Genomic DNA, 57,671 nt, shown 5'->3' on the forward strand with positions numbered 1-57,671 from the left:
TACTTAAACGATCCGCAAAAAGTGGATCCGTATTTAGCAGCTACCTATTTAAAACTTGCCGCCTATAATGGGGATAAAGCATTACTTGATCAATTTATGGCAACCTTTAAAACCACTAAAGATCCACAAGTACGCACAAACATGCTGGCAGCAATGGGCTTTATGGGTAAAGCGCAGTTACAAAAGCAGGTATTAGCGTACACCCTAACCGACGAAGTAACCGCGTCTGATATGCGCACTATTTTAGCGGGTCAAAGTTATAGCGAGCCACGCCAAGCACTATTTATTGAGTGGATATACAACAATTACGACAAGGTAACACAAAGCTTACCGCCGTTTTTTGTGCCTAACTTACCGTACTTTACTACCGCGCGTTGTGATGAACAAAGTTTAGCAACCACGCAAGCATTCTTTAAAGATAAAATTGAAGAAACACCGGGCTACGCGCGTACGCTAAGCAAGCTTGAAGAAAGTACCCATGACTGTATTGCGCTTAAAAAGCGTGAACTGGCATCAGTTAATGACTTTTTAAAAAGCAAGTAAGCTTAATTAAAAGTAAATATGTATAATTAAAGAAGCCGCTGAGTTATTCACTCAGCGGCTTTTATTTACCCGTTAATAATCTGTGTTAGCTTGGCAATAAAGTCTTTTGCTGCTTGCTCTGAGTTAACTTTAAAGGCCACACCATAGTGAATCGGCTGCGCACTTTTGTGAATACGTGTAGGAAAGCGTGTCATCTCGCTACTATGAAAATAACCTTGTACTCGTGTTACCTCATCAATTGTTGCAAAATCATCGCTAAACACTTCAAAGGCTGGGCGAATAATTATTTTGCCTTTACCCGCTTCGCTGTGGGTATAAATTGCTTCTTTAGAATTTGCTAACATGTACTCAGCAATGTTTTTAATTTTAAAGTTGCTTCTGCACTTTAACTGAATGAGCTGCTCTGTTAACTCATCTGCACTATAAGCCACGTGGTGATCCCTTTAATGTTTAATTGTGCATTACATTAGCCTATACGCGCTGCAAAGTCCGAATTATTTTACATCGCATACAAAGGCAAGTTTGTCGTTTTTATAACTCATTCGCGTTATGTTTGTCTCGCAATATGGGCTTAAGTTAAGCCATTGAGAAACCTCATCGGTGCCGCTTAAATTACGCATATATACACGGTTTTTACCCGCATAAGCCACTGTATTAGCATCTTTTAAAATAAAGTCTTGTACTTGCTCTGGCAATCTAAGTAAATCTTCTACCTGTTTAGATTGCGGGTTAAAGCTTGCTAAAATATGCTGATCATTTTTTGTGTAACTAAATAAAAATGTTGCGGTTTTACTGTTATAAATAAGCGTACGCCCTATGTTACTTGCTACCACCTCGCCTTTTGCCGCAGCAACCGAAGTATATTGCAAAGTATGTGGCTCACCTAAAATAAACATCACTAAGTCGTTTTGAGCGCCCCACGCGTGGTAGCCGACAGGTTCAATCCAATCAAAAATACGGCTCGGTGCTTGCTCAGTATCAAGTGGGTATTGCCACAACTTTTGTTTGCTATCTTGCTCTACCACAATCGCCGATAAACTTTGTTTTGAAGGCATAACAGTGGGCGAATATTCGCTCACTGGCGTATTTGTTATGTTGCTTACTTGCTTGGTTGCTAAATCATAATAGGCAATATCGGTTTGACTTTGCTCGCTTGAAATAACTTCATGGGTGAAATAAATACCCTGGTTTGTTAAATAAGGTTGGTTGTTATAGCTGTTTTTGTCGCTCACTATACTCACTTGCATACCGTAGGGTGTATTTAAATCAGCAAGTAATATTTGGCTTTTAGGCATGCTAGCCTGCGCTGTAGCAAGGCTTAGCGCCGCTAAAGAGACTAGCCCAAGCCATGGTTTAATAAGTTTCATGCTTTCTCTCGTTTTATTTTTAAGCACCTCATGATAACGTTATTTGCCGATGGCGTCACTTGACCTAAGTCAGTCAACTCTTTATAACTAACTTGGTCCTAAAAAAGAGAAAATACATGTCAGCTAAACATCCTATCATTGCTATTACAGGTTCGTCGGGTGCGGGAACTACCACTACCACCAATGCAATTAAACATATTTTTCGTAGCCTCAACATTGATGCGGCTTTTATCGAAGGAGATAGCTTTCATCGTTACACGCGCCCAGAAATGGATAAAAAAGTACGCGAAGCACAACAAGAAGGTAAACACATAAGTTATTTTGGCCGTGAAGCCAATGACTTTGGCGCATTAGAAACCTTATTTGGTACCTACGGCGAAACAGGCCAAGGCAAATTGCGCCGATACTTACATACCTTTGACGAAGCAGTGCCATACAATCAATTACCGGGGACCTTTACCCCTTGGCAAGATCTTGAAACAAACACTGATTTAATGTTTTACGAAGGCTTGCACGGTGGCGTGGTTGATCAGGATCATGATGTAGCTAAGCACGTGGATCTGCTTATAGGCATGGTGCCTATTATTAACCTTGAATGGATCCAAAAATTGATCCGCGATACGCAAGACCGCGGCCACTCTCGCGAAAAAGTAATGGACTCCATTGTACGCAGTATGGATGACTACATTAACCACATCACACCGCAGTTTTCGCGCACCCATATTAACTTTCAACGTGTGCCAACGGTTGATACGTCAAACCCATTTAGTGCAAAAGATATACCTTCGCTAGATGAAAGCTTTGTGGTTATTCGCTTTAGAGGAATTGATGACGTTGATTTTCCGTATTATTTACAGATGATTGAAGGCAGCTTTATGTCACGTATAAATACCCTTGTGGTGCCAGGCGGTAAAATGGGTTTAGCAATGGAGCTGGTGCTTACTCCGCTAATTAAAGACATTATTGTTAAAAAGCGAGCTCTTGAAAACCTAGCCCCTTTAGATATACCCATTTAGCCCCTCTTTTATGATTTACACTTCTGACGTACACTGCTGCTTTTGCTAACAGTGAGGGGAAAACGTGTCGCACTCATTAAAAATTATTGTGGGCTCTAAAAACCCAGTAAAAATTAACGCTGCAAAACATATTTTTGCAATGTACTTTCCTAGTTACGAAATTGATTGCCAAGGCGTTGATGCTCCCTCAAATGTTCCCGATCAACCAATTGGCGAGGAACAAACCCGTATAGGCGCACAAAACCGAGTTACTTACTGTAAAAACATGTACCAAGCAGATTACTACTGTGCAATGGAAGGCGGTGCAGAGCAATTTAGCTATGGTGCTGCAACCTTTGCCTATGTTGTTATTAATAATGGCTCTGAGCAAGCGATAGGACGCAGCAGTAACCTGCCGTTACCGCAAGTGTTATATAACGCGCTGCTAAGCGGAGAAGAGCTTGGCGATGTAATGGATAAAGCATTTAACACTCATAATGTTAAGCAAAAAGGCGGCGCGATAGGGCTTCTCACAAACAATCATGCCACTCGCCAAAGCACCTACACCCAAGCGCTTACCTTAGCTATGGCTCCTTTTTTACACCCTAGCCTTTATCAGGAAAATTAATGAAATACAGTTATGTACTGTTTGATGCAGACGAAACACTATTCAGGTTTGATATTTTAGCGGGAATGACCCGCATGTTTAAAGCGTACAACATTGAGTTTACCCAAGCCGATTACATCCATTACCAAAAAACTAATAAGCAGCTGTGGATAGATTATCAAGATGGAAAAATTAGCGCCGATTACTTACAAGTAACCCGCTTTAACGAGTGGGCTGTAAAATTAGGGGTACCCGCTAAGGAGCTAAACGATGCATTCTTAGATGCTATGGCACAAATTTGTGAACCACTCCCCGGCGCAATCGATTTACTAAATGCCTTAAAACCGCATGCACGATTGGGTATTATTACTAATGGCTTTGCACGTTTGCAAGCCCTGCGCCTAGCGCATACCGGCCTTGAAAACATGTTTGATTGGCTGGTTATTTCGGAACTGGTAGGCATTGCTAAGCCTAACAAGGCTATTTTTGAGCACACTTTTGAGCTTATGGGTAACCCAGACAAAAGCAAAATATTAATGGTGGGCGACACTGCCTCTAGCGATATTTTAGGAGGCAATAATGCCGGTATTGATACCTGTTGGCTACAGCACCCAGGCGAGCAGTTACCAGCAGGCATAAGCCCAACCTACACCATAACTGAACTGGCACAGTTACCAGCAATTTTAGCGCTTTAAGCTGCGCGTTAATTATTAAAAATTAATAGTAATTAGCTACAACTCGCTAATTTAAGGCAAAAAAATGACGCTATTAAGCGTCATTTTTTATAACTGTTTGTGAGCGTGTATTTTTAAAAAATACTAAATTAGGCCGTCGCTAATTCAAGGCCGGGTGCAGGCATCGTAACAGGCGTTTCAAATGTTGCCCACTCCCACGCTGACTCTGTTGCCATAATTTTGCGAAGTAACTTATTATTTAAATCGTGACCCGATTTATAAGCCGTTACTTTACCTAGTAGGTTATGACCTGTCATAAACATGTCGCCCACACAGTCTAATATTTTGTGTTTTACAAATTCATCGCTGTAGCGCAAACCATTTGGGTTTAGTACTTTAAAGTCATCAAGTACTACTGCGCTGTCCATGCTGCCACCAAGTGCTAGGTTATTAGCATGCATGTATTCAATGTCTTTCATAAAACCAAACGTACGTGCACGGCTAATTTCTTCAGTAAAGCTTTGCGCAGTAATATCTAAACCAATGCGCTGGCGGCTTTCATTAATGGCCGGGTGATCAAAGGCAATTTCAAAGTCGATATGAAAACCATCATATGGTTCTACTTCGGCCCATTTATCGCCTTCTTCAATACGTACTTTTTCTTTTATACGAATAAAGCGTTTCGCAACATTTTGCTCTTCAATGCCGCCTTTTTGTAACAAATAAATGAACGGTAATGCACTACCATCCATAATCGGCACTTCTGAGCTGTCTAATTCAACAATTAAATTATCGATACCCATTGCAGCAACCGCTGCAATTAGGTGCTCAGTCGTTGATAAGCGAACGCCATCTTTGTTAATTAAACAGGTACACAGCTGCGTATCACCAACGGCTTCAGGTGTTGTTTCAAAATCAACAACCGGATCAAGGTCGACACGACGAAATACAATCCCGGTATTTGCGCTCGCAGGTCGGAGAGTTATTGTGACCTTCTCACCTTTATGAAGTCCAATTCCTATGGCTTTGACTACTTGTGCAATCGTACGCTGTTTAATCATAGGTTCGCTCACTTTTAAATCAGTTACAGTTAGACGGCGGAGTTTAACATAAATCCTTTTGCCTTTCAATATTTGTACATATTTCAAACAAAAGCATTAGTAAATGTTAATCAGCCTGCTTACGTAAAAAAGCCGGAATATCAAAATAATCTCCGCCTTCTGATTTATCCGCTTTTTTACTGTTTTGCGCTGATGAACTTGCCGTGTTGCTTGAGCTTGTAGATGGCGCTTGTTCTTTGCTTTCTACTTGTGTGCTTGGCGTCGTTTCTTCAGTGCTTGTGCCTTGGCTTGCAAAGCTTGGTACGTACATGCTGCTAGATTGGTTTGATGAACTTGCTACATCAAAACCTGATGCCTTTTTAAAGCCGTTATCAACAATACCAAACTGCGGACGACGATCGCCGCCTAAACCCGTAGCAACAACAGTTACACGTAACTCGTCGCTCATTTCTGGGTCAATAACTGCACCCACAACTACGGTTGCATTTTCAGACGCTAGCGCTTTAACGTGGTTACCCACAATTTCAAATTCTTCAATCGCAATGTCCATACCCGCGGTAATATTAACCAAAATACCTTTAGCACCGGTTAAATCAACGTCTTCTAGTAATGGGCTTGAGATAGCCGCTTCTGCAGCTTCTTGAGCACGATCTGGGCCTGATGCAGAGGCTGTGCCCATCATGGCAGTACCCATTGCTGACATTACGGTACGTACGTCGGCGAAATCCACGTTAATTAAACCAGAACGTGTAATTAGCTCAGCAATACCTTGAACCGCACCAAAAAGTACGTCGTTTGCTTTAGCGAAGGCATCTAACAGTGTAGTCCCTTTACCTAAAACTTTAAGCAATTTATTGTTCGGAATTGTAATAAGTGAGTCTACAATTTCTGACAATTCGTTAATGCCTTGTTCAGCAGCTGCTGCGCGCTTTTTGCCTTCAAAGTCAAAAGGACGCGTTACTACAGCAACCGTTAAAATACCTAATTCTTTGGCAATTTTAGCAACCACTGGTGCAGCACCAGTACCTGTACCACCACCCATGCCGGCAGCAATAAATACCATATCTGCGCCTTCAAGGCTGGCACGAATTGTTTCTGCATCTTCTTCAGCCGATTCGCGGCCTACTTCTGGGTTTGCACCTGCACCTAACCCTGAGGTTATTTGCGTGCCTAGTTGTACGGTAATATCGGCAGCGGAATTACGTAATGCTTGCGCATCCGTATTTGCGGCTATAAAGCGCACGCCTTCTATTTGTTGTTTTACCATGTGCTCAACAGCGTTACCGCCGCCACCGCCCACGCCAATTACCTTAATTACAGCTTCTTCGCTGTGTTGTTCCATCATATCAAACATGTTTACTCTCCGACTTGAGTACTTTAAAACTCGCCTTGGAACCATTTAGTAATGCGGTTCCACCAATTATTATTATCCTCTGCTTTCGACTTTTGTGCATTCATCGATTGCATAGTGCGCCCGTATTGTAACAAACCTACAGCGGTTGCGTACGAAGGATCGTCTACGTAGTCTGTCAAACCAACTATCCCGATTGGTTTGCCTATTCTCACTGGCATTTGGAAAATGTCTTCAGCCACTTCCATTGCGCCAGTCATTTTAGCAGTCCCGCCTGTAATAACGAGGCCTGCCGCAATTTGGTCTTCTAAACCTGAGCGACGAATTTCTTCCATCGCTAATTCAAATAATTCTCTAAAACGAGGCTCTACCACTTCAGATAAAGTATGGCGCGACATTAATCGTGCTGGTCGCCCGCCTACACTTGGTACTTCTATGGTGTCTTCGTTACTGGCCATTTGGCTACTTGCACATGCATATTGTACTTTGAGTGACTCAGCATGTGATATAGGTGTACGAAATATTTTTGCAATATCACCGGTTACTTGATTACCCGCCACTGGGATAACCGAAGAGTGGCGTAATGCCCCGTTAATATAAATAGTGATATCCATTGTACCACCACCAATATCAAGTACCGCTACACCAAGCTCTTTTTCGTCATCGGTTAAAACCGAGTAACACGATGCAAGTGCGGTAAATATAAGCTGATCAACCTCTAAACCACAGCGCTCAACACATTTTTCAATGTTTTTAGCCATGTCGTTTGAGCAAGTAATAATGTGTGCACGTGCTTCCATACGTACACCGCTCATACCAAGGGGGTTTTTAATGCCCTCTTGCATATCAATGCTGTATTCTTGCGGTAATGCATGCAGCATTTTACGCTCGGCCGAAATAGGCACAGAGCGCGCTATATGAATTACATTTTCAATGTCTTCATCGGTTACTTCTGTATTATTGATAGCAACCACGCCGCTTTCGTTTTGACATTGTATGTGCTTGCCAGAAATCCCTAAGTACACTGAGCTAATACGACAATCAGCCATTAACTCGGCTTCATCTATTGCTCGGCGAATCGACTCAGACACTAAGTTTAAATCGTTAACGCCGCCTTTATCCATACCATGAGATACTTGGCTGCCCACACCAACAATGCTGAGCTTGTTATCTGCGGTGATTTCACCTACCGTGGCCACCACTTTTGAGGTACCAACGTCTAATCCAATCACTAGGTTTCTTTCTGCTGACTTAGTCATGCCTTACTCTTATTTTGTAATTGCTGTTCTTGCACAGGCTTATAGCTAACTGCAAGGCCGGTATCATAGCGTAAATCTATTGCATCTATTTGTGCATCTGCACGCTTTTCCATGCGCGGGTACACATCTATAAACCGCTGTACTCGCTTTGCTTTGTCTTTGCGCCCTAAATTTAAGCGCACACCATTATCTAACCATAACTGCCACGAAAAACGCTCCGAAAGGGCTAAGCTTTTTAGCGTTAACGCATTTACCTTTAGCATTTCGTCAAACTGCTTAAAGGCAATCCACGCTTCTTTTTCGCTGCCTTCTGGGCCGTAAAGTTGCGGTAAATCATTGGCGAGTTTATCGCTACTTGCTTCAAAGGCATCGCCACTTTGGTTCAGCAGTAAATCGCTATTCCAATGGGCTACGGCTTCGTGTTCAACTACGTACACTTGTATTGTATCGGGCCATTGCTTGCGTACCGATACGGTTGCAACCCAAGGTAAATCTTTTACCAGTTGCTGTACGCGTTTTACATCTAGCTCAAAAAAACTGCTTAAATCGGCCTTTTTTATTGATTTTATTATGGCCTTTTCGTCAGTGTATTTGGGCTTTCCTAGCACTGTTAAGTGCTTTATTTGTGCATCTTTGTTCTCTACTAGCCAATCAGATACACCGGTAGTTATTTGCACGAGCCCAATCACTACCACCAGAAAAAAACTCACACCAAAAATTAGCGACCAATTAAAGTTAAGTTGCTGTTTTAACTGTTGAGCTTTTTCTAAAAGGGGATGCATATTAAAGCGTTTGCCCCAAAATGCGAACAACTAATTGCTCAAATGTTGCCCCATTTGCTTTTGCCGCCATGGGTACCAGCGATTTTTCGGTCATGCCAGGGACTGTATTTACCTCTAATAAATAAAAATTCCCCTGCTCATCTTGCATGGCATCTACACGGCCCCAGCCGCTTGCACCCACTAAATCAAACGCCTCTAACGAGATAGCCTGTAAGTGCTGTGTATCTTGCGCCGATAAATCTGCAGGGCAATGATACTGTGTTGTATTTGATTGATACTTAGCTTGGTAATCGTAAAAACCATTTGGAGTCGTCATTTCAATCACAGGCTGTACTTCATCGCCTAATACCGTCACGGTAAATTCGCGTCCGGTTATCCACTGCTCTACTAACACTTGGCTATCAAACTTAAAAGCGTGTGTAAGGGCATCTTCAAGCTCTTGAGCGGTACTTGCTTGCGCCATACCTATGCTTGAGCCTTCGTGCGATGGCTTAACCATTACTTTTTTAAACTCATCCATAATAGCTTTTGCATCAAAGCCTTTTTTAGCATCAACAACTGCATAAGGCGCTGTGCTTAGCCCTGCAGATTTAAATAAATGCTTACAACGGACTTTATCCATTGCCAAGGCTGAGCCTAATACAGTGCTGCCCGTGTATGGCAAGTTCATAAATTCAAGTGCGCCTTGCACTGTACCGTCTTCGCCACCACGGCCATGCAAAGCAATAAAAACACGATCGACCTGTAATTCTTTTAGCTCCCACAAAGAGCGATTTTGCGGGTCAAAAGCAATGGCATCAACGCCGGCATTTTGTAGTGCATTAAGCACCGCTTGCCCTGAACGTAGTGACACTTCGCGCTCTGCTGAGTTACCCCCAAGCAGTACTGCTACTTTACCAAATTGCGCGTTTTCTTGCGTCATACTTCACCTTGCTTTAATTTTTCCACCGACATACCTGTTGCCGCTAATGTTTTAACCAATTGTCCTATATTACCAGCGCCTTGCGTTAAAACTAAGTCGTTATTTTGTAAGTTATCGGCCAGCACACCAGCAAGCTCTGCGCTCGTTGCTACATGTAGAGGCTCTTTTCCGCGCTGACGTAAGCTGCGGCACAGGCTTTTACTGTCTGCGCCAACAATAGGCTCTTCGCCGGCACTGTACACATCTAGTAATAAAAGTTGATCTACATCTGCCAATACTTTTACAAAGTCTTCGTATAAATCGCGTGTACGGGTAAACCTGTGCGGTTGATAAACCATAACTAAACGTTTTTCTGGCCAGCCTTCGCGTACCGCTGCAATGGTGGCAGCAACTTCTGATGGGTGATGTCCGTAATCATCCACCAGCATGACATTGCCGCGCTCGTTTTCAAAATTGCCATAATGCTGGAAGCGTCGTCCTATGCCTTCAAATTTTTGCAGCGCCTCTAAAATTGCGTGGTTAGCAATGTTTTGATCTTTAGCCACTGCAATTGCCGCCGTGGCATTAAGTGCGTTGTGCTTACCTGGCATATTAAGCGTTGCACTTAAGCTTTCACCGCTTTTATGTGTCACTGTAAAAGTACAAGTACTTGCTGATTGGCTAAAGTCGCTCATGCGGTAGTCGGCATCTTTTGACTCGCCATACGTGATCACAGGGCGACCAAAACGCGGGATCAGCTCACTTGCTACCTGCGAGTCTATGCACACTACGGCTAAGCCATAAAATGGCAGGTTATGAATAAAGTCCACATAAGTGTCTTTCATTTTCTCAAGGCTGCCGCCATAGGTTTCCATGTGATCCTCTTCAATATTGGTGATCACCGATACCATAGGCTGTAAATGTAAAAACGATGCATCGCTTTCATCTGCCTCAGCAATTAAAAAGTCGCTCTTGCCCACTTTTGCGTTACTGCCCGCGCTATTTAATAAGCCGCCAATAATAAAAGTAGGATCAAGCCCTGCCTGAGCATAAATGCTGGCAATTAAACTGGTTGTTGTGGTTTTACCATGTGTGCCCGCAATAGCAATGCCATGGCGAAAACGCATTAATTCGGCAAGCATTTCTGCACGGCGAACTACCGGTATACGCGCTGCTTTTGCAGCAATAATCTCAGGGTTTGTTTCGTCAATAGCACTTGAAACAACAACTACGTTGGCATCTTTTACGTTGTTTTCGTGATGGCCTATAAATACTTCTGCACCGGCTTTAATTAAGCGTTCAGTCATTGCGCTGTGCGCTATATCCGAGCCTGTAATGCGGTAGCCTTCAAAAGCCAGTACTTCAGCAATGCCGCCCATACCCGCACCACCAATACCAATAAAATGGATGGTTTCTATTCGACGCATAGCAGGTCGAGTTTGTTGTTCTTGTATTGACTTATCTTTCACTTATTTTCTCTTATTTGTTACTTGCTCACAGTGCGAGGCAACGCTTGCTGTGGCATCTAAAATGGCTTGCTGCTTAGCATTGCTGGCCATTTGTTTAATTAATATAGGCTTTGCCAAATACGGGTTTAATAGCTCAACTATTGAATCTTTATTAAACTGCGGCTGAGGCATTAAAAGCGCGCCATTTGCGGTTACTAAATATTTTGCGTTGGCGGTTTGATGATCGTCTACCGCATGTGGAAACGGCACAAACACAGCCATTTTACCCGCGGCGGCAATTTCACTAACAGTCAGTGCACCAGCACGGCAAATCACAATATCGGCCCACGCATAGGCGGCGTCCATATCATCTATAAATTCAGCAACTTTTAGCTCTTCATCTGCAATGTTGTTTTTCGCATACGCGCTTTTCACACCCTCAATATGGCCTTTACCTGTTTGGTGCCACACTTTAATTGGCGCTGTTTTAGCAAGTAAATTAAACGCCCCTGGCAGTGTTTGGTTAAGCACTTGTGCGCCTAACGAGCCACCTACCACTAAAATATTAATAGGGCTTGAAACATCACGTTTAGCTACATTAGCAACGCTTGCACGTACTGGGTTACCGACTAATTCGGCTTGCCCTGGTGCAAAGGCGCTTGGAAACGCAGCAAGTACTCTGTTAGCAAATTTTGCCAACCACTTGTTGCTCATTCCTGCTACTGCATTTTGCTCATGAATCACCAGTGGAATGCCTAAACTTTTAGCGGCAATGCCGGTTGGCCCGGTTACATAGCCGCCCATAGCAAGCACTACATCTGGTTGCTGAGATTTCAATACCTTACGCGCCTGCAATATTGCATTAAGTACCATGAATGGGGCTTTAATAAGACGCTTTAAGCCATTACCGCGTACGCCCTTTACATTAATAAAATCAATCTCAATGTTATGCTTTGGTACAACATCCGCTTCCATTCTATCTGGCGTGCCTATCCAGCTTACTTGCCAGCCTTGCTCTTTTAAATAATCGGCTACAGCAATACCTGGGAATATATGCCCACCTGTACCACCGGCCACAACTACTAATTTTTTACTCATCGCTTACCTCCGCGTGAGGTGGCTTGTTTGGTTGCCATTTTGGTTTCAAAATCAACACGCAATAAAATACCGGTGGCAATCGTCATTATTAATAAACTTGAACCACCATACGAAATAAACGGCAAGGTTAACCCTTTAGTCGGTAATAACCCTGCACTGGCGCCTACATTAACCATGGTTTGAAACGCAAACCAAATGCCAATAGCAAACGCAAAATAGCCTTCGTATTCTTTGCCACATTTTAAAGCTTGTTGGCCTATTAAAAGCGCCCTAAATACAAACACAGCCAACACACATAAAATACTTGCTACACCTACAAGGCCTAGCTCTTCACCTATAACGGCAAAAATAAAATCGTTATGCGCCTCGGGTAAATACTGTAACTTTTGCACGCTGTTACCTAACCCTTGGCCAAACCAGCCACCTTGGCTGTAGGCCATAAGCGACTGCACTAACTGATACCCTTTACCAAATGGGTCTTCCCAAGGGTCTAAAAAGCCCACCACTCGCGCCATTCTGTATGGCTCTACAATAATCAGTAATACAACAAGCCCTACGCCCGTTAAAATAAGTACAAAAAACTGCCATAACTTTGCGCCGGCCAAAAATAACAGCCCCACAGTTGTTACAAACATAACCACCACGGTTCCTAAATCGGGCTGCAGTAAAATAAGTAAGGCATATACCGCAAATACAGCGATAGGCTTAGCAAAGCCTTTAATATTTTCTTGTACTTCTTCGCGCTTTCTTACCAAGTAGCCTGCTATATAACTGAAAAAGTATAATTTAGCGGCCTCGGCCACCTGAAAACCAACAGGCCCAATGGGTATCCAACGCTTAGCGCCGTTGACTTCGCGGCCTATTATTAACACGGCAATAAGTAGCACCATACCAAGCAGCAACAAATACGGGTTTGAGCGTTTCCACCAATCCATAGGCACGCTGGCGGCAATCCAAAATAAAACAAATGCCATCGCTAAAAACATGCTGTGGCGAATGGTAATATGGTATGAGTTATCAAACAGCCTTTCGGCTGTGGGCATTGAGGCGCTGGTCACCATTATAAAACCCACCCCTATAAGCATTAACATGCAATAAAGCAGTGGCACATCGTAAAGCTGTGCTGAGGGTTTAGGGGTGAGTGTTTCTTTTAAATCGGCAAAGGCAATCATAATTGCCCTTCCATTACACATTGCACAAAGTCATCACCGCGTTGCATGTAGTTGTTATACATATCAATGCTGGCACAGGCAGGCGCAAGTAATACAATGTCACCGCGCTTGCTAAGTACTTTAGCGAGCGATACCGCCTCTTGCATTGTGTTTACCAAGTGCGATTTACTCGTTAAAGCAGCAAGCTCTGCTGCATCTTTACCAAAGCATACAAGCGCTTTTACATGACTTTTTATATATGGCTTTAACGCACTTAAATCAGCGCCTTTAGCATCACCACCGGCTATTACAATCAGGTTTTCGTGATCTGAGGCCAAACTATCTATTGCCGCTATAGTGGCGCCAACATTGGTGGCTTTAGAGTCGTTAAAGTATTGAACACCATGTTGCTCATCAACAAACTGGCAACGGTGCGCTAAACCATTAAATTGACAAAGCGCCGCTGCGTACTGCTCTTTACTAATATCAAACGGGCTTAATAACGCCATAACCGCAAGTGTATTTAAGTAATTGTGCTTACCAACGACCGCAAGCGTGCTAACAGGTAAGTACGCCTCGCCTTTTACTATAAAGTGCAGCTCATTATTGCGCTCAGCTAAGTGGTAATCACCGTGGTCGGTGCCAAAGCTCATTTGCGGCGCTAAAGCGCGACTAATAGGCTTAGTTTGAATATCATCTGCGTTGCTTACTAAAAGCTCAGCATTGTTATAAATGCTTAATTTAGAGTCGATATAGGCTTGGTAGCTGTCGTAACGATCTAAATGATCTTCAGATATATTTAATACCGCTGCGCTTATTGGTTTTAAGCTTGAGCAGGTATCCAGCTGAAAACTTGAAAGCTCCAGCACATACACATCAAAATCATCACTTAGTAAATCCAATACCGCAGTGCCAATATTGCCACCTAATGCCACCTTATAACCTGCTGCTTTTAATACCTCGTAGGCTAAGGTAACAACGGTTGATTTACCATTAGAGCCTGTAACAGCAACAACCGGTTTTGTATTTATACGAGCAAATAGCTCTACATCACCAATTACTTCAATGCCTGACTCTATTGCTTGAGCAATTGCGGGAATTTTTAAGCTAAGCCCGGGGCTTATGATGATCATATCGGTTTTACAAAGCGCGGCGCTAGCTAAATCACCAAAATGCGTATTAAGCTCAGGAGCATGCTCGCTTAGCCAATCCATACCTGGTGGCGCAACACGGCTATCAACGACCTTTGGTGCAAAACCATGAGATAATAAAAAACGCACAATGCCCAGACCGGTTACACCGAGTCCGAGCACTGTTATATGTTTGTTTTTTATCTCGTTTAAATACTGCATTTATCGAATCTTTAATGTCGCAAGGCCAGCAAGTACTAGCACAATTGAAATTATCCAAAAGCGCACAATAACACGTGGCTCTGGCCAACCTTTTAGCTCGTAATGATGATGAATCGGCGCCATTCTAAAAATGCGCTGCCCGCGTAATTTGTATGAGCCCACTTGTAAAATTACCGATAAAGCCTCCATTACAAACACGCCGCCCATAATAATAAGCAGTAGCTCTTGGCGTACTAAAATAGCAATAATGCCCAGCGCGCCGCCAAGTGCCAGCGACCCTACATCTCCCATAAACACCTGTGCTGGGTATGTGTTAAACCATAAAAAGCCTAACCCAGCGCCAACAATAGCGGTGCACACAACCACCAGCTCACTAGCAAGCGGTAAATGCGGGATATGTAAGTAAGCCGAAAAGTTAATATTACCGGTTAAATAAGCAATTATCGCCAGTGCAGCAGCCACTAAAATAGTCGGCACAATCGCCAGGCCATCTAAGCCATCAGTCAGGTTTACCGCGTTTGAAGTACCCACTAATGCAAAGTAAGTAATTACAATGTAAAACAAGCCTAGTTGTGGCAATACATCTTTAAAAAATGGCACAACAAGTGAGGTTTCTGACGCTTGTGTACTCGTAGCATACAGTGCAGTTGCCACTACTAGAGCAATAACCGATTGCCAAAAATACTTCCATTTAGCAATTAACCCTTTAGGGTCTTTACGTATTACTTTGCGGTAGTCATCTATAAAGCCCACTAAACCTAATGAGCCAATTACAAATAAGGTTGCCCATACGTATTTGTTTGATAAGTCAGCCCATAATAAGGTGCTGGTAAATATGGCGCCTAAAATAAGTAAGCCTCCCATAGTAGGAGTGCCTTTTTTAGATAAGTGAGATTCTGGGCCATCATCACGCACTACTTGGCCAATTTGCATTTTTTGTAACGAACGAATGAGCTTAGGGCCAAAATAAAGCGACATCATTAACGCTGTTAATATGCCTAAAATGGCACGTAGGGTTAAATACGAAAAAACATTAAAGCCACTGTAATATTGGGTTAAATACTCTGCCAGCCAAACTAACATTATGATACTCCATTGATGGCTTGTTGCTGGCCATTTACTAAATCGGTTACTAATAATTCCATGCGAGAACTGCGCGATCCTTTCACCACAAGCGTGGTTTTGTTGTTTGTGTTATTAAGACTGGTTTGAATTTGCTTGAGCATCTCTTCGCGGTTAGAAAAATGACGGTTTGGCTTATCAAATACATCGCTTGCGTATTTACTTAACACACCCAGCGTATACAGCTCATCAATGCCTTGTTGTTTGGCGTATTCGCCTACTTCTTGATGATAAGTTCTGGCTTGCTCACCAAGCTCTCCCATATCGCCCAGAGCTAAAATACGGTGCCCTTGAGTATCACTTAATAAATCAATTGCTGCTTTTACCGACTTAACATTTGCATTGTAGGTATCATCAATAACGGTCAGTGAATCAGTTACTTTTATTAAATTTACCCGCCCCTTAACATCGCCCATGGTGGCAAGTGCGGTGGCTATCTCTTCAAGTGATACATCAAACTCGCTGGTTAAAGCCGCGGCAATAAGGGCATTGCTCACGTTGTGCTTACCAGGAAGAGCAAGCGTTACAGGTACTTTTTGCTCTTGTGTACACAATAAAAAGCTCGCGCGAGCGTTTTCATCTAGGCTGATATTTTCAGCCCAAATATCAAGTTTTTCAGTACTTGAAAAACACTTAACAGTGCGCCCTTTTAATTTATCAAGCCAGTATTGGCTAAATTCGCTATCGCAGTTAACAATGGCAACGCCATCGTCTTTTAGGCCATCAAAAATCTCACCTTTTGCCTTAGCAACCCCCATTAGGCTGCCAAAGCCTTCTAAATGCGCTGCGGCCACATTACACACCACAGCTACATCGGGTTTTGCCATGGCGGTAGTGTAAGCAATTTCGCCTAAATGATTAGCGCCAAGCTCTATAACAGCAAAACGGTGCTGCGGCTCTAAACGTAATAGCGTAAGTGGTACGCCAATATCGTTATTAAAATTACCTTTTGTAGCAAGCACATCTCCGTGCACCGATAAAATAGCGGCGCACATTTCTTTTACCGTTGTTTTACCCACGCTGCCCGTAATGGCAATGGTTTTAGGGTTTACCTGCGCCATAACTGCCGCACCTATATTACCTAATGCAATACGGGTATCGCTAACAACAAACTGCACAATATCTACATCTACTTTATGCTGAACAATAACGCCAATAGCGCCTTTTTGTTTAGCGTCAGCAATAAATTTATGGCCATCAAAATTAGGCCCTTTTAAAGCTAAAAACACCTCACCGTCGCAAATGCTGCGGGTATCGGTATTAATATTTACTACATTGAGATTATCACCTAGATAATCGGTTGCTAGCACATTTGCCAGCCAATCAAAGTCCATTGGGATCATTGAGTTATCCCTCTTACTGCTTTTTTTAGTTGTTCTTTTACATAACTGCGATCGCAAAAGTCGATACGTTGATCGCCAATAATTTGGTAATCCTCGTGGCCTTTGCCGGCAATTAAAATTACGTCATCTGCATTTGCATTTTCTATTGCATAGCGAATGGCTTTTGCTCTATCAGCCTCTAAATGGGCTTTTTCAGGCTGCGATAAACCCGCTGCCACATCTGCCAAAATAGCATCTGGGTTTTCTGAACGCGGATTGTCGCTGGTAACAATAACCTTATCTGCATTTTGCTCTGCCGCTTGCGCCATTAAGGCACGCTTACCTTTATCTCTGTCGCCGCCACAACCAAAAACACAACTAACCCCACCAGGCACATGCTTTTGCAGTGCTTGTAAAGCCAGAGCAAGCGCATCAGGCGTATGGGCGTAATCAACAACGCACGTAGGTAAATTAACTTCGCTAAACGCTTGCATACGCCCAGCAACGGGGTGCAAATGCGCGCATCCGGCGGCTAACTGCTCAAGCGGATAACCTAGCCCCAACAATGTTGCCAGTGCCGCAGTTAAATTATATAAGTTAAACTCACCAAATAGAGGCGATGTTACGCTAATATCACCCCAACTTGTGCTCAATTGCGCCGAAATACCATTTTTAGAATACTCAACATCAGAAAAATACACATACTGTGCATTTTTCGGCGCTAAATTTTTACGACCATAACAAATAAGGTTATTAAAACTGTATTTTTCAAGCCATTGCTCTGCTTGCCCATCGTCTTGATTAAGCACCACTAACTGTGGGTCAAAATCGCGAAACAGCATAAGCTTGGCGTCGCCATAACTTGCCATATCGCCATGGTAATCAAGGTGATCGCGCGATAAATTAGTAAATACCGCCGCTTTAAATTGGCATTGTGCCACACGCTGTTGCACTAACCCGTGCGATGAAACCTCCATCGCCACAAGCTTTTTATGCTGCTGTTTTAAGTCATGCAATATGTGCTGCAAGTCAACAGCCGAAGGCGTGGTATTAATAAGTGGCGTAAGTGTATCGGGGTGGCCATAACCTAATGTGCCTATAATGGCCGAAGGGGTACTACAAAACTGCGCTAAATGCGCCATCATAGCCGTTGTTGTAGATTTGCCATTAGTGCCCGTTACACCAATTAAATCGAGAGATTGGCTTGGGTTTTGATAAAATTGACTCGCCAGTTCTGGGAGTTTTTTATCAAGCTCAGTTACTAAATACAGTGGCTCAAAAGTAACATCAAATTCGCACAGTCTATCGGCAATAATGGCTGTAGCGCCGTTTTCAATTGCTTTGGCAATAAACTGTCCGCCATCAAGCGCATGGCCTTTTATAGCCACAAATACATCGCCTGGCGTTACATCACGGCTATCAAGGCGTAAATCTTTAACTAGCTGCGAAGGTGCATCTATGTCGATGTATTTTAAAATAGCCTTTAAATCACGCATCGTTATCTTTACCTTTTACGTAAGCCACTTCTTCCTTATCAGGGGCTACGTTTAATATTCTTAATGCGTTAGAGACGATTTCTGCAAATGCAGGGCCTGCGGTGGCACCTCCATAGTACACATCGCCACCGGGCTCATTTATCATCACTACCACAGCCAAGCGTGGATTACTTGCTGGTGCTACACCTGCAAAATAACCTACATATTCATCACCGTAACCACCAGCAACCGCCTTTTTAGAAGTACCGGTTTTGCCTGCCGCACGGTAGCCATCTACTTTTATGTTTCGGGCTGTACCGTCTTTTTCAAACACACTTTCCATCATGTGAACAACGGCTTCTACGTCTTTTTGTTTAAAAATACGCTCGCCTTCTGGCACACCGTCTTGCTTTAAAATCGTTAACGGACGATTAATCCCACCGGCGCCTAACATGGTGTAAAAACGGGCCATTTGCGCCGTACTTACCGAAATAGCATAACCAAACGATAACGTAGCAATTTCAAAGTCAGACCAGCGGCGGTTTGGATAAAATAAACCACTACTTTCGCCAACCATGCCTGTGCCGGTATCGCTACCAAAGCCCACTTTTTGGTATAAGCCAACTAAGTAATCTTTAGGTACTTGCTGCGTTACCTTCGCCACGCCCATGTTTGATGAATACTTTAGAATTTCGCGAAGCGTCATTTCACCGTGGTTACGGGTATCTTTTACTAAACTGCCGCCTAAACGCATCCAACCTGGGTAGGTATCAATGGTGTCGTCGGCTTTAATTGCGCCGTAGTCTAGCCCAGCTAAAATGGCTAGTGGCTTAACGGTTGAGCCTGGTTCAAACAAATCGGTAATTGCGCGGTTACGGCGTTTATGTGGTTGTGCATCGTTCAAATTATTTGGATTAAATGATGGGCTATTTACCATGGCCAAAACTTCACCGGTTTTAACATCAACCACCATGGCCGACCCCGATGTCGCTTTATATGTGAGTACAGCAGATTTTACTGCTTTATAAGCAATTGCTTGGATACGTTGATCAATACTCAGCTGAATATTTTCAGGCTCTACACGCTCACGCTCATCTAATACTTCAACTTCGCGGCCTTGGGCATCTTTACGAATAGTGCGGCGGCCTTCTTCGCCTGTTAAGGCATTTTCGTAGAGTTTTTCAATGCCTTCTATGCCTTTTCCATCAATGTTTGTAAAACCAATAATGTGGGCCGTTACCTCTCCTGCAGGGTAATAACGTTTAGACTCATCTAACAAATGAATACCAGGTAAGCGTAATTGGCTAATGTAGTTGGCAACCGCCGGTGTAACTTGGCGCTTTAAATACACAAAACGACGGGTGGGATCATTTAATAAACGCGAATTTATTTTTTTAGGCTCGATACGTAATACATCTGCCAGCTCACGCCAACGCAGATCATTTTCATAATAAACAGAAGTACGCTTATCAAGCTCAGCGGCATTTTCTGCAAGCGTTTTATGATCTTCACCGTTTTTACGTGCTTGTTTTATAACTTTAGCAACAAGTGACTTATGCAATGCTTTAGGATCGGCATACACACTGACTACAGGCACACTTACAGCAAGCTCTTTGCCTTGACGATCGAAGATCATACCGCGTTGTACATGTAGTTTTTCTACACGAACAGTGCGTTTATCGCTTTCTGAACGGGCTTTATCTGGCTCAATAACTTGTAAATAGGCAGCACGCGACACCAGTGTTACAAACACTAAAAACACCACAGTGCACACCAACATAAAGCGCCATGTGATTAAGTTATTGACCTGTTTTTTGCCGCGATTTCTCATTGTATTATTATTACCTGTTCATCCTGACTGGTAGGGCGCTTCATTTGAAGCTGCGTGGTAGCAACTTCTTCAATGCGCGCATGCTGCGAATAAAACTCTTCTTCTACAAGTAAATAACGCCATTCAAGGTCGAGCTCATCTCGCTCTTGTAGCAGCGTATCTTGCTTAATTAGCTGCGCGCGAGCCGAGTGCGTAACCTGCACTACTGCAAAGCTTGAAGCGAATATCACAACCAACAAGGCCGAGGTTAGCTTGTTAGCTCCTAGGCCTTTTAATATTTCTAAAAATAAATTGGGTTGGCGATGATTCGCTTTAGTGTTCATCCAAGCCTCTGTGCAATCCTAAGTACTGAGCTGCGAGAGCGTGGATTACGCTCAATTTCTTCAGCACTTGGTTTAATAGCTTTACCCACTGCTTTTAACGTCAGGTTTTTATTTATTTGTGCGTCGGTTAAAGGCAGACCTCTGGGTATCGCTTCTCCCTTACTCTGTTTTCTAATAAATTGCTTCACAATTCTGTCTTCAAGTGAATGAAACGAAATAACCACTAAACGCCCACCTGGCTTTAATACTTTTACAGCGGCTTGCAGTGCGGTTTGAATTTCTTCCAGCTCACTGTTTATGTAAATTCTGATTGCCTGAAATGTACGTGTGGCTGGGTGTTTAAATTTATCTTTAACGGGCACCGCTTCATCGACTAAATCGGCAAGTTGCTTGGTTGTGGTAATTGGCGTGTGCTCTCTTACCTCAAGTACTTTGTGGGCAATACGCTTACCAAATTTTTCTTCACCGTAGGTTTTAATTACATGGGTAATGTCTTCAAGCTCAGCTTCGGCTAGCCACTGCGCTGCACTGCGCCCACTTGTTGGGTCCATGCGCATATCAAGAGGGCCGTCTTTCATAAAGCTAAAGCCACGCTCTGCGTCATCAAGCTGGGGGGAGGACACCCCAATATCTAATAAAATGCCATCAACTTTACCTAACAGATCGTTTTGCTCTGCAACATCGTATAAGTTAGAAAAGCGGGTGTGAGCTATAGCAAAGCGTGCGTCATCGGCAAATTTTTCAGCCGACTTTATTGCTTGTGGGTCTTGATCAATGGCCTGTAAACGCCCTTGCTCACCAAGTCGAGCAAGTATTTGACCTGAGTGTCCGCCACGTCCAAAAGTACCATCCATGTATATGCCGTCTGGCTTAATTGCAAGAGCATCGATGGTTTCGTCCATTAATACGGATACGTGTTCAAATTGCGCAGTCATTAGCTTGTGTTTGCCTTTTTTAGTGCCGTTAGAGTGTGAAATTATCTAAATCTTGGTTTGCTTCAAAATCGCCGAGCCTCTCCAGCTCAGTGTCTTGGCGCATTTGTTCGTGCCAACGCGCTTCATCCCAAATTTCAAATTTATTCATTAAACCAACTAGCATGATCTTTTTGCCAAGTTCTGCGTGGCTACGCAATGAAGGCGCCAGCAAAATTCGACCATTTTTATCAAGTTGATACTCTGTGGCATTACCTAACAACATACGTTGCATTCGGCGAGCGCGTGGATTCATATTAGAGATTTTAGATAAGCGGCTTTCTATTTCTTGCCACTGTGCAAGAGGATACAACCATAAACACGGCTCGTTTAGCGCAATGGTACATATTACCGTTCCTTGATCTTCAGACAGCAAAGCGTCTCGGTACTTAGTCGGTACCGCAAAACGTCCTTTATCATCCAAGCTCAGTGAACTAGCGCCACGAAACATAAAAAGCCTACTTTTAAATTGTGTAATCGAGTTTCGATTAATTTGATCCAGTTAGATCCACTAAAAACCACTTTTTACCACAGTGCTCCAGTTTAGGGCTTGACAAGCCTTTTTGTCAAGTAAGCTGACCAGCTTTAACGTCTCGCTAAGCTAGAAAAAATAAGGCTTTACGCAAAGCGATTGAATTACGTGGGAAAAAGTGGAGGTAGTAGATAAAATTTTTTTAAAGCGTTGCTAATAACGTTTGGTTTACATAATTTGCTTACTGAATAATCAATGAATAATTACAAAAAAATGAATCTAGGGCCTGTTGACCTTTAAGGATTATAATTTGTTCAATCTAGGGGGTATTTAATCGCGGCGTGAGGTTTGTAACCTAGTGGGCTAAGTAAAAACCGAGTAACAAAGAGTAAATGCCCCCTAGGCAGAACCCTTCGGGCAGCGCCTGTTTGACATTTATACGTCGTTATCGCCTATTTATGGGGAATAACCACACTACATAGGCTCTACCTTGCCTAAATCCCAAACAGACTGCTGCAAATTAAATCTCGAAAGGTAAACAGGCCCTAGGTTTATAGGCATGTAAAATTTACTTAGCACAGCAGCAATACTTACTTCATGCTGCTTTTTATTTAATCTAACGCACCCTACCTTAAATATATAAAAACAATAAAATCAAGTGGTTAAATTATTTTTAATGGTTGGTTTAATCGTTGCATCTGCTATAGCACCAGTTAAATTTTTTTATTTTATTTATTAAGGATTGATTATGGCTACTGCAACAAATACAAAACCGAATACTGAAACAAACATGAAACCTGATCTTAAACAAAAAGAGAGTGAGGCACCGTTGACTGAAAAAGCAACGTCTGTAGCACACGATGCAGTAGATGCACTTTCAAGCAAGGCATCAGTTGCTGAGTCAAGCGTACGTAAAGGCGCTTCAAGCTCTGCAGAAGCACTAAGCGAAAAACAACTTATTGCTCGTGAAAAACTAACTGAGTGCAGCGCAAAAACGCGTGCTTTTGCCTCAGAAAATCCGCTAGCAACAGCGGGGATTGCTTTTGCGGCGGGTATGCTTGTAACGTCACTATTTCGTCGTAAGTAATAAACAATGAGTAGCTCACAAACAACAGCAACCACGGACGGTAATGCTCAAAATCAAACAACTGATGACCCTAGCCAAAAGGATGATTGGCAGGATCATATAGCAAAGATCATTGAATACTCTGACCAGCTCAAGGAGGATTATAAAACGCAAGGAAAGCTTACCCACCAACTTGCAAAGGCTGAGTGGAAGCTGTCGTTACGATCAATGGCGTTGATCACTATATTTTTAGGATGTTTTGCCAGTGGTTTGATTTTGTTGTGGGCCGGCTTACTAGGTGCAATTGGCTACGGTGTATATGATTTATTTGGCTCGGTTTGGCTTAGCTTTGCTACTGCTGCACTCGCGCAAATAATTTGTTTAATTTGGCTTTGGCGAAATACCGTATACCTAAGCAATAAAATTGGCTTTAGTAAAACGATTAAAAGTTTAAAGCAACTTTTAAATCTATAAGGAAATAACCATGCTCGTTAATTTTCTAATTAAAGAACCCAATGAGAACGTTGACACGTTAAATAAGCAAATGGATTTACAGCATGCATTAAAGCGCCAGCACCATGCAGCAATAAAGTACCGCTTTAAGCGCTTTGCAGCCACCAAGGTAGGATTGGCATCAGCCTTTTTAGCCGGAGCAACGGTTCAAGCTGGCAAAAGCGAAACGAGCTTTGTGCGAAAATACGGCTGGCTGGTAAAGTTATTTGCATAGCAGCAATTGCATTTATAAAAGCTTTTTTAAAAGTGCAATTGCCGCTTACTTTAATGCCTTCTAATACCTCTTAGCCCAACTTGTCTCTATTATGATTTTGGCTAAAGTTTAACGCCGGCCCTTTTGGAATAATTTGCGTTGGGTTGATCATCGTGTGGCTAAAATAGTAATGTCGCTTAATATGCTCAAGGTTAACCGTACTGGCTACTCCCTCTATTTGGTATAACTCACGTACATAGTTACTCAGCGCTGGGTAGCTTTCAATGGTGCGTAAATTACACTTAAAATGCCCTACATACACGCTATCGAACCGAATGAGTGTGGTAAATAAACGCCAATCTGCTTCAGTTAATGTGCTCCCCATCAGGTAACGATTTTTACTTAGTATGCCTTCTACTTTATCAAGTGCTTTAAATAACGCAGTAAATGCATCTTCGTATGCTGTTTGTGTGGTTGCAAAACCCGCTTTATATACCCCATTATTAATATTGGTATAAACAAGGTTGTTAATTTCGTCAATATCAGCTTGTAGTGATTGTGGGTAATAGTCATCCGTATTATTCGTAATTTCATTAAATGCGGTATTGAACATACGAATAATATCTGCAGATTCATTACTAACAATTTTATTTTGCTGCTTATCCCAAAGCACAGGCACAGTTACTCGCCCACTGTAATTTTTATCGTGCTTGGTATAAATTTGATGTAAGTATTCACTATTAAATAAATCATCGCCGCTACTGAGGTTATCTTTATCAAAGCTCCACCCCTTATCTAACATATCTGGACTGACTACCGATACGCTAATAATATCGCTTAGGCCTTTTAGCTGTCTGAATATAAGTGTGCGATGCGCCCACGGGCACGCTAAGGCAACATATAAGTGGTAGCGATTTGCTTGCGCTTTAAACCCACCACTTCCTGTAGGTCCAGGGCTGCCATCTTTTGTGATCCAATTACGAAGCTGCGCTGCTTCGCGTTTAAATTTACCATTATTCGAGTCGGTGTCGTACCATTTGTCTTGCCATTGGCCATCAACTAATAAACCCATAATAACCTCCTCAATTAACTATTAAATGTTGCCAAATTCACCGTTTTGATAATCACGCACCGCTTGTTTAATTTCCTCTTGCGTGGTCATTACAAATGGGCCCATATGTGCAATAGGTTGCTCAAGTGGGTTACCCGCTAAAATAAGTATCCCCGCCCCCTTTTGTGAAGATATATCAATGTCACTGTTTTCACTTAATATAAGCAACTTGCCAGCATTAAATGTTTGCTCGTCACCTGTAATAAGCTCACCTGTATGAACATAGATCATCACTTTACGTTGTTTAAGCCCTGCTAACTGCATGCGTGTATTAACGGGGAGAGTAACATTGGCCAGTGCAGCATTGGCCGCTAAGCTTTGCAAACTCGACGTTAACGTACAATCTTCAAACTGCCAATTACCCGCAAGAGCTTTAAAGCTCACGCCGTGCTTGTTAGTGACTTCAGGCGCTGGATTTTGTGTAGTATCTTGATAACGTGGCGCACGCATTTTTTCGCCACTGGGCATATTGATCCAAATTTGAAAGCCATGCAGCCCCTCTTTTGCATCTGTCAGTGGCATTTCACTGTGCATTACGCCTCTACCTGTACTCATCCATTGTACATCGCCAGATCGGATCGCTTTTTTGTTGCCCATTTGATCTTGGTGTTCAAAGCCACCTTTAATAATGTACGTAAAGGTTTCAATGCCGCGATGAGGGTGCGGTGGAAAGCCACCAATATAGTCACTTTCATTGTTAGACTTTAGCTCATCAATCATTAAAAAAGGGTCGAGATATTTGCCATCAAAACCAGGTATTCGACTTATGTTTACACCATCACCATCTTGGGTCGCGTAAGCAGTTAACACTTTTGCTATGTTCATATTTAAAATACTGTAGTAGATTAATTAATGAGCTTATTAAAGCATTCATAAAACAATACGACTATGTCTTTAAATCGAGCAAAACGTTCTATTTTTTAGAAAATTGAGTGTTTATTTTGATAATTCGTTTATTTGGCATAATAAGCTTCATGATTAAAAAACACAGACTTAAGCTGATTTCTAATAACTTTTTAGTGCAACCCTATATTTTGTATGGTTATTTTTGGCTTTTATGTCTACAATCACTTTTTAGGGACGCAGAGCTTAAGGAAAACTTATTTTTACTTCATCGCTTAAAAGCCAGCTTTACAGGTTACTCATCCTACTTAGCATTCCCGGTGCCGCTGTGACGGTATTTACGCTATGGTATGAGCGTGATGCTGCTATAGAAAAAAGTGAAGAAAGAATAGTAAACATCGCTAAGCACTTGACACAACATCAAAAAACAATGGTTGATGATGTTAAACGTATTACTATTTATTTAGCCGATAAAACAGCAAAAAATGAAACACTCCCCACAACCTGCCCTAATTACTTTTACGAAATAAAAGCCCTTTATAAGAATATTGCAAATATAGGTATTGTTGATAAAAATGGCGACCTACAGTGCGTGACAAATGGTCGTAGTAAAAATATTAATATTAGCGATCGTACTTATTTTCAAAATGCCATTAGTAATAAAAGTTTTTCGGTAGGGTATTTTCAATACGACCGAAGTATTCAAGCGCAAAGTGTCAATTTTGCCTACCCAATTATAGATAGTAATAACCAATTAAAAGGCACACTAGTTACCGTTATTGCATTGAATTGGTGGAATATCGCCTTAAGCGAAGCAAAATTACCTAACAATGCCAAGGCCGTTATTGCCGACTCTAACGGCTTAATACTGGCCAACTACCCTAATCAACCACGTAATTTAGGCCAAAAAATTACCGACATAGATTTACTTCACGATAAAAGCTCGTTAACCGTGTTTAAAAATGCAGAAGGCGAAAACCAGGTTTTTCATCGCTCAGTTATATACAAAGACGGCCATGATAATAATTTAGATATTTATATAGCCGTTTCGGTTGAAGACTTTATTAATACAGTTAATAAAAACTTTGCTAAAACCATTTTTGCGTTTTTATCGGCTATTGCCCTGTTGGTGTTGCTAGCTAGGCGCTTAATTAAACAAAGTATATTTAAGCCTATCGCTAATTTAACCAAAGCCACAGATGAACTGGCAAATGGCACTATGCCCAAACATATTAAAAAGCCCAACAGCCCAGAGCTGCGCGCGCTTTATGACCGTTTTGCTGTTATGGCACAAACCCGGCTATCTGCAGAGGCTAAATTAAAAAATAAGCACAACGAGTTAATGAGCTTATTAAATGCTTTACCCGATACCTACATACGTATAAATGCCCAAGGAAAAATCCTTTATATTGGCGGCTATATTAGCCCTGTGCTAAATGTTGAGACAGGCAAAGCTTTAAAATTAGTTGATGTACTCTCTGAGGCCAACGCAGAGTTACTGCTTTCTCATTTAGGTACTTTAGAGGGTTCACAAACCATTGAGTTTACATTGTTTAAAAAATCTAAAGAGCACTTTTTTGAGGCAAGAATCAATGCACTCACTAATAATGAATACATTATTGTTCTTAGAGATATAAGCCAGAAAAAGGTCAACGAAAAAGCTCTTCATTTAGCGTCGCTTGTTTACAGTAATAGTAGTGAAGGGATGATGATTACAGACCCCGACGGCATTATTTATGACGTAAACCCTGCGTTTTGCGAAACAACCCAATACAGCAAAGAAGAAGCGATAGGTAAAACCAGTCGGATTTTAGCATCTGGCAAACACTCAAAAGCTTTTTATGAAAAAATGTGGGCAGAGCTCAGAGAAACTGGCCGTTGGCAGGGTGAGATAATTAATCGTAAAAAAAATGGCGACACCTATACCGAGTTTCTGATCATAGATACCGTTTACGATGATAAAAACATGCCTACTCGCCGGGTGGCCATTTTTACCGACCTAACAGAAAAAAAACAAGCCGATGAAACCATATGGCGAAAAACTCACTTCGACCACTTAACTGATTTACCAAATAGGCTTGAGCTTAAAGAGCGTTTAAATAAGCGTTTTGAAGAAGTAACAGGCGACAAATGCGAACTTGTTGTGATGCTGCTCGATATTGATCACTTTAAAGATATTAATGACACGTTAGGCCATCATTATGGCGATAATCTACTTAAGTTAGTTTCTCAACGGATAATTCAAGCTGCAATAAACGCCAGTTTTGTCGCGCGTATTGGCGGTGATGAGTTTGTGATTGTATACGACCATGTTAAAAGCAGTCGCCATATAAACCAAATTGCCAGCAATATATTGCAAAGCCTTTCATCAAGTATACAGCTTGAAGACGAGGAGCTATTTATTAGCGCTAGTATGGGCATTGCATGCGCACCTAGCGATGGCCAAAGTACAGAGCTGCTATTAAAAGCTGCTGACCAAGCCATGTATAAAGCTAAAAATAACGGCCGTAATGGGTTTGAGTTTTTTTCAAAAGATATGCGTATTCATGCGCAAGCGCGTATGCAGCTATTAAAAGATTTACGCTCCGCCATAGAGCTTGAACAATTTGAGCTATTTTATCAGCCTATTGTGGCATTAAACGATTTGCACATTCATAAAGCCGAAGGGCTTATTCGCTGGCACCACCCTAAAAAGGGGTTAGTCTCGCCAGCGACGTTTATACCGCTTGCTGAGGAAACTAGGCAAATAAATGCGCTGGGCCAATTTGTATTTACGCAAGCAATACACACCCTAAAAGAAATAAACACCACCATGGGGGAGCAATTTCAAATTAGTATAAATGTCTCTCCTGTGCAGTTATCAACAATCGATAGCGGAATTGACGATTGGTGTGAGATTTTAAAAGCAGCCAAACTACCCGCCTCCTCTATTGTGGCCGAGATCACAGAAGGCCTTATGGTAAACCCAGAGCCACTAACTCAAAGTCGCTTAAAAACATTAGTTCAGTCAGGTGTACAATTAGCGCTAGATGACTTTGGCACCGGCTATTCATCGCTCGCGTACCTGCAAGAAATGGATACCGATTACCTAAAAATAGATAAACGCTTTATTGATAATATTAAAGCAGGGAGCCAGGAGCTTGCTTTATGTGAAGCCATTATTGTAATGGCCCACCAGCTTGGCCTAAAAGTTATTGCCGAAGGAATTGAAACGCAGCAACAAATGCAGCTACTACTAAAAGCAGGATGCGACTACGGGCAAGGTTATTTGTTTTCAAGGCCAGTGCCTAAAAAAGAGTTTATGACGTTGCTGAGCAGCAAAAAAATGGTAATTGCCAATAATAAATAAGTAGTTACGCAATAAATAGAGTGCCTACACGGTCAGGTAGTTTAATCAATAGTAAGTAGTAACAAGGTTTAAAATGGCAAAGGCAACACTCGAGCAGTGGAGAATGTTTAAAGCTGTTGTAGAGCATGGTGGATTTGCCGGTGCTAGCAGCGCGGTATTTAAAAGCCAATCAACCGTGCACCATGCAGTGCAAAAGTTAGAGTCGGCACTGCAAGTAAAATTGCTTGAAGTAAAAGGCCGTAAAGCGTATTTAACCGAAAACGGTAAGCTTATATTGCGCCGCGCCGAATTTTTAATAGATGAAGCCAGCAAAATAGAATCGGTTGCTAATACATTAAGCGAAGGTATTGAAAGCACATTAAAAATAGCGGTAGATGAAGTGTTTCCGCAGCATTTATTGTACCAAGCGCTAAGCCATATTAATGAGCAATACCCACTGGTAAAAATAGAACTGATAGAAAGCGTACTTAATGGCGCAAACGAATTACTTACCAATGCAGTGGTCGACTTAGCAATTACTTCTATTGCGCTTTATGGCATTAATTGCCATAGTTTGTGCGATATAGAATTTATTGCCGTTGCGCACCCTGATCACCCCTTACACCAGCGCACTGAACCACTGACCTACAGAGAGCTTAAATTACACAGGCAAATAGTTGTTCGCGATTCGGCCACCCACACCAGCCACGACGACGGCTGGCTTGGGGCAGATATGCGCTGGACAGTAAGTCACTTACGTAACTCTATTGATATGGTTAGCCAAAACTTTGGTTATGCATGGCTGCCTAGTGCACAAATTAAACCTTATCTTAAAAACAACACACTTAAGCCCCTTAATTTAGAGCAAGGTACAACCCGCTCCTTAAAGCTTTATTTAATGTGCACCGACAATGACCGTTTAGGCCCCGTTGGCCAAGCATTTACTCAGCATCTCATAAGCTTGTGCAATAATGAGCCCGGCTAAGAGTTTGTCGGCTCATCTACATCAAGGTGATCAGCAACATAGGCGCCGCGTTTACCGCGTTCTTTAGCGGGGCCTTTGGTACTATCTTTCGCTGTTTGTTGTTCGGTTGCCGCATTTATTACCGCCCCAAGCGTAATAATATAGGCACTTATATAGAGCCACATTAGCATAATCACTACCCCGCCTAACGAACCATACGTTTCGTTGTAGCTTGCAAAGTGAGACACATAAAACGAAAAACCAATTGAGGCTAAAATCCATAATACAGTCGCAATACACGAGCCAAGTGTGATCCAGCGCCATTTAGCGGGTTTTCTGTGTGGTGCATAGCGATACAAAAGCACCAATGCAAAATTAAACATAAAGGCGAGTAATGGCCACGATATTAACTTTATAAGTAAGTCTATACTTTCTTTTAAGCCCACTAAATTAAGTACTATGGGTAAAATACCTATAATTAGCAAAGCAAAAATAGCCACTAAAATAGCCCCTACCGAAAATAAAAAACGTACTAACTGAGCATGAAAAAAAGAGCGTTTTTCGTATTCATGATAACTAATGTTACAGGCAGTAATAAGCGCTTGGCTGCCTTTAGAGCTACTCCAAATAGTAAGAATAAGTGTACCAATTGCACTTAAGCTTAAACTGGCGTTTGAGGTTTGAGCCAAGCTCGAGACCTGAGATAAAATTAAATCGCTCGTGCTTTGCGGTAATAAGGTAACTATTTTACTTAAGTGTTCACTAATATCGGTGGGCGATGAAAAGTACGCATACACAGAAACCATTGCAGCAATAGCAGGAAAAATAGCAAGTAAGGCATAAAACGCAACGCCCGCTGCAACCAGCGATAAGTTGTCTTGGCTCATTTGCTTAAAAATACGTTTGGCTATGTCCCACCAACCAATAACCGGAATGTGCACTGGCTGCTCGGCATGTTGTCCCCGTTTAGGTTTGCTCATTGTTTGCTCCTTTTTAGCCTATTATCGAGCAAAAAGTTTGCCAAGCTGTGCTTTTGGCATTGGTATTAAACTTGCTGCTTGCTAGATTATTTAAAATACCAAGGTAATACGCCATGAACAGCCTTATAACTATGCTAATTGCAGTGAACACCACGGCTGTGAATACCTTAAACACCCCAGAAAGCGTGCTCAGTTGGCAGTATTTATACGCCCAAAGTTTGCAATTACTTCACGCAACAGCGCAAATATTACCCACTCTTTTATTAGGTTTTATACTTTTAACTATTAGCTACTTTGTCGCCAGTCCTTTGTCTAAGCTGTTAGTAAAACCGCTCATTTATATGACCGACAGTAAACTTGTGCACTTAGTGGCCAAGCGCGGGATTAGCATTTTAATTTTATTGCTGGGCGTGTATTTATTTTTACGTTTAGCAGGACTTACCGAATTTGCTATTGCCATTATGAGCGGTACCGGATTAATAGGCTTAATATTGGGCTTTGCCTTTAGAGACATAGCAGAGAACTTTATTGCTAGCTTGCTGTTGAGCGTTCAACGGCCATTTAAAATAGACGATGTAATAGAAGTCGATGGCCGCTTAGGTGTGGTTAAAAAAGTCACCGCTCGCGCAACCACCTTAGTTGATTACGATGGCAACCATATACAAATACCTAACGCCACGGTTTATAAAAATACCATTAAAAACCTAACTGCAAATCCAAAAATGCGTGCCAAGGTGGTGATTGGCATAGGTTACGATAACGATATTCGTTACTGCCAAACACTCGCCCTTGAAATTGCAAACAAGCAAACGGGTGTGATTACTGAGCCACCAGCACAAGTGCTGATAAATAATTTAGGCAGCTCAACAATTAACTTTAATCTGTTTTTTTGGGTTAACAGCGAACAACATAGTCCGTTAAAAGTGGCCTCGCAGTTAATGCGTGAGCTAGTAACCGAGTTTACTGCGCAAAACATCAGTATGCCAGATGATGCCCGCGAGCGTATTTTACTCAGTGCACCTGATGAGAGTGATACACAAAAGCCCACCAATAAAGCTGAGCAACCTTTAACTGCTCAGCAAAGCTCTAAGCAGCTGCAGCAGCAAAATGAAACGGTTGATGATGTAAGTAGTGATACCGACGAAATTCGTGATCAAGCCGAAAAATCACGGGATCCTGAACAGGGTAAAAATATTATCTAAGCTAAACGTATAAGAAAAAATAAAACCACATACAGCCAATTTACAACTTAATAATGTTTTAAACCCTAAAAAATCAAAAAATATGATTAATTAATGCATTAAATATAACTTTTGTTATATCAATAATAAAAGTTATACACCTGTCAACTCATTGATTTTAAATGAGTTATTTACAAACTATCATTTAAGCCGCCTTTAACCCGCCTTTCATTATTAATAATTATTCAAAAAGTTATATTAACAAACCACCAACTAAAAACAATAAAATCAATAACATTCAATACGTTATTAACAAAACCGTGCTTGGCATTATTAATGCAATAACAATAATCTAACAACTTTAGAGCTTAATTATGCACGTGTACAAACAACCCCTATCGAAAAAGGCTAACGAAAGCTTGTCCATATCATTGCAAGCCCCTTGTGCGGCCTGTGCACGTGCCGGTGCAATATACGCGTTAACGCCCTAAGCAAAAATTAAATAGCTCCCACTAAATATTATAAATAATTGGAATAACACTATGACCAGTACAACAAGTATTAATAACAACGAGCCTAAAAAAATGGCGCTCTGGCTAAAAATACTCATAGGTATGATAGCGGGTATTATTGCCGGCATGCTGTTAGGCAATAATGCTGAATATATAAAACCAATTGGCCAGCTATTTATTAGCGCCATTAAAATGTTAATTGTACCGCTTATATTTTGCTCATTAATTGTTGGTGTTACCTCAATGAAAGACACCACTAAAATGGGGCGTATTGGTGTTAAGTCAATCGTATTTTATTTAGCCACCACCGCAGTAGCTATTTCGATTGGTTTGGGTCTTGGGTTGTTGTTTGAACCTGGCGCAGGCTTGAATATGGTTGCAACCACAGTGGCTGATGCTAAACCAAGCCCTACCTTAGTAGACACCATTGTAGGTTTAGTACCAAAAAACCCAGTGGGCTCATTAGCCTCAGGTAATATTTTACAAATTATAGTGTTTGCGTTGAGCTTAGGCATTGCTTTAAACCTAATTGGTGAAAAAGGCGAACCCGCTAGCAAAATGTTTGAAAGCCTAGCCGATGCAATGTACAAGTTAACTGAGCTTGTAATGAAGCTGGCACCATACGGTGTATTTGCATTAATGGCTTGGGTATCTGGCAAGTACGGACTGGATGTTTTACTGCCACTTATAAAAGTAATTGGCTTAGTGTACCTAGGCTGTATTATTCACGTTTTAGTGTTGGGTGGCGGCTTTGTAGGCTTACTAGGCAAGCTTAATCCACAGCGTTTTTATAAAGGTATTATTGAAGCGCAAATTATTGCTTTTACCACCACAAGTAGCTCAGGTACTTTACCTGCCAGCATTAAATGCGCCACCCAAAACTTAGGTGTATCGCGTACTGTATCAAGCTTTGTACTGCCTGTAGGCGCCACTATTAACATGGATGGCACCGCTTTATACCAAGGCGTATTAGCACTGTTTATTGCCCAAGCCTTTGGTATTGACCTCACCACAACAGATTACTTAACCATTATAGCTACAGCTACTTTAGCCTCTGTAGGCACCGCTGGTGTACCCGGTGCAGGCCTTATTATGCTTTCGCTAGTACTGACCACCGTTGGCTTACCACTTGAAGGCATTGCAATAGTTGCCGGTATTGACCGAATTTTAGATATGGCGCGCACCACGATAAACGTAACTGGCGATTTAATGGTTACTTTATTAATTGGCAAAAGCGAAGGCGAGCTTGACGAAACCCTTTACAACCAAGACAACACAGCGGCTCAACCCGCTAAGCAATAACCCTCGATTTAGTAATTTTATAGAGAACAAACCATGACTAGTAAACTTATATATTTACCCGTTGCATTAGGTGTTATTGCCTTAGCTAAACCTGCCCACGCAGATATTACAATTGAAGGTTTAAATGGCCTTGAAGCCGTTAAGCTATTTGGCGATATGCGTATGCGCTTTGAGCGCACCGAAGGCGATACAATTGACTCAACAAGCCGCGCCCGTTTGCGTGCCCGATTTGGTATTAAATACGCGGCTACCGATAACTGGTCAGCGCAAATGCGCTTTAGAACAACCTCAAGCCAACACGATTCAACCCATCAAACCTTTGGTATCACCGATACCAGCGATAACGATGACTTTGGTTTAGACCGCGCCTTTATGAAGTACACAGGGCTTAGTAACACCCAAATATATATTGGTAAAGCGGCACCCGTTTATATGCATTCATCAGAGCTGCTTTTTCGTGACGATATAGCGCTAGAAGGTGTACAAGCTAACTGGAGTAACAATACGTTTAGCGTTAATGCGGGGCATATTATTCTTGAAGAAAACGTCGATAATGGCGAAGGCAAGCGCGATGCTAGCTGGCAACAGCTACAAGGTGTTTATGCTACAAGTTTTAATAACATTAACGTTAAAGCCGGTATTGGCGGAATTTTTGTTAGCGCCTCAGATACGGCCTATGCCAGTGCTGAGTCGGGCCTTGATGATGACCAAGCAGGCAACGTAATGACCTACAACCTTGATGTACGTTATGGCGCAGTGCGCTTTGCAGCCGATTACTACACAAGTGAAGCCGACAGCGAAAATACAGCGTTTACTGTACATGCTCGTTATCAAATTAATAAGCAGTTTGGCCTGCGTTTTTACGTGCTACGTACCGAAGCCTATGCATTGCCTATGAACGGCGCGTTTACGCAAACTAATACTCCGGGTTCTTATACCAATATTAAAGGCACACGCGTACAGCTAGATTACAAAATTGCAGAGAACCTAAATGCCGATTTAAGGTGGTTTAGCGTGGATAATATTAATAACGATATACCCACTAACAACAATGGCCGCGATCGCATTCAAGTAAACCTAAACATGAAGTTTTAGTACTAAGGCATGTTGACCAATCGTGATTAAAATTACAGTAGTGAGTTTAGTATTTAGCAAAAGCGATTATTAAGCCCACTCGCTTAAAAGCCAAGCGCCTTGCTTAGACTGCCCTAGCTTGAAAACGTTAATCTACACAGGTCAACATTCTCTAAATAGGCCCAACCAATAAAAGCGATTTAATAGCCGATATTAAATCGCTTTTATTTTATTAAACAGCCTTAAAAAGACATAACTGCCTTACAAAAAACCTTAATTAACAATTAATTTATTCTTATTTAGTTTAAAGTATAAATAGATAAGACTTAAAACCATGATAAATTCGTTAGTACCTAATTTATATAAAATTAAAATACAGACTATAGTCCCCTGCTGCCAACTAAAAACAACCTTTTTGCGGCTGTAAAAGGAACATAAACGCCATTTTATTTGTACTGTTTAGACAATTTACTAACGCACTACCACAACTAAAAAATGCAGAGGTTTACTCACTTGTTTATTAAACAAAACGCTTGGTTTTATGTATTAAAAATAGCGCTACTAAGCCTACTGGGTATTAATAGCCTAAACTGCATTGCACAAGCTAATTTATCGCAGCCTAAACAAATTATAGTGGGCGGAGATTTTAACTACCCCCCTTATGAGTTTATTAACGAAGATGGTGAACTTACAGGTTACAACGTAGAACTTAGCCAAGAAATTGCCGCTGTAATGGGGCTTAATATAAAAATAAAGCTAATGCCCTGGGCCGAAATAAGAGCCGAGTTTGACCGTGGAAATGTGGATATTTTACAAGGTATGGCCGCCACACCCGAGCGCACCGATCTGTATAACTTTAGCCCACACACGTTTGTTAACCACTCTATATTTGCGCGCGACAATAGCCCTAAAATAGCGCACTACAGCGAGCTTGAAAACTACCGCGTTATTGTACAAAGCAATGGCTCGGCATTTGATATGCTTAACCACTCAGGCTTAAACATTACCCTTATACCGGTTGAAACCCATGCCGATGCCCTGCGCTTGCTTGCCTCTGGCCGCTATGACTTTGCAGTGGTTTCAAACTTACCCGGTTTATATTTAAGTAAAAAATTGGGGCTATCAAACATTACTGCTATTTCTAGCCTAGAAAGAAACCGGCTTTATGGCTATGCCACTAAAACCGCAGATGAAGCGCTGTTATCGCAATTTACTCAAGGCTTAGCTATTTTAAAAAACACCGGCCGCCAGCAAGAAATTTACGACAAATGGTTTGGCCCGTTAAACGTATCACCTTGGTCAAAAGCCGGCGTAATAGCGGGTATATGTGTAGTGGTGCTGCTACTAATTAGTACCGTGGTGATAATTTGGAACAAAGCCCTGCGCAAAAAAGTAGAAAGCCGCACCAAAGAGCTACAAGCGCAGCAGTTACAGCTACTTCATGCAGATAAAATGGCCTCACTGGGGGTACTGGTTTCGGGAGTAGCTCACGAAATAAATAACCCTTGTAGCATTTTAACGTTAAATTTTCCGTTTATAAAAGAAGCCTTTGAAGATGCAACAGACATACTTGATGAGCATCAAGCACGCCAAGGCGACTTTCTTGTTGCCGGTGTAAGCTATCAGCGCTTTAAACATATGCTGCCAGAAATTTTAGACGATATGCACATTGCCAGTAACAAGGTAAAAGGCATAGTAGAGGATTTAAAAAGCTTTGCCGTAAAAGGTGAAGCATCGCACGAGAAAACTGAGCAGCTAGATTTAAACCTACTAACAAACCGCTCTATTCGCTTAGTCACAAATCAAATTAAAAACTCGACAAACCACTTAGAGGTTAACTTAGCCAACTCACTGCCTGCGTTTCAAGGCAGCGGCAGCCGCATCGAGCAAGTAATCGTTAATTTAATTTTAAATGCCTGCCAAGCGCTTGAAGACAAATCGCAAAAAATTATTATCACCAGCTATTTCCATACTAAACACAATCAGGTTGTGCTGAGCATTGAAGATCAAGGCGTAGGCATTGATCAACAGCAGTTAATTAAGCTCACCGACCCGTTTTATACCACCAAACGACAATCTGGCGGCACTGGCTTAGGGCTTTCTGTATCAGCGGGGATCGTGGCAGATCACCAAGGCCAACTCACCTTTAAATCAACCCTCGGTAAAGGCACAAAAGTAAAGCTATCACTACCCTTATTACAACACGAGAGTGAACTATGAATACTAATTTATATCCTAGTTTTGAGGTCCTCATTTGTGATGACGACAACAGCTTTTTACGAAGCATATCGTTTGCAATAGAGCGCTACTGCGGCATTAACAACATTGTACAATGTAATGATAGCCGCGATGTAATTGCCAAACTAAACCAAGGGAATGTTCGCGTTGTATTGCTTGATTTAAACATGCCACATATCAGTGGCGATGAGCTTATAGCGCAAATTACAGAGCTTTTTCCACATATTTCGGTGGTGATCATCAGCGGCATTAACCAAGTAGAAGCCGCTGTAAAATGTATAAAATTAGGTGCTTATGGTTATCATGTAAAAACAGAAGATCCCGAACGCCTAAGCAATAGCATAATGCAGGTGGTGCGTTTTCAAGAGCTAAACTTAGAAAACCAAGCCATGCGCGGCTATCTGCTAGAAAACCAAACAAGCCTGCACCCTGCGTTTTCTAAAATTATTAGTGTGGATCATCAAATGCATTCGGTGTTTAATTACATTGAGTCTATATCAAATAGCCAACAACCTATTCTTATTACCGGAGAAAGCGGCGTAGGAAAGGAGCTTATAGCCAGAGCCATTCACGAAACCAGTAGCTGCAGTGGCGAGCTTGTGTGTGTAAACGTAGCCGGCCTTGACGATAACTTATTTTCGGATACCTTATTTGGCCATAAAAAAGGCGCTTTTACAGGCGCTGAGCAAGCCCGCAAAGGCATGATAGAACGCGCATCAGGCGGGATACTATTTCTTGATGAAATTGGCGATTTAAACCTGGCCTCGCAAGTAAAGCTATTAAGGCTTTTGCAAGAAGGCGAATATTACCCAGTAGGCAGCGATACCCCAAAGCGCATCAACGCGCGCATTGCAGCCACCCACCAAAATTTACTCACTAAAAAAGAAAATGGCGAATTTAGAAACGACTTATACTATCGTTTAAAAATTCATCATGTAAATATTCCGCCGCTTAGGGAGCGCAAGCAAGATATAGCCTTATTACTAGAGCACTTTTTAACGCTTGCCGCACAAGAATTTAATAAACCGGTGGCAAGTATTCCAAAAGAATTATTAATTTTACTCGAAAACTACGCTTTCCCAGGCAATATAAGAGAGCTGCGCGCCATGGCCTTTGATGCAATGAGCACCCACCAAAGTGGCCCACTGTCTATGAAAGCGTTTGAAAGCGTACGCAGCGCCGTGCCTAAATTAGATATGCAAGCCCAGCTTGCAAAGCCCTTATTTGAGTCAACATCAACACTACCCACTTTAAAACAAGCTGCAGAATTACTGGTGGCAGAAGCTATGAAACGTAGCAACTCAAATCAATCAATGGCAGCGCAACTACTCGGTATATCGCAGCCAGCACTCAGTAAGCGACTTAAAAAAGGACAGCCTGAGCCTTAAAAAAAAAGTACTTCATCAAATTTTAGGCACAAAAAAGCCCGCAGCGTTAACTGCGGGCTTTTTTGTTGAATGAGTGAGTTAGCCATATAAGCCGGGTTCTGTCCTTTCCGAAGAAAGTGATAATCATTCGTCTAGGCCATAAATCGCTCTATGGCTCAAGCAACCTACCCGGTTCCAACGTGGGCCACGCCATAAGGAACCCTATTTGGTCTTGCTCCGAGTGGAGTTTACCTTGCAACCAACTGTTACCAGTGGCCCGGTGCGCTCTTACCGCACCCTTTCACCCTTACCAACCCGAGGGTTGGCGGTCTCCTCTCTGCTGCACTTGTCGTGGGCTCACGCCCCCCAGCCGTTAGCTGGCACTCTGCCCTGTGGAGCCCGGACTTTCCTCCCCCTGATCATTTTCGTCACAGGCAGCGATTATCTTGGCTAACTCGGCGCGCAGTATACATGAGCTGTGCCTTGTACGCAGTAAAGATTTACTCTTTTTCGTCAATAATTGTTTTATACAGGGCGTTTTTCTTCATTCCAAAGTATTCAGCAACAATACCACAGGCTTTTTTCATCGGCATTTCGCTTTCAAGTAGCGCCAGCATTTTACGCGCCTCTGGCGGTATATCATCTACTTGCTTGGGTTTACCTGGCAACATGAGCACTATTTCGCCGCGTTGCTTGGTTGGGTCATCAGTTAAAAACTGCTTTAACTCACTTACGCTACCATTAAAAAAGGTTTCAAAGGTTTTAGTAAGCTCTTTTGCAAAAACCACTTGTTGCTCACAACCTAAGGCCGCTTCTAAATCATCTAGGCTTGCCATAATACGGTGGGTGCTTTCGTACATTATGCTGGTAATGCTTGAGTTTACAGCTTCTATGAAAAAATCTTGGCGGGCTTTACTTTTAGCCGGTGTAAAGCCAATAAACTGAAAACGATCTGTTGGCAGGCCTGAGCAACACACTGCAGTAATAGCAGCACACGCGCCGGGCACGGGTGTTACATGCGCGCCTTGCTCGCGGCACAGGTTTACTACGGCATAACCTGGGTCGCTTATCAACGGCGTGCCGGCATCTGAAACTAGCGCGATATTTTTGCCTTCGTTTAGCCAATCAATAATCTGCTGCGCTTTTTGTTTTTCGTTATGGTCATGTAATGCAAAGGTTTTAGCCTTTATACCAAAATGGCTTAGTAGCTTACCGGTGTGGCGCGTGTCTTCAGCAGCGATTAAGTCAACTTGCGATAATGTCGCGATGGCACGCTGGCTTAAGTCGTCAAAATTGCCAATTGGGGTGGCAACAATGTAAAGAGTGCCAATTTTCGGTGAATTCTCCTCATTTAACATTGAGGTCTCCTGCGTCAGTCAGTAATATAAGCAAATCGCGTTAACGTATTGGGAAATCATTGTGCGACTTAAACTTGTTAGTCTATTAATTATATTGTCAGGGTTATCGGCCTGTAGCACAACCGAAAAACCAACTAAAAATAGCGATAGCATTAACACCAGTGCGAATGCGCTGCAAAATCAAGCAACCAGTGCCGATGCTATTTATAAATTAGCGCTTAATCGTACCGGTGCCGACAAAATTCAATTGCTTTATAGTGCGCGTGATGCGGCTATTTCGGAGCAAAGCTGGCCGTTACTTGAAAACATTTGTAATGAGCTTGAGCAAACCCCAAGTGTAGATAAAATTCAAAACCGCTTATACATTGCTTATGCACAAAAGCAGCAAAATAAAAACGACCAAGCGCTCGTTATTTTGCAATCGCTCGATGGCCAACTTAAACAGCCTGAACACTTTGCTTGGCATCAATATTTAACTGCTAGCATATATGCATCGCAAAACTTTCCTAAGCGCGCCGCTCCTTATTTTTTTAGAGCCTCAGAAACTGCGAATAAAAACAATATTGAGATCCCTGCTCTGCAAAGTGCGCTGTGGGATAACTTAACAAAGCTGTCTTCTTATGCGCTGGAGCGCTTTAATCGTGGCTCTGTTATTCAACAAGGTTGGACTAACTTAGCTTTGTACCACCAGGTATATGCAAATAGCGGTGTAGAGCTTGACCAAGCCATCAATAATTGGCGCCGTCGCTACCCTGGGCACCCAGCCGTAGCTATTTTACCCGAGCAAGATGAAGCCCTAGCCGACCTAGCACCAGTTAATATAGAGCGTTTAGCTGTACTTTTACCGCAATCAGGCGCAAATGAGCGTTTAGGTGACGCCCTAAAGGCCGGCATTTTGGCAGGGCTTGATAAGCAAACTATTAGCGACACTGTTTTTATAGATGAGAACCTTGCAACCCAAGTGCTAAGCGAGCAGCTGAGCCAATTTAATCCAGACTTTGTGATTGGGCCATTATTAAAAGCGAATATAGATAAACTTGCACAAGCTAAAACACTTATTGATACCCCAACATTACACTTAAATACATTTGATGGTGAGCGACTCTCGCTGCAACATTACTTTTTTGCTTTAAACCCTGAGCATGAAGTGCAGCAAGCGCTGGAGCACTTTTTAGCTAAAGGTTATCAAAAGCCTATGTTATTAGCGCCTAATAATGCCAATGGTCAGCGTTTGGTTGATTACTTTAATATTCAGTGGCAGCGCTATAGCGAAACAAAACCGCAAATTGGGTTTTATAACGATAACAAAGACATGCCAAACACAATTACAAGCTTGTTAGAGGTTGATAAATCTAAGCAGCGTATTAAAACGGTTAAGTCTTTATTTAAACAAGAAGTAGAAAGTGAAACCCGCTCTCGTAGCGATATTGATGCGATTTACATTTTAGGCGACGCTATAGAAACACGCCTGATAAAACCTTATTTAGATGTAAATGTAAGTACTTTTGCACAGCGGATCCCGCTTTATGCCAGCTCTAAAAGCCATAGTAAACAAATAGATCGCACCGATAAAGGCGATTTAGAAGGGCTTTACTTTACAGAGCTTCCGTGGATGCTTAATACGACAGTTAAACAACATAACTTACGCAATCAATACAACACGCTGTGGCCTGAAAATGCCGATATAAGCCAACGCCTATTTGCCATGGCTTACGATGCCGTGTCGGTGCTAAGCGACATTAGGCAATTGAGTGTAATGCCCGGTAATAAGTTTACAGGTTTAAGTGGAAAGCTTTCGGTAAATACAAGCGGACACATAGAGCGTACGCTTGATTGGGCACAATACACAAATAGACGCATAAAAGCCGTACAGCTAGAAACAAAGCAGCCCGTGCCTTTATTTATGCAATCAGCCAACGAAAGCACTACGCTTACGTTTGATTAATCTGGAGCGGCTATGTCGTGGTTTAAAGAGCTGTGGCAAAATAGCCGAGAAAAAGGCCAGTACTATGAACGCCAAGCAGAAAAATACTTAACCCGTGAAGGGCTTACGCCTATTGAGCGTAATTATTACTGCCCCTTTGGTGAGCTTGATGTGATTATGAAACACGGCGATACGCTTGTATTTGTAGAAGTCAAGTTTCGTAAAAACAATGCGAGAGGCGGTGCAAATTATGCCCTTGGCGCACAAAAACAAGCACGACTAAAACGCACTATTTATCACTACTTGGCAGCAAAAAACTTAACTAATCAGCCTATAAGAGTCGACTATGTTGCCATTACAGGTGAAGGCTCTGGCAATATAAATTGGATCAAAAGCGTACTTTAACACCACGCAAACAGATTAGTAAAACGCCCAGCAACAAACAAAAATGACGAATAAATTATTGGTAGTCTATGCAAGATACAATTAAAGAAATTTTTACAGAAAGCATTCAAGTACAAATAGCAGCAGGCGAAGTACTGCCAAGCGCACTAGAGTCTGCGGCATTTACCATTGCACAAAGTTTAATTAATGGTAACAAACTCCTTTGCTGTGGCACGGCAAACTGCCATATGCTAGCGCAGCACATGGCCGGCGTATTAGTTAATCACTACGAAACAGAGCGCCCCTGTTTACCTGCTATTGCGCTATCTCAAGAAAACATCAATTTAGGGCAAAGTAGCCAAGTAGATGAGCATGATACCTTTGCTCGCCAAGTACGTGCCTTTGCACAGCAAGGCGATTTACTGCTTGCGTTAGCAATTAATGGCAACGAAAAACATATTATTTCTGCTGTAGAAGCGGCACTTACTAAAGATATGAAGGTCATAGTGATGGTAGGTGACGATGGTGGAGAACTCGTTGGCTTATTAGGCCCTAATGATGTAGAAATTCGTACGCCTTCTAAGCGCCCTAGCCGCATTATTGAATCTCACTTAGTTAACTTACATTGCTTAAGTGAACTGGTTGATTTAACTCTTTTCCCGCAGGATGAAAATTATGTTTAAACGCTCTCTTATTGTTTTAGGTACTGTTGTTTTGCTGCAAGGCTGTGCAGCCGCAGTGGTTGCAGGAACAGCTGGTGCAGTAACAGCAGCAAATGATCGCCGCACCATTGGCTCGCAAATAGACGACAATAATATAGAAATTAAAGCCAGTATTGCGCTTAGTGAAGTTGAACGACTAGAAAAGTTCGCCAATGTAGACGCTATAAGCGTTAATGGCATTGTTTTACTGGTAGGTCAGGTTGCCAATCAAGAAATGAAAGACCAAGCTCAGCAGAGCATTGAGGGGCTCTCAGGTATACGTAAAATACATAACCAAATTAGAATTGGCTCAAATATTGGAATTACCACACAAACGCACGACTCGTGGCTAACCTCTAAAGTAAAAGCGCAGCTTTTAACAGCTAAAAATATACCGAGTAATAATATTAAAGTAGTGACCGAAAACGCTGAAGTATTTTTAATGGGATTAGTATCTGAATCTGAGTCTAACCAAGCGGTTAACATTGCACGCAATGTATCGGGTGTAGAGCGCGTTATTAAAGTGTTTGAATATTTATAAAATACATAAAAAGCCCTTTATGAGGCACATAAAAAAACCGCTTAATTAGCGGTTTTTTTGTATTTAAGCGTTACTTGATGACGCGTAAATGTGAGCCTTTTTTCTTTTCTGGCTTTTCTGGCGGGGTTTCATCAATAATCTCATCTGATGTTTCCACACTTTCAAGGTCAGGTGCAAAATCGTCTTCGTCCTCTAAAAACTCATCTGCAGTAAAGACTGTTCCTTCGCCATTTTCACGCGCATAAATAGCAAGCACCGCACCTAAAGGCACATATACTTGCATTGGCTGTCCGCCAAAGCGCGCATTAAAGCTTAGTTGTTCCATATCTAACGAAAACCCAGTAACGGCAGAAGGGCTAATATTAAGCACTATTTGGCCATCTTGTACAAACTGCGTAGGCACTTGTACTGCTGGGTACTGCGCATCAACCACTAAATGTGGTGTGCAGTCGTTATCTACGATCCAATCAAAAAAAGCACGTAGTAAATAAGGACGATTAGGCGTCATTATAAACGGATCTCACGCTCTGCTTCAGTTAAAGAAGCTTGGAATGACTCACGCTCAAATAAGCGGATCATGTACTCTTTTAGCTCTTTAGCGCCAGAGCCATTAAGCTCAATACCAAACTCTGGTAAACGCCATAATAGTGGTGCTAAATAACAATCTACTAAGCTAAACTCTTCACTCATAAAGTATGGAGCTTCGTTAAAGATTGGTGCAATTGCAAGTAACGCTTCAGTTAACTCTTTACGAGCTTGTGCAGCACCTGCTGTATTGTTAATGATTTTTTCAGCAAGGCTGTACCAATCAGTATCAATACGGTGCATCATTAAACGGCTACGACCACGCATTACCGGATACACAGGCATTAGTGGAGGGTGAGGGAAACGTTCATCAAGGTATTCCATGATGATGTTTGCCTGATATAAGCCAAGCTCACGGTCAATCAGTGTGGGTACTGTACCGTAAGGGTTAATTTCGTGAAGTGCCTCTGGCAAGTTATCCTTTTCAGCCAAATGAATATCTACACTTACACCTTTTTCTGCAAGTACAATACGTACTTGGTGGCTATACATACAGTTAGCACCAGAAAAAAGGGTCATTACAGGGCGCTTATTGGCAGCTACGGCCATGCCTATACCTCCATTAAATAACTAAAACAGCAATAGGGGCTTAAGCCCCTATTGCAAAATTACCTTGTAAAATGCTCAAATTAATGAACATCTCTCCAGTATTCTTTCTTAAGCATAAATGCCAAGATAAACAGGATAACTAAAAATCCAATTACCTTAATACCTAACGCTTCTGACTCAAGGCGTGTAGGTTCACCTACATACTCTAAGAAATTCGTTAAATCACGAACCGCTTGATCGTATTCATCAACGCTTAATTCGCCCTTACCATCTGTTTCAGTACCAACAACTTTAGTCACTGTTTGACCATGTTGTTCAACTTCTTCAATGATAGGTGTTGGTAGCCCTTGTAGTTCTTGAAGAACATGCGGCATACCCACCGATGGGAATAACGTATTATTTACGCCAAACGGGCGAGATTCATCTTTGTAAAACGACTTTAAGTAAGTGTAAATCCAATCACTGCCGCGCACACGCGCCACATTGGTTAGATCCGGCGGAGCCGCACCAAACCATTTAGCAGCATCTTCTTTTGCAATAGCGTTAAGAATATGGCCACCTACTTTTGAACCATCAAAAATCAATTGCTCTTTGCCAAGCTCGGTTGGAATACCAATATCACGGAAAGTACGTTCATAACGTTGATACTGCATTTGGTGACAACCAAGACAGTAGTTCATGAACAACTTTGCGCCGCGCTGCAAAGAAGGCTGATCAGATATATCGTTACCCGCTTCCATAAGAGGAACCGAAGGACCCGCAGCCATAACCATGTTAGGCAGCAAGTTTACTGATAAAGCAAATACACCAATAAGTAGCTTTTTCATCATTTCGTTAACCTCTCAGGCAATGGCTTAGTTTTTTCATTCTTACTGTATATAAATAACAGTACGAAGAACATAAAGTAAGTCACAGTACAGATTTGAGAAATTATCGTTTTCATATCAGTTTGTGGAGTTGCACCCACCCAACCTAAAAGAACGAAAGTTACAACAAAACCTGCAATGTTCCATTTGTGGAAACCACAACGGTAACGAACCGATTTAACACGACCACGGTCAATCCACGGTAACAATGCGAGTACCACAATTGACGCACCCATTGCCGCAACACCGATAAGCTTATCAGGGATTGCACGTAAGATTGCATAGAATGGCGTAAAGTACCAAACTGGGAAAATGTGCTCTGGCGTTTTAAGTGGGTTTGCTGCTTCAAAGTTTGGCGCTTCTAGGAAGAAACCATTCATCGCAGGCATAAAGAATACAACCCAACAGAACAAGATTAAGAAACCAACCACGCCCACAATATCTTTTACTGTGTAGTACGGGTGGAACGGTATCGCATCAACAATGTCTTTTTTGTCGGTGTAATACTCATGGAATTTAAATTTAGACTTATCTTCTTCAGCCACAGTGCCTTTTTTGCGTTTTATTTCAACACCGTCAGGGTTGTTAGAGCCCACTTCGTGCAGCGCAACAATGTGTAAGAACACTAAAATTACAATAACCAATGGTAGTGCAATAACGTGTAATGCAAAGAAGCGGTTAAGCGTTGCACCCGATATTACGTAGTCACCACGGATCCAAAGTGTTAAGTCGTCACCAATTACCGGAATAGCCCCGAATAACGAAATGATTACCTGCGCACCCCAGAACGACATTTGACCCCATGGTAGTAAGTAACCCATGAAGGCTTCAGCCATTAATGCTAAGAAAATAAACATACCGAATAACCACAGTAATTCACGTGGTTTTTGGTAAGAGCCGTAGATCATGCCACGGAACATATGCATATAAACAACGATGAAAAACGCAGATGCACCCGTTGAGTGTAAATAACGTAATAACCAACCGTATTCAACATCACGCATGATGTACTCTACTGATGCGAAAGCGCCTTCAGAAGAGGGAACAAAGTTCATCGTTAACCAAATACCAGTAAGTATTTGGTTTACTAGTACTAACATGGCTAGCGAGCCAAAAAAGTACCAGAAGTTAAAGTTTTTAGGTGCTGGATACTGTGCAATGTGCATGTTCCAAACACGTGTCATTGGGATACGGTCGTCAATCCAACTAACAATTTTACCAAACATTAGGCTACCCCTTTTTCTTCGCCCACTAAAATAGTGGTTTCATCAAGAAAAGTATAAGGTGGTACTTCTAAGTTCAATGGTGCAGGAACTGATTGAAATACTCGCCCAGCCATATCAAATTTAGAACCGTGACATGGACAGTAAAAACCATCATCTGTCCCTTCAACTTTTTCACTAAAGTTACCTTGGAAAAAGCCTGGAGAACACCCTAAATGCGTACAAATACCAACAGCGACAAAAATCTCTGGGCGTAATGAACGGTAATCATTTGTTGATGATTCTAGTTGTTGTGGCTCTTGCGATTGCGGATCACGAAGTTGACCTTCATGTTCTTTCATCTGCTCAAGCATTTTAGGGGTACGTGATACAACCCATACAGGTTTACCACGCCACTCGACACGTATTAATTGTCCTGGCTCAAGTTTGCTGATATCTACTTCTACAGGCGCACCCGCAGATTTAGCTCGCTCACTTGGATTCCAAGACGCAATAAAAGGAACAGCAGCCCCAGCCGCACCAACACCACCTACAACAGAGGTAGCTATGGTTAAAAAGCGACGTCGGCCATTGTCTACAGGCGCATTGCTCATCCACTTATCTCCACTATGATTCTCAACACTTGCTATATTGAGAACATCAGTTACAGCAGGTTAATTTTTCGAAATTTTTAAAATAGAAGCGATCATAATTAAAACCCTTGATTAAAACAAGGTTATTCACAGCCTCACGCTCGAATAACCCGACTTGATCAATAGTTTGATAAAGTAAGCTCGAGAATAAAGCCGAATGACTATAATAGCGCTTCTGTAAAAACAATATACTGACCAAGATCAACCCCACTACGAGGAAACAGATAAACTGTACATGGTGATGTTGAACTTGCTCATACTACTTGCCAGCCAATTGTAGCAAAAAATTCCACCAATTAACTGATGGATTTACACTAATTGCGATAATTATTTAACTTTTTTGCAGCGAAATGGGTATTTTAAAGCTTTCGTACATTAAATACGCAGCATTTATAAAATATGATCAGCGCCTAGCCTTAAAAAAGCGGGCTTGAGGTAGGTAAGTACTTAAATTTTAATGCCAAAAACAAAAAACCCAGCATAAGCTGGGTTTTTGAATTCTTGATAACGTAAAAATTAACGTTTTGAGAACTGTGGACGCTTACGCGCTTTCTTAAGACCCACTTTCTTACGTTCAACTTTACGTGCATCACGTGTAACAAAACCTGCTTTACGAAGTTGTGGACGTAATGACTCGTCAAACTCCATAAGTGCACGAGTGATACCGTGACGGATAGCACCAGCTTGACCAGTTGTACCACCACCGGCAACGGTGATGTGAAGGTCAAATTTTTCAGTCATGTCAACAAGCTCAAGAGCTTGACGAACAACCATGCGTGCTGTTTCGCGACCAAAGTACTCTTCTAAAGAGCGCTTGTTGATTACGATGTTACCAGTGCCTGGGCGTAAGAATACGCGAGCACTTGAACTTTTACGACGACCTGTACCGTAGTATTGATTTGCCATGATAGTGCTCCTTAAATGTCTAGAACCTGAGGCTGTTGTGCAGCATGGTTGTGCTCAGTACCTGCGTAAACTTTAAGTTTACGGTACATAGCGCGGCCTAAAGGACCACGTGGCAACATGCCTTTAACAGCTTTTTCGATGATCATTTCAGGCTTTGCAGCTTGAAGTTTATCAAAAGTAGTAGACTTAAGACCACCTGGGAAACCAGTATGAGCGTAGTACACTTTATCTTTGAATTTGTTACCAGTTACAGTAACTTTCTCAGCGTTGATAACGATGATGTAATCACCAGTATCTACGTGTGGAGTGTATTCAGCTTTGTGCTTACCGCGTAGGCGATGAGCGATTTCAGTAGCGATGCGACCTAAAGTTTTACCTTCAGCGTCAACTACGTACCAGTCACGTTTTACTGTTTCTGGTTTAGCAACAAACGTTTTCATTTATAAAAATCCAATGTTTTTCAATTAAAACCACAGGCAGTTATTATTAACTACCGCTCTAAGTATGCTATAACCCCTTCGAGTTTTAGACTTTAGCGCCGCTCACAAGTGGCTAAACTATATGAGGACATAGAACGCAACGTGGCAGACGCGGGAGTATACCAGCACTTAAAACACATTGCTACCGAGCGGTTGTTTTTTCCACAAGAAAATTACAAAAATTTATGCATTTATATAAAAACAACAATAAGGCCACTTTAAAGAGTCGATACAGTCGTATTAGCGCTATGCTAAATGCTCTTTTGCTAAATACTCTAAAGACTGCATTTCTTGCAGGCGGCTAATGCAGCGCTTAAATTCAAAGTTAAGATTACCTTGGGTATAAAGCTGCGTGATCGGTTTTTCAGCCGAAATGATTAATGTTACATGTCGCTCGTAAAACTCATCCACTAAAGCGATAAAGCGCCTAGCTGCATCATCATTATTTTGTCCAAGCTGTTTAACATTAGAAATAATAACAGTGTTATATAAGCGGCTAATTTCCATGTAGTCGACTTGGCTACGTGCGGTTTCGCACAATTCGCTAAATTCAAACATCACTACACACTTAGCCACTTTGCGTGTGTTGATTAAGCGCCCTTCTATTTCTATGGGTTGATCAAGCTCCCCCGCCTCTGGCGATAGCTTATCAAAATATTCAAATAAGTTTTTATCGGCTTGCTCATCTAACGGGCTGTGAAATATTTCGGCTTGCTCAAGTGTACGCAAGCGATAATCAATACCAGAGTCTACATTTACTATTTCTGTGTTCGCTTTTACCAGTTCAATGGCCGGAATAAAACGCGCACGCTGTAAGCCGTTTTTATATAAATCATCAGGTACTATATTAGAGGTAGCGACTAATACTATATTGCGTGCAAATAATGCCTGCATTAAGCCGCCGAGTAACATGGCATCTGTAATATCTTGAACAAAGAATTCATCAAAACAAATAATATCGGTTTCGGCTTTAAATATGTCGGCAACAATTTCCAGTGGATTGCTTTTATTATTTAGCTTTTTTAGTTCATCGTGAACTCGGTGCATAAAGCGATGAAAATGCACACGCATTTTACGCTCACCTGGCAGCGCTTCGTAAAAGGTATCTACTAAATAGGTTTTACCACGCCCTACACCACCCCAAAAATAAAGCCCTTTAATTGGCTCAGGTTCGCTTTTATTAAACAACTTTGCAAAAAAGCCTTGTTGCTGTGGTTTTTTATTTGTGAGGTCATCGTATAAACGTTGTAAATGGCGCACTGCATTTTCTTGTGCTTGGTCATGTACAAAGTCATCGCGCTTAAGATCTTGCTGGTAAGTTTGCCAAGGAGTCATATCTAATTACATTTTAAACACAGTTTAATTTGCACAACATATTAACACGCATCTTAACTCGGGGTATATTACCCACAGGATGATTTATATTTGAATCAGGCATTATTAGATATTTTTTCCCAAAGGGGTAAAGTTATGGGCACAGTTACGTGGGTAGGTTTAATTATTATTACTGCTGTAGTGGCATTTTTTGTTGGTGCATTCGTTACTAAAAAGCAATTTAAGCAAGATGAATTAAAAGAACAAGCCGAGCAAGCACAAAACGCGCTTGAGCAGTATCGCCAAGATGTGGCCGATCATTTAGCAAGCACAGGTAAGCTTGTGAATAAAATGAAAGAAAACTACGACCAACTACTCAGCCATGTTGAAGAAACCAATCAACTCTTACTTGATGATAAAAACAAAGCACCTAGCGAGCCGTTTTTCTCTAAAGAAACAACAGAGCAATTACAAGCATCTTTAAAAGAGCGCGAGGTTGACCGTTCATCTGCACAAGCACAACCTGCCGATTACGTCTCGGGTGAGTCTGGTTTATTTGCAGGGCAAAATGGCGATACAAAACCTGCAAAAGCCTCTTAACACACTGAGCACGCTAAAATGTTAGTGCTATCTTGAGGAACTTTTTTTTGACCCCATAGTCTTTAAATGTAACAGCTTTATATTTAAATTCGAAAAGGCTGCTTATGCAGCCTTTTTGCTTTTCCTGTGATGTGGAGTACACCCTGACTATGAAAATGAAATTATCACTTATTAGTGCTGCAATCTTATCTACAAGCTTATTACTAAGCCCAATGGCCTCTTATGCAAAACTGCCTATTGCAGTTAACGGCCAACAATTACCCACACTTGCGCCTATGCTTGAGCAAATTACCCCTGGCGTTGTGAGCATTCAGGTTTCTGGCTCAAAAGAAGTGCGCCGCCGTGCAGACCCGCTTGAATACTTTTTTGGTAACCCTCAGCCACGTAGTCAAAAGCGCCAATTTAGTGGTTTAGGCTCAGGGGTTATTATTGATGCCGACGAAGGCTATGTAGTAACAAATAACCACGTAATTCAAGATGCCGAAAAAATGGTGGTAACGCTAGAAGACGGCCGTGAATTTGAAGCCACCAAAATTGGTACCGATAAAGAGTCTGATATTGCGCTATTACAAATAGATGCAGATGACTTAACCGAAGTTAAACTGGCAAATTCAGATAAATTGCGTGTTGGCGACTTTGCAGTAGCAATTGGTAATCCATTTGGTTTAAGCCATACAGTAACCTCGGGCATTGTAAGTGCATTAGGGCGTAGTGGTTTAAATATTGAAGGCTATGAAGACTTTATTCAAACCGATGCAGCTATTAACCAAGGTAACTCAGGAGGCGCTTTAGTTAACCTAAATGGTGAACTTATTGGTATTAATACTGCTATTTTAGGTGCCTCGGGCGGAAATGTTGGTATTGGCTTTGCCATTCCATCAAATATGATGAAAAACTTAGTTGACCAAATTATCGAACATGGCGAAGTTCGCCGTGGCTCACTGGGTATTTCTGGCCGCCCACTTGATGCAGGCCTTGCAAAAGCACAGCAACTTGACGTTAAACAAGGTGCTTACGTTATGCAAGTAATGGATGATACCGCAGCAAGCAAAGCAGGTATTAAAGCTGGCGATGTTATTATTAGTATTAATGGCAGCGATATTAGTGGCTTCCACGAGCTGCGCAGTAAAATAGCAACGTTAGGTGAAGGACGCGAAGTTAAATTAGGTATTTACCGCGATGGCAAAGTAAAAACCATTAAAGTAACGCTTGATGGTGCATCGGGTGTAACCGCCGCAGGCGATGAACTGCATCCTGCATTCCAAGGTGCGACGCTTGAAAACGTGCAAAAAAATGGCACTAAAGGTATTGAAGTCGCCACAGTAGATCCGCGCTCTCCTTCTGCACGTGTTGGTCTTGAAGAAGGTGATGTGATTGTTCAAGTTAACCGCCAACGTGTAGAAAACATTCGTCAAATGAACAAAATTATCGAAGATACCCAAGGTAATATTGTGCTTGGCGTTAAACGTGGCAGAGAGTCTATCTTTGTACTTATCCAATAAGTAACACGTTATAAATAAGCAATAAAAATAACAGCAGCACTTGCCGCTGTTATTTTTTTTGTGCCATCATAAAGAATTGCTCACTAACAATAAGAATCTCGTGCTGAAATTACTAAAATTTGTACTTCCCCCTTTGTTTGTCGGTTTAGGTATCGCTTTTTTAGTGGTTTTTTTCAGCCCTAATATGCGCGCCTCTTTACTCCCTAATGTTCCCTTGCCCAGTGCTATGAGCTCAAATCACCTTAGTTTTGCTGACGCAGTTAAACGTGCTGCACCGTCGGTAGTAACTATTTTTTCAGAAAGCATTTCTAAAGAGCCTCGCTATAAGCAACAAAACACCGTTCAAGAGCTTGGCTCTGGCGTAATTATGGCGCAAGACGGCTACATATTAACTAACTACCACGTTATAAATAATGCAGATCAAATCTTGGTTATTTTAACCGATGGCCGACGCTTTTTTGATGTGCAGTTAATTGGCTTTGACACCATTACCGATTTAGCCTTATTGAAAATTAACGCCGACCACCTGCCGGTGATCCCCGTAAACGATAATTACACCACCAGTGTAGGTGATGTAGTGCTGGCCATTGGTAACCCACTCAATTTAGGGCAAACCATCACCCAAGGTATAATTAGTGCCACCGGTAAACAAAAAATTACCGATAGCCCTTATAACAACTTACTGCAAATGGATGCTGCTATAAATGTAGGTAACTCTGGCGGTGCTTTGGTTAATTCAAATGGGGACTTAGTAGGGATCACGTCTGCGCAATTTAAAACCCGTGAAAACCTAAATATCCAAGGAATCTTTTTTGCTGTTCCTTATTCGCTCGCTAAAGAAGTAATGGCAAAGCTAATACGCCATGGCCGTGTAGTACGTGGCTATTTAGGCTTTGAAGGCACCGCTGTAGATAGCACGGGCAAAGAGGTAAACGACAGCCTTACTGAGGTTGCTGGTATGCGCATCACCAATTTAGACCCATTAGGCCCTGCATGGCAAGCTGGCATTGAAGAGCAAGACATCGTTATTAAAATTGCAGGGTTAAGTGTCGCCAACCCGCAAAAAGTACTCGAAAAAATAGGCAATACACAGCCCGGTAAAGAAATAGAATTTGAGCTGTACCGAAACGGTAAAGTAGAAAAAATAATGGTTACAGTTGCAGAGCTCGAAACTAAACTCTAACCAAAATGGCAATAAAAAGGTCGGATAACAATACGCGTATCCGACCTTTTTTTATGTCTAAAGTAAACTGTGTTTAACTCAGCGCGCTTAATTTAGGAGCAAGTGTGCTCTCACCTCAAAGCGAATAAATATTATTGCGAATGGGTATTAGCTACTTCTGCGCTTAATATTGGCACCTAAGCCACTGAGTTTATCTTCAATGCGTTGATAGCCTCGGTCTACGTGGTAAATACGATCGACTACCGTTTCACCTTGCGCCACAATACCGGTTAAAATTAAGCTTGCAGAGGCGCGTAAATCGGTTGCCATTACTTGTGCGCCACTTAAACTTTGCGTTTCACCACAAATAGCGGTGTGCCCTTCTAAACGAATATTAGCGCCCATGCGTTGTAACTCTGGTACGTGCATAAAGCGGTTTTCAAAAATGGTTTCGGTAATTGTTGCACTACCATTAGCCACTACATTTAACGCGGTGAACTGCGCTTGCATGTCGGTTGGAAAACCAGGGTGTGGCATGGTTTTAATATTAACGGCTTTGAGCTCACGATTACGCATATCTAAATAAATGCTGTCATCGTTTACTTCAACTAATGCATTCGCGGCACGTAATTTTTCAATAACAGGCTCAAGTGAATGAAAATCTGTTTTTTTACAAAGTACTTCGCCTGCAGCCATCGCTGCTGCAACTAAAAAAGTGCCCGTTTCAATGCGGTCAGGTAAAATGCTGTGCTCACAGCCGCCTAAACGCTCTACGCCATCAATTTCTATACGGCTTGTACCCGCACCAGTAATTTTTGCACCCATAGCAATTAGGCAATTGGCAAGGTCAATAATTTCGGGCTCGCGAGCTGCGTTTTCAAGCACCGTTTTACCATCAGCAAGTGCTGCGGCCATTAGTAAGTTTTCGGTTGCGCCAACACTGACCATTTCCATGAAAATTTCAGCGCCTTTAAGGCGGCCTTCTACCTTTGCATTGATATAACCGTTTTCAACGTTTATTTGTGCGCCCATGCGCTCTAAACCTTGAATATGTATATCAACCGGACGTGCACCTATAGCACAGCCACCAGGTAGCGATACCTGCGCCTCACCAAAACGCGCCACTAAAGGCCCTAGAGCCAAAACAGAGGCACGCATTTGCTTAACTAAATCATAAGGAGCAAGCGTTTTATTAACGGTTGCGCCATCAATATACAGTGTATCGCCTTGCCAATTTACAGTTGCGCCTAAGGTGCTTAAAAGCGCCTCAGTGGTCACAATATCGCGAAGGCGAGGAACATTCGTAAATGTACTTTTACCATCGGCAAGCAGTGCGGCAAACAAAATTGGTAATGCGGCATTTTTAGCGCCAGAAATAGTTACTTCACCCGCAAGTGAAGTGCCACCTTGAATTACAAACTGATCCATTAAGAGGCCTTAACTATTGAGGTAAAATAAATTTTTGTTCACGCTTCCACTCAGTTGGCGTAAATGCACGAATTGATACAGCGTGAATTGTACCGTCTGAAATAGTATTCATTAATGGGCCATAAACTAGCTGTTGCTTTTTAACGCGGCTTAAACCGTCAAAGCACTCACCTACTGCAATTACTTCATAATGGCTACCATTGGCTTTTACTTTTACTTCAGATAATTGAAGTTCGTCGCGTAATAATGTTTCGACTTGGCTAGTTTCCATAACTCTCACTCAAATAAAGTTGTTACCTGACCCAACAGCATTAAATTTTGCAATTGCTCAGGTGGATTTTGCAATTCAAGGCGTGTGCCTTGTTGCTTAAATTCAGCAAAAGAGTGAATTAACCAAGCTAAGCCCGCTGTGTCAACCCTCATTACCTCACAAAGGTCAAAATAGATGGTTTTATGCTTACTTAATGACTTGGCGTTCAGAAGCTGTTCATTGCCAATTGAGCTGCGGGTAAGTTCACCACTTACCCTATAGTGCTGCTCATCTACTTGGCTAATTGCCAATTTAGTCATTGCTGTTGTTGCCTCTAAATTGCACAGGTAACTGGCTCTTTTGCTCTAGTAATTTGCTTACGTGTGCAATACCTTGCTGGCGTAAAATACCTTGTAGCTCACTTTGTTTTGCATCGAGTAAGCTAATTCCTTCTGCAATCATATCGTATGCGCGCCACTCGCCGCTGCGATCTTCACGCACTTTAAAATCAATTTTTATGTCAGGCTTGCCATCTTCTGTAATTTTAGTTTTTACTACAACTACATCTTTGCCTTTAAATGGTTGCTCTGCGCCAAATTCTACATGTTGGTCAGTGTATTGAGTAAATACCCCCGCGTAAGTAGCAACTAAATAGGCTCTAAACGCGCCAATAAATTCTTGGATGTCTTTAATTGCTTCGGCTTTTTCGGCTTCATCGGTAATTGCACGCACTTTAGACACTTCACTACCCAACACACGAAGTGCTGCATATTTGTAGTCTATGTAAGGCATCAGCTCTTCTTCTACAATAACACGAAGGTGCTCTTTATCTTTAGTGATAAGCGGTTGATCTTTTTTAATGCGCTCAAATGTATGCTCTGCTACCTGACGCACCATTTTGTTAGGATCTGTCAGTTTAACTTCGGCTGCGCTAACACTTTGCACAGCTAGGGTTGCACCAAGTGCAATAACGGCTAAAAACTGTTTCAACATAATAATTACTCACTACCTTGGTTGAATAAAAACTGCCCAATTAACTCTTCTAAAACAAGTGCAGACTTAGTATCTGTGATTGAATCACCATCACCTAACGCTTTGCTCTCTACGCCAAATAACTCATCGATTGCTTGATCTTGTGCGTTTTCGGTCACTGTTTCACCTAAACAGCGCTGCTCTGCTGCATTAGGAGAAATAACAGGGTGAATACCTAAGTACTGCTCCCCTAAAATACCCGATGTTAAAATTGAGATTGAGCTAGTGTCTGAAAAACGACATAAATACTGTGCATCTATCGTCATATTTACCACAGGCAAAAACTCCTGTGGGTGTACATAAATAGATTCAACACGGCCAATCACTACACCGCCTACTTTTACCGGTGCACGCGCTTTAAGTGAGCCGATATTTTCAAACTTTGCATTTAGCGTGTAGGTTTCGCCCGACCCGCTAATACCCGAATTAGCCACTTTAAGTGCTAACATTGCAAACGCTAAAATGCCTAATGCGACAAAAAAGCCAACTAAAATCTCTAATTTCCGTGAATTCATTATCTATACCCTATTAGCTGGTAAACATTACCGCTGTCAAAATAAAGTCAAACCCTAATACTGCCAGTGATGAGTGTACGACTGTTTCTGTTGTTGCTTTACTGATCCCTTCTGAGGTTGGGATACAGTCGTAGCCCTTATAAAGCGCAATCCAGGTCACTACCATGGCAAATACAAAACTTTTTATCATGCCGTTTAATACATCTTCTTGAAACGATACTTGCGATTGCATTATCGACCAAAAGCTGCCGGTATCTACGCCTAACCAATCAACCCCAACTAAATGAGCACCGATAATGGCAACCGCAGAAAAAATAAGTGCAAGCAATGGCATACTAATAAAACCTGCCCAAAAGCGCGGTGCAATAATGCGCTTGAGAGGGTCAATGGCCATCATTTCTAGTGAAGAGAGTTGCTCGGTGGCTTTCATTAAACCTATTTCTGCCGTTAGCGCACTTCCAGCGCGCCCAGCAAATAATAGCGCTGTAACCACAGGGCCTAGTTCGCGTAATAAACTAAGCGCAACTAATGGGCCTAGGCTGTCTTCGGCGCCATAGCCAACCAATACAGTGTAACCTTGCAGCGCAAGCACCATACCAATAAACAAACCCGACACCATAATAATTAATAATGATTGCGAACCAACCATATAAAGTTGGCGCACTAACAGCGGTGTGCCTTTTTTAAAGTTAGGTACATTCCACAATGCATTAAAAAGCATGTTGGCAGAGCGCCCTAATGCAGCAAAACGCCCCAGCGTTTTATGACCTAACTTTTGAAATAAATCCAACATTAAGCGTTTTCTCCTAACAGCTCATCAGCATACGTTTGTGCAGGATAATGAAATGGCACAGGCCCATCCGATAACCCTTTTAAAAACTGCTGTACTAATGGAGATTCATGATTACGCATTTCATCCGGTGTCCCTGCCCCTATTACGCCT

General features: G+C 42.0%; 58 protein-coding genes, 1 other RNA gene and 1 pseudogene (1 of these 60 running past the window's edge). 21 read left to right on the top strand and 39 right to left on the bottom strand.

The features are described 5' to 3' along the window. A partial coding sequence (locus B2R65_RS10030) for an ERAP1-like C-terminal domain-containing protein (RefSeq protein ID WP_286742272.1) occupies window positions 1-543 on the top strand: 543 nt, incomplete at its 5' end. A 65-nt stretch (window positions 544-608) separates the two neighbouring features. On the opposite strand, the gene B2R65_RS10035 is transcribed toward B2R65_RS10030, so the two are convergent. Both B2R65_RS10035 and B2R65_RS10040 read right to left on the bottom strand, forming a co-directional pair. Then, a complete protein-coding gene (locus B2R65_RS10035) occupies window positions 609-974 on the bottom strand; it encodes a hypothetical protein (protein WP_286742274.1) in 366 nt (121 codons plus the stop codon). Window positions 975-1,037: 63 nt separating this feature from the next. Then, complete coding sequence (locus B2R65_RS10040) at window positions 1,038-1,910, bottom strand: TolB-like translocation protein (RefSeq protein WP_286742276.1); 873 nt, start codon at window positions 1,908-1,910, stop codon at window positions 1,038-1,040. A 116-nt stretch (window positions 1,911-2,026) separates the two neighbouring features. Between B2R65_RS10040 and B2R65_RS10045 the strand changes: the two genes are divergently transcribed. The 3 genes from B2R65_RS10045 (at window position 2,027) to yjjG (ending at window position 4,207) form a co-directional block, all read left to right on the top strand. Continuing rightward, complete coding sequence (locus tag B2R65_RS10045) at window positions 2,027-2,926, top strand: phosphoribulokinase (RefSeq protein ID WP_004589425.1); 900 nt, start codon at window positions 2,027-2,029, stop codon at window positions 2,924-2,926. A 64-nt stretch (window positions 2,927-2,990) separates the two neighbouring features. Next, entirely contained in the window at window positions 2,991-3,533 is a 543-nt protein-coding gene (gene yjjX / locus B2R65_RS10050; RefSeq protein WP_004589424.1) for an inosine/xanthosine triphosphatase, read from the top strand. Continuing rightward, on the top strand, window positions 3,533-4,207 hold the full coding sequence (gene yjjG, locus B2R65_RS10055; RefSeq protein WP_286742279.1) for a pyrimidine 5'-nucleotidase: 675 nt from the start codon (window positions 3,533-3,535) through the stop codon (window positions 4,205-4,207). The genes yjjX and yjjG overlap by 1 nt, the downstream gene beginning before the upstream one ends. Before the next feature lie 128 nt (window positions 4,208-4,335). Here the strand turns inward: yjjG and lpxC are convergent, their stop codons facing one another. The 16 genes from lpxC to mraZ form a co-directional block, all read right to left on the bottom strand. Then, window positions 4,336-5,247 (bottom strand): UDP-3-O-acyl-N-acetylglucosamine deacetylase, encoded by a 912-nt coding sequence (lpxC, locus tag B2R65_RS10060; protein WP_004589422.1) that lies wholly within the window; start codon window positions 5,245-5,247, stop codon window positions 4,336-4,338. A 106-nt stretch (window positions 5,248-5,353) separates the two neighbouring features. Beyond that, complete coding sequence (gene ftsZ / locus B2R65_RS10065; RefSeq protein WP_286742282.1) at window positions 5,354-6,601, bottom strand: cell division protein FtsZ; 1,248 nt, start codon at window positions 6,599-6,601, stop codon at window positions 5,354-5,356. Between the two features lie 23 nt (window positions 6,602-6,624). Then, entirely contained in the window at window positions 6,625-7,857 is a 1,233-nt protein-coding gene (gene ftsA / locus B2R65_RS10070; protein ID WP_004589420.1) for a cell division protein FtsA, read from the bottom strand. Next, a complete protein-coding gene (locus B2R65_RS10075) occupies window positions 7,854-8,639 on the bottom strand; it encodes a cell division protein FtsQ/DivIB (protein WP_286742285.1) in 786 nt (261 codons plus the stop codon). The genes ftsA and B2R65_RS10075 overlap by 4 nt, the downstream gene beginning before the upstream one ends. Before the next feature lies 1 nt (window position 8,640). Continuing rightward, complete coding sequence (locus tag B2R65_RS10080) at window positions 8,641-9,561, bottom strand: D-alanine--D-alanine ligase (RefSeq protein ID WP_024033298.1); 921 nt, start codon at window positions 9,559-9,561, stop codon at window positions 8,641-8,643. Beyond that, window positions 9,558-10,967 (bottom strand): UDP-N-acetylmuramate--L-alanine ligase, encoded by a 1,410-nt coding sequence (gene murC / locus B2R65_RS10085; RefSeq protein WP_051063459.1) that lies wholly within the window; start codon window positions 10,965-10,967, stop codon window positions 9,558-9,560. Before murC ends, B2R65_RS10080 begins: the two co-directional genes overlap by 4 nt. Window positions 10,968-11,009: 42 nt before the next feature. Beyond that, on the bottom strand, window positions 11,010-12,086 hold the full coding sequence (gene murG, locus B2R65_RS10090; RefSeq protein WP_286742288.1) for an undecaprenyldiphospho-muramoylpentapeptide beta-N-acetylglucosaminyltransferase: 1,077 nt from the start codon (window positions 12,084-12,086) through the stop codon (window positions 11,010-11,012). After that, complete coding sequence (gene ftsW, locus B2R65_RS10095) at window positions 12,083-13,258, bottom strand: cell division protein FtsW (protein ID WP_004589415.1); 1,176 nt, start codon at window positions 13,256-13,258, stop codon at window positions 12,083-12,085. Before ftsW ends, murG begins: the two co-directional genes overlap by 4 nt. Then, on the bottom strand, window positions 13,255-14,589 hold the full coding sequence (gene murD, locus B2R65_RS10100) for a UDP-N-acetylmuramoyl-L-alanine--D-glutamate ligase (protein ID WP_286742289.1): 1,335 nt from the start codon (window positions 14,587-14,589) through the stop codon (window positions 13,255-13,257). The genes ftsW and murD overlap by 4 nt, the downstream gene beginning before the upstream one ends. Then, window positions 14,590-15,672, bottom strand: a complete 1,083-nt coding sequence (gene mraY, locus B2R65_RS10105; RefSeq protein WP_004589413.1) for a phospho-N-acetylmuramoyl-pentapeptide-transferase — start codon at window positions 15,670-15,672, stop codon at window positions 14,590-14,592. Further along, window positions 15,672-17,054 carry a UDP-N-acetylmuramoyl-tripeptide--D-alanyl-D-alanine ligase gene (locus B2R65_RS10110; protein WP_286742291.1) on the bottom strand — a complete coding sequence of 461 codons (1,383 nt, stop codon included), beginning with the start codon at window positions 17,052-17,054 and terminating at the stop codon, window positions 15,672-15,674. Before B2R65_RS10110 ends, mraY begins: the two co-directional genes overlap by 1 nt. Further along, window positions 17,051-18,529 carry a UDP-N-acetylmuramoyl-L-alanyl-D-glutamate--2,6-diaminopimelate ligase gene (gene murE, locus B2R65_RS10115; RefSeq protein WP_286742293.1) on the bottom strand — a complete coding sequence of 493 codons (1,479 nt, stop codon included), beginning with the start codon at window positions 18,527-18,529 and terminating at the stop codon, window positions 17,051-17,053. Before murE ends, B2R65_RS10110 begins: the two co-directional genes overlap by 4 nt. Beyond that, a complete protein-coding gene (locus B2R65_RS10120; protein WP_029774064.1) occupies window positions 18,522-20,339 on the bottom strand; it encodes a penicillin-binding transpeptidase domain-containing protein in 1,818 nt (605 codons plus the stop codon). Before B2R65_RS10120 ends, murE begins: the two co-directional genes overlap by 8 nt. Beyond that, window positions 20,336-20,662, bottom strand: a complete 327-nt coding sequence (gene ftsL, locus B2R65_RS10125; RefSeq protein ID WP_024033306.1) for a cell division protein FtsL — start codon at window positions 20,660-20,662, stop codon at window positions 20,336-20,338. Before ftsL ends, B2R65_RS10120 begins: the two co-directional genes overlap by 4 nt. Next, on the bottom strand, window positions 20,659-21,597 hold the full coding sequence (gene rsmH, locus B2R65_RS10130) for a 16S rRNA (cytosine(1402)-N(4))-methyltransferase RsmH (protein ID WP_004589408.1): 939 nt from the start codon (window positions 21,595-21,597) through the stop codon (window positions 20,659-20,661). Before rsmH ends, ftsL begins: the two co-directional genes overlap by 4 nt. A gap of 28 nt (window positions 21,598-21,625) precedes the next feature. Continuing rightward, window positions 21,626-22,084: a division/cell wall cluster transcriptional repressor MraZ gene (gene mraZ / locus B2R65_RS10135; RefSeq protein ID WP_004589407.1), complete on the bottom strand. Its 459-nt coding sequence runs from the start codon at window positions 22,082-22,084 to the stop codon at window positions 21,626-21,628. 769 nt (window positions 22,085-22,853) lie between these two features. Here mraZ and B2R65_RS10140 point away from each other — a divergent pair. From B2R65_RS10140 to B2R65_RS10150, 3 genes are read left to right on the top strand one after another with little or no spacing between them, the layout of a single operon-like run. Next, window positions 22,854-23,192, top strand: a complete 339-nt coding sequence (locus B2R65_RS10140; protein WP_004589131.1) for a hypothetical protein — start codon at window positions 22,854-22,856, stop codon at window positions 23,190-23,192. 6 nt (window positions 23,193-23,198) lie between these two features. Next, window positions 23,199-23,645 (top strand): threonine/serine exporter family protein, encoded by a 447-nt coding sequence (locus tag B2R65_RS10145; protein ID WP_004589130.1) that lies wholly within the window; start codon window positions 23,199-23,201, stop codon window positions 23,643-23,645. Between the two features lie 10 nt (window positions 23,646-23,655). Next, on the top strand, window positions 23,656-23,898 hold the full coding sequence (locus tag B2R65_RS10150; protein WP_004589129.1) for a hypothetical protein: 243 nt from the start codon (window positions 23,656-23,658) through the stop codon (window positions 23,896-23,898). Between the two features lie 70 nt (window positions 23,899-23,968). Here the strand turns inward: B2R65_RS10150 and B2R65_RS10155 are convergent, their stop codons facing one another. Then, window positions 23,969-24,949: a glutathione S-transferase family protein gene (locus B2R65_RS10155; protein WP_286742299.1), complete on the bottom strand. Its 981-nt coding sequence runs from the start codon at window positions 24,947-24,949 to the stop codon at window positions 23,969-23,971. Between the two features lie 21 nt (window positions 24,950-24,970). Then, window positions 24,971-25,813: a pirin family protein gene (locus tag B2R65_RS10160; RefSeq protein WP_029774067.1), complete on the bottom strand. Its 843-nt coding sequence runs from the start codon at window positions 25,811-25,813 to the stop codon at window positions 24,971-24,973. A 346-nt stretch (window positions 25,814-26,159) separates the two neighbouring features. Here B2R65_RS10160 and B2R65_RS10165 point away from each other — a divergent pair, with 346 nt between their 5' ends. Beyond that, window positions 26,160-29,180, top strand: coding sequence for a bifunctional diguanylate cyclase/phosphodiesterase (locus B2R65_RS10165; RefSeq protein ID WP_273587164.1), 3,021 nt, complete (start codon window positions 26,160-26,162; stop codon window positions 29,178-29,180). A gap of 73 nt (window positions 29,181-29,253) precedes the next feature. Beyond that, window positions 29,254-30,144: a LysR family transcriptional regulator gene (locus tag B2R65_RS10170; RefSeq protein ID WP_004589125.1), complete on the top strand. Its 891-nt coding sequence runs from the start codon at window positions 29,254-29,256 to the stop codon at window positions 30,142-30,144. Here B2R65_RS10170 and B2R65_RS10175 read toward each other — a convergent pair. After that, entirely contained in the window at window positions 30,141-31,103 is a 963-nt protein-coding gene (locus tag B2R65_RS10175; protein ID WP_004589124.1) for a YihY/virulence factor BrkB family protein, read from the bottom strand. The genes B2R65_RS10170 and B2R65_RS10175 overlap by 4 nt on opposite strands. Window positions 31,104-31,234: 131 nt before the next feature. Between B2R65_RS10175 and B2R65_RS10180 the strand changes: the two genes are divergently transcribed. The 5 genes from B2R65_RS10180 to B2R65_RS10200 all read left to right on the top strand — a co-directional run bounded on the left by B2R65_RS10180 (window position 31,235) and on the right by B2R65_RS10200 (window position 38,798). After that, complete coding sequence (locus B2R65_RS10180) at window positions 31,235-32,305, top strand: mechanosensitive ion channel family protein (protein WP_286742347.1); 1,071 nt, start codon at window positions 31,235-31,237, stop codon at window positions 32,303-32,305. Between the two features lie 521 nt (window positions 32,306-32,826). Continuing rightward, window positions 32,827-34,098 carry a dicarboxylate/amino acid:cation symporter gene (locus tag B2R65_RS10185; protein ID WP_004589122.1) on the top strand — a complete coding sequence of 424 codons (1,272 nt, stop codon included), beginning with the start codon at window positions 32,827-32,829 and terminating at the stop codon, window positions 34,096-34,098. Window positions 34,099-34,131: 33 nt separating this feature from the next. Next, window positions 34,132-35,193, top strand: a complete 1,062-nt coding sequence (locus B2R65_RS10190) for a putative porin (RefSeq protein ID WP_286742304.1) — start codon at window positions 34,132-34,134, stop codon at window positions 35,191-35,193. Between the two features lie 492 nt (window positions 35,194-35,685). Continuing rightward, window positions 35,686-37,392 carry a transporter substrate-binding domain-containing protein gene (locus tag B2R65_RS10195; RefSeq protein ID WP_286742306.1) on the top strand — a complete coding sequence of 569 codons (1,707 nt, stop codon included), beginning with the start codon at window positions 35,686-35,688 and terminating at the stop codon, window positions 37,390-37,392. Further along, the gene (locus B2R65_RS10200; protein WP_286742308.1) at window positions 37,389-38,798 is read left to right on the top strand and encodes a sigma-54-dependent transcriptional regulator; all 1,410 of its coding nucleotides are present in this window, start codon (window positions 37,389-37,391) and stop codon (window positions 38,796-38,798) included. Before B2R65_RS10195 ends, B2R65_RS10200 begins: the two co-directional genes overlap by 4 nt. A gap of 71 nt (window positions 38,799-38,869) precedes the next feature. Here the strand turns inward: B2R65_RS10200 and rnpB are convergent. Next, window positions 38,870-39,234, bottom strand: an RNA gene (rnpB, locus tag B2R65_RS10205) — RNase P RNA component class A. 43 nt (window positions 39,235-39,277) lie between these two features. After that, window positions 39,278-40,135: a 16S rRNA (cytidine(1402)-2'-O)-methyltransferase gene (gene rsmI, locus B2R65_RS10210; protein WP_286742310.1), complete on the bottom strand. Its 858-nt coding sequence runs from the start codon at window positions 40,133-40,135 to the stop codon at window positions 39,278-39,280. A gap of 61 nt (window positions 40,136-40,196) precedes the next feature. Here rsmI and B2R65_RS10215 point away from each other — a divergent pair, with 61 nt between their 5' ends. The 4 genes from B2R65_RS10215 to dolP all read left to right on the top strand — a co-directional run bounded on the left by B2R65_RS10215 (window position 40,197) and on the right by dolP (window position 43,685). Beyond that, on the top strand, window positions 40,197-42,080 hold the full coding sequence (locus tag B2R65_RS10215) for a penicillin-binding protein activator (RefSeq protein WP_286742314.1): 1,884 nt from the start codon (window positions 40,197-40,199) through the stop codon (window positions 42,078-42,080). A gap of 12 nt (window positions 42,081-42,092) precedes the next feature. Further along, window positions 42,093-42,464 carry a YraN family protein gene (locus tag B2R65_RS10220; protein WP_004589112.1) on the top strand — a complete coding sequence of 124 codons (372 nt, stop codon included), beginning with the start codon at window positions 42,093-42,095 and terminating at the stop codon, window positions 42,462-42,464. A gap of 68 nt (window positions 42,465-42,532) precedes the next feature. Continuing rightward, complete coding sequence (locus tag B2R65_RS10225; protein WP_004589111.1) at window positions 42,533-43,126, top strand: SIS domain-containing protein; 594 nt, start codon at window positions 42,533-42,535, stop codon at window positions 43,124-43,126. Continuing rightward, window positions 43,119-43,685, top strand: a complete 567-nt coding sequence (gene dolP / locus B2R65_RS10230) for a division/outer membrane stress-associated lipid-binding lipoprotein (RefSeq protein ID WP_138577850.1) — start codon at window positions 43,119-43,121, stop codon at window positions 43,683-43,685. Before B2R65_RS10225 ends, dolP begins: the two co-directional genes overlap by 8 nt. Before the next feature lie 70 nt (window positions 43,686-43,755). Here dolP and B2R65_RS10235 read toward each other — a convergent pair whose 3' ends face one another. The 9 genes and pseudogenes from B2R65_RS10235 to B2R65_RS19555 form a co-directional block, all read right to left on the bottom strand. Continuing rightward, on the bottom strand, window positions 43,756-44,193 hold the full coding sequence (locus B2R65_RS10235) for a ClpXP protease specificity-enhancing factor (RefSeq protein WP_004589109.1): 438 nt from the start codon (window positions 44,191-44,193) through the stop codon (window positions 43,756-43,758). After that, window positions 44,193-44,819 carry a stringent starvation protein SspA gene (gene sspA / locus B2R65_RS10240; protein ID WP_273611644.1) on the bottom strand — a complete coding sequence of 209 codons (627 nt, stop codon included), beginning with the start codon at window positions 44,817-44,819 and terminating at the stop codon, window positions 44,193-44,195. Before sspA ends, B2R65_RS10235 begins: the two co-directional genes overlap by 1 nt. A gap of 80 nt (window positions 44,820-44,899) precedes the next feature. Next, the gene (locus B2R65_RS10245; RefSeq protein ID WP_024033324.1) at window positions 44,900-45,649 is read right to left on the bottom strand and encodes a cytochrome c1; all 750 of its coding nucleotides are present in this window, start codon (window positions 45,647-45,649) and stop codon (window positions 44,900-44,902) included. Further along, window positions 45,646-46,911 (bottom strand): cytochrome b, encoded by a 1,266-nt coding sequence (locus tag B2R65_RS10250; RefSeq protein ID WP_004589106.1) that lies wholly within the window; start codon window positions 46,909-46,911, stop codon window positions 45,646-45,648. Before B2R65_RS10250 ends, B2R65_RS10245 begins: the two co-directional genes overlap by 4 nt. Continuing rightward, on the bottom strand, window positions 46,911-47,501 hold the full coding sequence (gene petA / locus B2R65_RS10255; protein WP_004589105.1) for a ubiquinol-cytochrome c reductase iron-sulfur subunit: 591 nt from the start codon (window positions 47,499-47,501) through the stop codon (window positions 46,911-46,913). Before petA ends, B2R65_RS10250 begins: the two co-directional genes overlap by 1 nt. A 555-nt stretch (window positions 47,502-48,056) precedes the next feature. Continuing rightward, window positions 48,057-48,449: a 30S ribosomal protein S9 gene (rpsI, locus tag B2R65_RS10260; protein WP_024600778.1), complete on the bottom strand. Its 393-nt coding sequence runs from the start codon at window positions 48,447-48,449 to the stop codon at window positions 48,057-48,059. Between the two features lie 8 nt (window positions 48,450-48,457). Further along, window positions 48,458-48,886 carry a 50S ribosomal protein L13 gene (gene rplM, locus B2R65_RS10265; protein WP_004589103.1) on the bottom strand — a complete coding sequence of 143 codons (429 nt, stop codon included), beginning with the start codon at window positions 48,884-48,886 and terminating at the stop codon, window positions 48,458-48,460. 285 nt (window positions 48,887-49,171) lie between these two features. Then, window positions 49,172-50,260: a cell division protein ZapE gene (zapE, locus tag B2R65_RS10270; protein WP_024033326.1), complete on the bottom strand. Its 1,089-nt coding sequence runs from the start codon at window positions 50,258-50,260 to the stop codon at window positions 49,172-49,174. Window positions 50,261-50,355: 95 nt separating this feature from the next. Beyond that, window positions 50,356-50,484 (bottom strand): annotated as a pseudogene (locus B2R65_RS19555) (hypothetical protein); the annotation flags it as partial. On the opposite strand from B2R65_RS19555, the gene B2R65_RS10275 reads away from it, so the two are divergent. The 3 genes from B2R65_RS10275 to B2R65_RS10285 all read left to right on the top strand — a co-directional run bounded on the left by B2R65_RS10275 (window position 50,429) and on the right by B2R65_RS10285 (window position 53,524). Continuing rightward, window positions 50,429-50,839 carry a Z-ring associated ZapG family protein gene (locus tag B2R65_RS10275; protein ID WP_223230608.1) on the top strand — a complete coding sequence of 137 codons (411 nt, stop codon included), beginning with the start codon at window positions 50,429-50,431 and terminating at the stop codon, window positions 50,837-50,839. The pseudogene B2R65_RS19555 and the gene B2R65_RS10275 sit on opposite strands and share 56 nt — an antisense overlap. Before the next feature lie 149 nt (window positions 50,840-50,988). Then, on the top strand, window positions 50,989-52,341 hold the full coding sequence (locus B2R65_RS10280) for a Do family serine endopeptidase (protein WP_004589100.1): 1,353 nt from the start codon (window positions 50,989-50,991) through the stop codon (window positions 52,339-52,341). Window positions 52,342-52,441: 100 nt separating this feature from the next. Then, window positions 52,442-53,524 carry a trypsin-like peptidase domain-containing protein gene (locus tag B2R65_RS10285; RefSeq protein ID WP_264390548.1) on the top strand — a complete coding sequence of 361 codons (1,083 nt, stop codon included), beginning with the start codon at window positions 52,442-52,444 and terminating at the stop codon, window positions 53,522-53,524. Window positions 53,525-53,671: 147 nt separating this feature from the next. On the opposite strand, the gene murA is transcribed toward B2R65_RS10285, so the two are convergent. The 7 genes in view from murA to B2R65_RS10320 are tightly spaced (at most 13 nt apart) and all read right to left on the bottom strand, a layout consistent with a single transcriptional unit that may run on beyond the window. After that, window positions 53,672-54,931: a UDP-N-acetylglucosamine 1-carboxyvinyltransferase gene (gene murA / locus B2R65_RS10290; RefSeq protein ID WP_004589098.1), complete on the bottom strand. Its 1,260-nt coding sequence runs from the start codon at window positions 54,929-54,931 to the stop codon at window positions 53,672-53,674. A 13-nt stretch (window positions 54,932-54,944) separates the two neighbouring features. Next, entirely contained in the window at window positions 54,945-55,202 is a 258-nt protein-coding gene (locus tag B2R65_RS10295; protein ID WP_004589097.1) for a BolA family protein, read from the bottom strand. A 5-nt stretch (window positions 55,203-55,207) separates the two neighbouring features. Further along, window positions 55,208-55,501 carry an STAS domain-containing protein gene (locus B2R65_RS10300; protein WP_138577852.1) on the bottom strand — a complete coding sequence of 98 codons (294 nt, stop codon included), beginning with the start codon at window positions 55,499-55,501 and terminating at the stop codon, window positions 55,208-55,210. Next, on the bottom strand, window positions 55,494-56,174 hold the full coding sequence (locus B2R65_RS10305) for an MlaC/ttg2D family ABC transporter substrate-binding protein (RefSeq protein WP_138577854.1): 681 nt from the start codon (window positions 56,172-56,174) through the stop codon (window positions 55,494-55,496). Before B2R65_RS10305 ends, B2R65_RS10300 begins: the two co-directional genes overlap by 8 nt. Window positions 56,175-56,179: 5 nt before the next feature. Next, a complete protein-coding gene (gene mlaD, locus B2R65_RS10310; RefSeq protein WP_004589094.1) occupies window positions 56,180-56,728 on the bottom strand; it encodes an outer membrane lipid asymmetry maintenance protein MlaD in 549 nt (182 codons plus the stop codon). A gap of 13 nt (window positions 56,729-56,741) precedes the next feature. Further along, window positions 56,742-57,521 (bottom strand): lipid asymmetry maintenance ABC transporter permease subunit MlaE, encoded by a 780-nt coding sequence (mlaE, locus tag B2R65_RS10315; protein WP_024033330.1) that lies wholly within the window; start codon window positions 57,519-57,521, stop codon window positions 56,742-56,744. Beyond that, a protein-coding gene (locus tag B2R65_RS10320) for an ATP-binding cassette domain-containing protein (protein WP_004589092.1) crosses the window boundary here: on the bottom strand, window positions 57,521-57,671 show its 3' end. Its footprint extends 653 nt past the window's final position; the window shows 151 of its 804 coding nt (coding positions 654-804); its start codon lies beyond the right edge, outside the window; the stop codon is at window positions 57,521-57,523. The genes mlaE and B2R65_RS10320 overlap by 1 nt, the downstream gene beginning before the upstream one ends.

Origin of the sequence: Pseudoalteromonas sp. UBA2102 (assembly GCF_002331165.1) — a bacterium.
Taxonomy (GTDB): Bacteria; Pseudomonadota; Gammaproteobacteria; order Enterobacterales; family Alteromonadaceae; genus Pseudoalteromonas; species Pseudoalteromonas atlantica.

What these genes read in the sequence shown, in the direction of transcription:
- B2R65_RS10040 (WP_286742276.1), bottom strand. Translation starts at nt 1,910, where the DNA reads ATGAAACTTATTAAACCATGGCTTGGGCTAGTCTCTTTAGCGGCGCTA.
- B2R65_RS10045 (WP_004589425.1), top strand. Translation starts at nt 2,027, where the DNA reads ATGTCAGCTAAACATCCTATCATTGCTATTACAGGTTCGTCGGGTGCG.
- yjjG (WP_286742279.1), top strand. Translation starts at nt 3,533, where the DNA reads ATGAAATACAGTTATGTACTGTTTGATGCAGACGAAACACTATTCAGG.
- lpxC (WP_004589422.1), bottom strand. Translation starts at nt 5,247, where the DNA reads ATGATTAAACAGCGTACGATTGCACAAGTAGTCAAAGCCATAGGAATT.
- ftsZ (WP_286742282.1), bottom strand. Translation starts at nt 6,601, where the DNA reads ATGTTTGATATGATGGAACAACACAGCGAAGAAGCTGTAATTAAGGTA.
- ftsA (WP_004589420.1), bottom strand. Translation starts at nt 7,857, where the DNA reads ATGACTAAGTCAGCAGAAAGAAACCTAGTGATTGGATTAGACGTTGGT.
- B2R65_RS10075 (WP_286742285.1), bottom strand. Translation starts at nt 8,639, where the DNA reads ATGCATCCCCTTTTAGAAAAAGCTCAACAGTTAAAACAGCAACTTAAC.
- B2R65_RS10080 (WP_024033298.1), bottom strand. Translation starts at nt 9,561, where the DNA reads ATGACGCAAGAAAACGCGCAATTTGGTAAAGTAGCAGTACTGCTTGGG.
- murC (WP_051063459.1), bottom strand. Translation starts at nt 10,967, where the DNA reads ATGCGTCGAATAGAAACCATCCATTTTATTGGTATTGGTGGTGCGGGT.
- murG (WP_286742288.1), bottom strand. Translation starts at nt 12,086, where the DNA reads ATGAGTAAAAAATTAGTAGTTGTGGCCGGTGGTACAGGTGGGCATATA.
- ftsW (WP_004589415.1), bottom strand. Translation starts at nt 13,258, where the DNA reads ATGATTGCCTTTGCCGATTTAAAAGAAACACTCACCCCTAAACCCTCA.
- murD (WP_286742289.1), bottom strand. Translation starts at nt 14,589, where the DNA reads ATGCAGTATTTAAACGAGATAAAAAACAAACATATAACAGTGCTCGGA.
- mraY (WP_004589413.1), bottom strand. Translation starts at nt 15,672, where the DNA reads ATGTTAGTTTGGCTGGCAGAGTATTTAACCCAATATTACAGTGGCTTT.
- B2R65_RS10110 (WP_286742291.1), bottom strand. Translation starts at nt 17,054, where the DNA reads ATGATCCCAATGGACTTTGATTGGCTGGCAAATGTGCTAGCAACCGAT.
- murE (WP_286742293.1), bottom strand. Translation starts at nt 18,529, where the DNA reads ATGCGTGATTTAAAGGCTATTTTAAAATACATCGACATAGATGCACCT.
- B2R65_RS10120 (WP_029774064.1), bottom strand. Translation starts at nt 20,339, where the DNA reads ATGAGAAATCGCGGCAAAAAACAGGTCAATAACTTAATCACATGGCGC.
- ftsL (WP_024033306.1), bottom strand. Translation starts at nt 20,662, where the DNA reads ATGAACACTAAAGCGAATCATCGCCAACCCAATTTATTTTTAGAAATA.
- rsmH (WP_004589408.1), bottom strand. Translation starts at nt 21,597, where the DNA reads ATGACTGCGCAATTTGAACACGTATCCGTATTAATGGACGAAACCATC.
- mraZ (WP_004589407.1), bottom strand. Translation starts at nt 22,084, where the DNA reads ATGTTTCGTGGCGCTAGTTCACTGAGCTTGGATGATAAAGGACGTTTT.
- B2R65_RS10140 (WP_004589131.1), top strand. Translation starts at nt 22,854, where the DNA reads ATGGCTACTGCAACAAATACAAAACCGAATACTGAAACAAACATGAAA.
- B2R65_RS10145 (WP_004589130.1), top strand. Translation starts at nt 23,199, where the DNA reads ATGAGTAGCTCACAAACAACAGCAACCACGGACGGTAATGCTCAAAAT.
- B2R65_RS10150 (WP_004589129.1), top strand. Translation starts at nt 23,656, where the DNA reads ATGCTCGTTAATTTTCTAATTAAAGAACCCAATGAGAACGTTGACACG.
- B2R65_RS10155 (WP_286742299.1), bottom strand. Translation starts at nt 24,949, where the DNA reads ATGGGTTTATTAGTTGATGGCCAATGGCAAGACAAATGGTACGACACC.
- B2R65_RS10160 (WP_029774067.1), bottom strand. Translation starts at nt 25,813, where the DNA reads ATGAACATAGCAAAAGTGTTAACTGCTTACGCGACCCAAGATGGTGAT.
- B2R65_RS10170 (WP_004589125.1), top strand. Translation starts at nt 29,254, where the DNA reads ATGGCAAAGGCAACACTCGAGCAGTGGAGAATGTTTAAAGCTGTTGTA.
- B2R65_RS10175 (WP_004589124.1), bottom strand. Translation starts at nt 31,103, where the DNA reads ATGAGCAAACCTAAACGGGGACAACATGCCGAGCAGCCAGTGCACATT.
- B2R65_RS10180 (WP_286742347.1), top strand. Translation starts at nt 31,235, where the DNA reads ATGCTAATTGCAGTGAACACCACGGCTGTGAATACCTTAAACACCCCA.
- B2R65_RS10185 (WP_004589122.1), top strand. Translation starts at nt 32,827, where the DNA reads ATGACCAGTACAACAAGTATTAATAACAACGAGCCTAAAAAAATGGCG.
- B2R65_RS10190 (WP_286742304.1), top strand. Translation starts at nt 34,132, where the DNA reads ATGACTAGTAAACTTATATATTTACCCGTTGCATTAGGTGTTATTGCC.
- B2R65_RS10200 (WP_286742308.1), top strand. Translation starts at nt 37,389, where the DNA reads ATGAATACTAATTTATATCCTAGTTTTGAGGTCCTCATTTGTGATGAC.
- rsmI (WP_286742310.1), bottom strand. Translation starts at nt 40,135, where the DNA reads ATGTTAAATGAGGAGAATTCACCGAAAATTGGCACTCTTTACATTGTT.
- B2R65_RS10220 (WP_004589112.1), top strand. Translation starts at nt 42,093, where the DNA reads ATGTCGTGGTTTAAAGAGCTGTGGCAAAATAGCCGAGAAAAAGGCCAG.
- B2R65_RS10225 (WP_004589111.1), top strand. Translation starts at nt 42,533, where the DNA reads ATGCAAGATACAATTAAAGAAATTTTTACAGAAAGCATTCAAGTACAA.
- dolP (WP_138577850.1), top strand. Translation starts at nt 43,119, where the DNA reads ATGTTTAAACGCTCTCTTATTGTTTTAGGTACTGTTGTTTTGCTGCAA.
- B2R65_RS10235 (WP_004589109.1), bottom strand. Translation starts at nt 44,193, where the DNA reads ATGACGCCTAATCGTCCTTATTTACTACGTGCTTTTTTTGATTGGATC.
- sspA (WP_273611644.1), bottom strand. Translation starts at nt 44,819, where the DNA reads ATGGCCGTAGCTGCCAATAAGCGCCCTGTAATGACCCTTTTTTCTGGT.
- B2R65_RS10245 (WP_024033324.1), bottom strand. Translation starts at nt 45,649, where the DNA reads ATGATGAAAAAGCTACTTATTGGTGTATTTGCTTTATCAGTAAACTTG.
- B2R65_RS10250 (WP_004589106.1), bottom strand. Translation starts at nt 46,911, where the DNA reads ATGTTTGGTAAAATTGTTAGTTGGATTGACGACCGTATCCCAATGACA.
- petA (WP_004589105.1), bottom strand. Translation starts at nt 47,501, where the DNA reads ATGAGCAATGCGCCTGTAGACAATGGCCGACGTCGCTTTTTAACCATA.
- rplM (WP_004589103.1), bottom strand. Translation starts at nt 48,886, where the DNA reads ATGAAAACGTTTGTTGCTAAACCAGAAACAGTAAAACGTGACTGGTAC.
- zapE (WP_024033326.1), bottom strand. Translation starts at nt 50,260, where the DNA reads ATGACTCCTTGGCAAACTTACCAGCAAGATCTTAAGCGCGATGACTTT.
- B2R65_RS10280 (WP_004589100.1), top strand. Translation starts at nt 50,989, where the DNA reads ATGAAAATGAAATTATCACTTATTAGTGCTGCAATCTTATCTACAAGC.
- murA (WP_004589098.1), bottom strand. Translation starts at nt 54,931, where the DNA reads ATGGATCAGTTTGTAATTCAAGGTGGCACTTCACTTGCGGGTGAAGTA.
- B2R65_RS10295 (WP_004589097.1), bottom strand. Translation starts at nt 55,202, where the DNA reads ATGGAAACTAGCCAAGTCGAAACATTATTACGCGACGAACTTCAATTA.
- B2R65_RS10300 (WP_138577852.1), bottom strand. Translation starts at nt 55,501, where the DNA reads ATGACTAAATTGGCAATTAGCCAAGTAGATGAGCAGCACTATAGGGTA.
- B2R65_RS10305 (WP_138577854.1), bottom strand. Translation starts at nt 56,174, where the DNA reads ATGTTGAAACAGTTTTTAGCCGTTATTGCACTTGGTGCAACCCTAGCT.
- mlaD (WP_004589094.1), bottom strand. Translation starts at nt 56,728, where the DNA reads ATGAATTCACGGAAATTAGAGATTTTAGTTGGCTTTTTTGTCGCATTA.
- mlaE (WP_024033330.1), bottom strand. Translation starts at nt 57,521, where the DNA reads ATGTTGGATTTATTTCAAAAGTTAGGTCATAAAACGCTGGGGCGTTTT.